The organism is Vibrio sp. TRT 1302 (assembly GCF_050113875.1).
Taxonomy (GTDB): Bacteria; Pseudomonadota; Gammaproteobacteria; order Enterobacterales; family Vibrionaceae; genus Vibrio.
This window is the reverse complement of the sequence record NZ_JBNJOF010000003.1, coordinates 288358-344361: the sequence shown is the minus strand read 5'-3', so window position 1 is coordinate 344361 and position 56004 is coordinate 288358. Positions and strand designations below refer to the sequence as shown.

At 46.1% G+C, this 56004-nt stretch carries 60 protein-coding genes (1 of these 60 only partly in view); 20 read left to right on the top strand and 40 right to left on the bottom strand.

Annotated features, from left to right (window positions below):
• Positions 1-346 carry the end of a 4-aminobutyrate--2-oxoglutarate transaminase gene (gene gabT, locus ACQEXP_RS06685; RefSeq protein WP_426968958.1) on the top strand. 926 nt of this gene lie to the left of the window's left edge, so 346 of the gene's 1272 nt are visible here — the last part of the coding sequence; the start codon falls outside the window, past its left edge; the stop codon is at positions 344-346.
• 31 nt (positions 347-377) lie between these two features.
• Here the strand turns inward: gabT and ACQEXP_RS06680 are convergent, their stop codons facing one another.
• Positions 378-1226, bottom strand: coding sequence for a sterol desaturase family protein (locus ACQEXP_RS06680; RefSeq protein WP_426968956.1), 849 nt, complete (start codon positions 1224-1226; stop codon positions 378-380).
• Positions 1227-1250: 24 nt separating this feature from the next.
• Positions 1251-2264, bottom strand: a complete 1014-nt coding sequence (locus ACQEXP_RS06675) for a DUF2804 domain-containing protein (RefSeq protein WP_426968954.1) — start codon at positions 2262-2264, stop codon at positions 1251-1253.
• 145 nt (positions 2265-2409) lie between these two features.
• On the opposite strand from ACQEXP_RS06675, the gene ACQEXP_RS06670 reads away from it, so the two are divergent.
• A complete protein-coding gene (locus ACQEXP_RS06670) occupies positions 2410-3435 on the top strand; it encodes an AraC family transcriptional regulator (protein ID WP_426968953.1) in 1026 nt (341 codons plus the stop codon).
• A gap of 73 nt (positions 3436-3508) precedes the next feature.
• Here the strand turns inward: ACQEXP_RS06670 and speB are convergent, their stop codons facing one another.
• Together speB and speA are read right to left on the bottom strand one after the other, a co-directional pair.
• Positions 3509-4435: an agmatinase gene (speB, locus tag ACQEXP_RS06665; RefSeq protein WP_138971150.1), complete on the bottom strand. Its 927-nt coding sequence runs from the start codon at positions 4433-4435 to the stop codon at positions 3509-3511.
• Positions 4436-6403, bottom strand: a complete 1968-nt coding sequence (gene speA, locus ACQEXP_RS06660; protein ID WP_426968952.1) for an arginine decarboxylase — start codon at positions 6401-6403, stop codon at positions 4436-4438.
• Positions 6404-6632: 229 nt separating this feature from the next.
• Between speA and ACQEXP_RS06655 the strand changes: the two genes are divergently transcribed.
• On the top strand, positions 6633-7154 hold the full coding sequence (locus tag ACQEXP_RS06655; protein ID WP_426968950.1) for a DUF2058 domain-containing protein: 522 nt from the start codon (positions 6633-6635) through the stop codon (positions 7152-7154).
• 83 nt (positions 7155-7237) lie between these two features.
• Here ACQEXP_RS06655 and cspE read toward each other — a convergent pair whose 3' ends face one another.
• The 18 genes from cspE to ACQEXP_RS06565 form a co-directional block, all read right to left on the bottom strand.
• Positions 7238-7450 carry a transcription antiterminator/RNA stability regulator CspE gene (cspE, locus tag ACQEXP_RS06650; RefSeq protein WP_138971153.1) on the bottom strand — a complete coding sequence of 71 codons (213 nt, stop codon included), beginning with the start codon at positions 7448-7450 and terminating at the stop codon, positions 7238-7240.
• Positions 7451-7773: 323 nt separating this feature from the next.
• Complete coding sequence (locus ACQEXP_RS06645) at positions 7774-8997, bottom strand: beta-ketoacyl-ACP synthase (RefSeq protein WP_269375235.1); 1224 nt, start codon at positions 8995-8997, stop codon at positions 7774-7776.
• On the bottom strand, positions 8994-9719 hold the full coding sequence (locus ACQEXP_RS06640; RefSeq protein ID WP_269375234.1) for a 3-ketoacyl-ACP reductase FabG2: 726 nt from the start codon (positions 9717-9719) through the stop codon (positions 8994-8996). Before ACQEXP_RS06640 ends, ACQEXP_RS06645 begins: the two co-directional genes overlap by 4 nt.
• Positions 9716-10180, bottom strand: a complete 465-nt coding sequence (locus ACQEXP_RS06635; RefSeq protein ID WP_426968949.1) for a hotdog family protein — start codon at positions 10178-10180, stop codon at positions 9716-9718. The genes ACQEXP_RS06640 and ACQEXP_RS06635 overlap by 4 nt, the downstream gene beginning before the upstream one ends.
• A complete protein-coding gene (locus ACQEXP_RS06630) occupies positions 10173-11360 on the bottom strand; it encodes a beta-ketoacyl-[acyl-carrier-protein] synthase family protein (RefSeq protein WP_426968948.1) in 1188 nt (395 codons plus the stop codon). Before ACQEXP_RS06630 ends, ACQEXP_RS06635 begins: the two co-directional genes overlap by 8 nt.
• 5 nt (positions 11361-11365) lie before the next feature.
• Complete coding sequence (locus ACQEXP_RS06625; protein WP_426968947.1) at positions 11366-11986, bottom strand: DUF3261 domain-containing protein; 621 nt, start codon at positions 11984-11986, stop codon at positions 11366-11368.
• Positions 11983-14328, bottom strand: a complete 2346-nt coding sequence (locus ACQEXP_RS06620; protein WP_426968945.1) for an MMPL family transporter — start codon at positions 14326-14328, stop codon at positions 11983-11985. The genes ACQEXP_RS06625 and ACQEXP_RS06620 overlap by 4 nt, the downstream gene beginning before the upstream one ends.
• Positions 14300-14908: a LolA family protein gene (locus ACQEXP_RS06615; RefSeq protein ID WP_426968943.1), complete on the bottom strand. Its 609-nt coding sequence runs from the start codon at positions 14906-14908 to the stop codon at positions 14300-14302. The genes ACQEXP_RS06620 and ACQEXP_RS06615 overlap by 29 nt, the downstream gene beginning before the upstream one ends.
• Positions 14905-15354, bottom strand: a complete 450-nt coding sequence (locus ACQEXP_RS06610; RefSeq protein WP_426968942.1) for an acyl-CoA thioesterase — start codon at positions 15352-15354, stop codon at positions 14905-14907. The genes ACQEXP_RS06615 and ACQEXP_RS06610 overlap by 4 nt, the downstream gene beginning before the upstream one ends.
• The gene (locus tag ACQEXP_RS06605) at positions 15354-16907 is read right to left on the bottom strand and encodes an HAL/PAL/TAL family ammonia-lyase (RefSeq protein ID WP_426968941.1); all 1554 of its coding nucleotides are present in this window, start codon (positions 16905-16907) and stop codon (positions 15354-15356) included. The genes ACQEXP_RS06610 and ACQEXP_RS06605 overlap by 1 nt, the downstream gene beginning before the upstream one ends.
• Positions 16888-18600 (bottom strand): glycosyltransferase family 2 protein, encoded by a 1713-nt coding sequence (locus ACQEXP_RS06600; RefSeq protein ID WP_426968939.1) that lies wholly within the window; start codon positions 18598-18600, stop codon positions 16888-16890. Before ACQEXP_RS06600 ends, ACQEXP_RS06605 begins: the two co-directional genes overlap by 20 nt.
• Position 18601: 1 nt before the next feature.
• The gene (locus ACQEXP_RS06595) at positions 18602-18961 is read right to left on the bottom strand and encodes a 3-hydroxyacyl-ACP dehydratase (RefSeq protein WP_426968938.1); all 360 of its coding nucleotides are present in this window, start codon (positions 18959-18961) and stop codon (positions 18602-18604) included.
• Positions 18962-18976: 15 nt separating this feature from the next.
• Positions 18977-20359, bottom strand: a complete 1383-nt coding sequence (locus ACQEXP_RS06590) for an AMP-binding protein (RefSeq protein WP_426968936.1) — start codon at positions 20357-20359, stop codon at positions 18977-18979.
• Positions 20360-20364: 5 nt separating this feature from the next.
• On the bottom strand, positions 20365-20925 hold the full coding sequence (locus ACQEXP_RS06585; protein WP_269375224.1) for a hypothetical protein: 561 nt from the start codon (positions 20923-20925) through the stop codon (positions 20365-20367).
• Positions 20925-21182, bottom strand: coding sequence for an acyl carrier protein (locus tag ACQEXP_RS06580; RefSeq protein WP_269375223.1), 258 nt, complete (start codon positions 21180-21182; stop codon positions 20925-20927). Before ACQEXP_RS06580 ends, ACQEXP_RS06585 begins: the two co-directional genes overlap by 1 nt.
• Positions 21183-21197: 15 nt before the next feature.
• The gene (locus ACQEXP_RS06575; RefSeq protein WP_006879085.1) at positions 21198-21458 is read right to left on the bottom strand and encodes a phosphopantetheine-binding protein; all 261 of its coding nucleotides are present in this window, start codon (positions 21456-21458) and stop codon (positions 21198-21200) included.
• 6 nt (positions 21459-21464) lie between these two features.
• The gene (locus tag ACQEXP_RS06570) at positions 21465-22238 is read right to left on the bottom strand and encodes a lysophospholipid acyltransferase family protein (protein WP_426968934.1); all 774 of its coding nucleotides are present in this window, start codon (positions 22236-22238) and stop codon (positions 21465-21467) included.
• Positions 22235-22963: a beta-ketoacyl synthase chain length factor gene (locus ACQEXP_RS06565; protein WP_426968933.1), complete on the bottom strand. Its 729-nt coding sequence runs from the start codon at positions 22961-22963 to the stop codon at positions 22235-22237. Before ACQEXP_RS06565 ends, ACQEXP_RS06570 begins: the two co-directional genes overlap by 4 nt.
• Positions 22964-23033: 70 nt before the next feature.
• Between ACQEXP_RS06565 and ACQEXP_RS06560 the strand changes: the two genes are divergently transcribed.
• The 4 genes from ACQEXP_RS06560 to ACQEXP_RS06545 all read left to right on the top strand — a co-directional run bounded on the left by ACQEXP_RS06560 (position 23034) and on the right by ACQEXP_RS06545 (position 26142).
• Complete coding sequence (locus tag ACQEXP_RS06560; RefSeq protein ID WP_269375220.1) at positions 23034-23426, top strand: hypothetical protein; 393 nt, start codon at positions 23034-23036, stop codon at positions 23424-23426.
• 29 nt (positions 23427-23455) lie between these two features.
• Positions 23456-24523 (top strand): methyltransferase, encoded by a 1068-nt coding sequence (locus ACQEXP_RS06555; RefSeq protein WP_426968931.1) that lies wholly within the window; start codon positions 23456-23458, stop codon positions 24521-24523.
• A gap of 37 nt (positions 24524-24560) precedes the next feature.
• Complete coding sequence (locus tag ACQEXP_RS06550) at positions 24561-25808, top strand: NAD(P)/FAD-dependent oxidoreductase (RefSeq protein ID WP_426969063.1); 1248 nt, start codon at positions 24561-24563, stop codon at positions 25806-25808.
• An 82-nt stretch (positions 25809-25890) separates the two neighbouring features.
• Entirely contained in the window at positions 25891-26142 is a 252-nt protein-coding gene (locus ACQEXP_RS06545; protein WP_138971154.1) for a DUF3081 domain-containing protein, read from the top strand.
• 44 nt (positions 26143-26186) lie between these two features.
• Here ACQEXP_RS06545 and ACQEXP_RS06540 read toward each other — a convergent pair whose 3' ends face one another.
• Entirely contained in the window at positions 26187-26546 is a 360-nt protein-coding gene (locus ACQEXP_RS06540) for a DUF413 domain-containing protein (protein WP_269375218.1), read from the bottom strand.
• Positions 26547-26743: 197 nt separating this feature from the next.
• On the opposite strand from ACQEXP_RS06540, the gene ACQEXP_RS06535 reads away from it, so the two are divergent.
• Positions 26744-27637 (top strand): LysR family transcriptional regulator, encoded by an 894-nt coding sequence (locus ACQEXP_RS06535; protein WP_138971156.1) that lies wholly within the window; start codon positions 26744-26746, stop codon positions 27635-27637.
• A gap of 91 nt (positions 27638-27728) precedes the next feature.
• Here the strand turns inward: ACQEXP_RS06535 and ACQEXP_RS06530 are convergent, their stop codons facing one another.
• Positions 27729-27932, bottom strand: a complete 204-nt coding sequence (locus tag ACQEXP_RS06530; RefSeq protein ID WP_426968928.1) for a hypothetical protein — start codon at positions 27930-27932, stop codon at positions 27729-27731.
• A gap of 162 nt (positions 27933-28094) precedes the next feature.
• On the opposite strand from ACQEXP_RS06530, the gene ACQEXP_RS06525 reads away from it, so the two are divergent.
• Genes ACQEXP_RS06525 through ACQEXP_RS06515 form a run of 3 tightly spaced genes read left to right on the top strand, consistent with a single transcriptional unit; the run spans position 28095 to position 30329 of the window.
• On the top strand, positions 28095-29447 hold the full coding sequence (locus ACQEXP_RS06525) for a DNA-3-methyladenine glycosylase 2 family protein (protein WP_426968926.1): 1353 nt from the start codon (positions 28095-28097) through the stop codon (positions 29445-29447).
• Positions 29444-29920, top strand: a complete 477-nt coding sequence (locus ACQEXP_RS06520) for a methylated-DNA--[protein]-cysteine S-methyltransferase (RefSeq protein WP_426968924.1) — start codon at positions 29444-29446, stop codon at positions 29918-29920. The genes ACQEXP_RS06525 and ACQEXP_RS06520 overlap by 4 nt, the downstream gene beginning before the upstream one ends.
• A 4-nt stretch (positions 29921-29924) precedes the next feature.
• Positions 29925-30329 carry a hypothetical protein gene (locus tag ACQEXP_RS06515; protein WP_426968922.1) on the top strand — a complete coding sequence of 135 codons (405 nt, stop codon included), beginning with the start codon at positions 29925-29927 and terminating at the stop codon, positions 30327-30329.
• On the opposite strand, the gene nhaD is transcribed toward ACQEXP_RS06515, so the two are convergent.
• The 3 genes from nhaD to ACQEXP_RS06500 all read right to left on the bottom strand — a co-directional run bounded on the left by nhaD (position 30322) and on the right by ACQEXP_RS06500 (position 35136).
• The gene (nhaD, locus tag ACQEXP_RS06510; RefSeq protein WP_269375212.1) at positions 30322-31758 is read right to left on the bottom strand and encodes a sodium:proton antiporter NhaD; all 1437 of its coding nucleotides are present in this window, start codon (positions 31756-31758) and stop codon (positions 30322-30324) included. The two genes, ACQEXP_RS06515 and nhaD, sit on opposite strands and share 8 nt — an antisense overlap.
• A gap of 240 nt (positions 31759-31998) precedes the next feature.
• Positions 31999-33789: a leukocidin family pore-forming toxin gene (locus ACQEXP_RS06505; protein ID WP_426968920.1), complete on the bottom strand. Its 1791-nt coding sequence runs from the start codon at positions 33787-33789 to the stop codon at positions 31999-32001.
• Between the two features lie 444 nt (positions 33790-34233).
• Complete coding sequence (locus ACQEXP_RS06500; protein WP_426968918.1) at positions 34234-35136, bottom strand: LysR family transcriptional regulator; 903 nt, start codon at positions 35134-35136, stop codon at positions 34234-34236.
• 122 nt (positions 35137-35258) lie between these two features.
• Between ACQEXP_RS06500 and ACQEXP_RS06495 the strand changes: the two genes are divergently transcribed.
• Positions 35259-37277 (top strand): alkyl/aryl-sulfatase, encoded by a 2019-nt coding sequence (locus tag ACQEXP_RS06495; protein ID WP_426968916.1) that lies wholly within the window; start codon positions 35259-35261, stop codon positions 37275-37277.
• Positions 37278-37395: 118 nt separating this feature from the next.
• Here the strand turns inward: ACQEXP_RS06495 and ACQEXP_RS06490 are convergent, their stop codons facing one another.
• Positions 37396-38700, bottom strand: a complete 1305-nt coding sequence (locus ACQEXP_RS06490) for a dicarboxylate/amino acid:cation symporter (RefSeq protein ID WP_269375208.1) — start codon at positions 38698-38700, stop codon at positions 37396-37398.
• 448 nt (positions 38701-39148) lie between these two features.
• On the opposite strand from ACQEXP_RS06490, the gene ACQEXP_RS06485 reads away from it, so the two are divergent.
• From ACQEXP_RS06485 to ACQEXP_RS06470, 4 genes are all read left to right on the top strand, one after another.
• On the top strand, positions 39149-39769 hold the full coding sequence (locus tag ACQEXP_RS06485; protein ID WP_426969061.1) for a LysE family translocator: 621 nt from the start codon (positions 39149-39151) through the stop codon (positions 39767-39769).
• A 322-nt stretch (positions 39770-40091) separates the two neighbouring features.
• Positions 40092-40550, top strand: coding sequence for a YaiI/YqxD family protein (locus ACQEXP_RS06480; protein ID WP_331417223.1), 459 nt, complete (start codon positions 40092-40094; stop codon positions 40548-40550).
• Between the two features lie 9 nt (positions 40551-40559).
• Complete coding sequence (locus ACQEXP_RS06475) at positions 40560-41513, top strand: LysR family transcriptional regulator (RefSeq protein ID WP_426968914.1); 954 nt, start codon at positions 40560-40562, stop codon at positions 41511-41513.
• A 135-nt stretch (positions 41514-41648) separates the two neighbouring features.
• The gene (locus ACQEXP_RS06470; RefSeq protein ID WP_426968913.1) at positions 41649-41888 is read left to right on the top strand and encodes a YdcH family protein; all 240 of its coding nucleotides are present in this window, start codon (positions 41649-41651) and stop codon (positions 41886-41888) included.
• A 76-nt stretch (positions 41889-41964) separates the two neighbouring features.
• Here the strand turns inward: ACQEXP_RS06470 and ACQEXP_RS06465 are convergent, their stop codons facing one another.
• Positions 41965-42900 (bottom strand): universal stress protein, encoded by a 936-nt coding sequence (locus ACQEXP_RS06465; protein WP_426968911.1) that lies wholly within the window; start codon positions 42898-42900, stop codon positions 41965-41967.
• 193 nt (positions 42901-43093) lie between these two features.
• On the opposite strand from ACQEXP_RS06465, the gene ACQEXP_RS06460 reads away from it, so the two are divergent.
• On the top strand, positions 43094-43321 hold the full coding sequence (locus ACQEXP_RS06460; RefSeq protein WP_269375454.1) for a ParD-like family protein: 228 nt from the start codon (positions 43094-43096) through the stop codon (positions 43319-43321).
• Complete coding sequence (gene map / locus ACQEXP_RS06455) at positions 43311-44099, top strand: type I methionyl aminopeptidase (RefSeq protein WP_426968909.1); 789 nt, start codon at positions 43311-43313, stop codon at positions 44097-44099. The genes ACQEXP_RS06460 and map overlap by 11 nt, the downstream gene beginning before the upstream one ends.
• Before the next feature lie 48 nt (positions 44100-44147).
• Here the strand turns inward: map and ACQEXP_RS06450 are convergent, their stop codons facing one another.
• The 8 genes from ACQEXP_RS06450 to ACQEXP_RS06415 all read right to left on the bottom strand — a co-directional run bounded on the left by ACQEXP_RS06450 (position 44148) and on the right by ACQEXP_RS06415 (position 53198).
• Positions 44148-45935 (bottom strand): aminopeptidase P family protein, encoded by a 1788-nt coding sequence (locus tag ACQEXP_RS06450; protein ID WP_426968907.1) that lies wholly within the window; start codon positions 45933-45935, stop codon positions 44148-44150.
• A gap of 3 nt (positions 45936-45938) precedes the next feature.
• Entirely contained in the window at positions 45939-46928 is a 990-nt protein-coding gene (locus ACQEXP_RS06445) for an ABC transporter ATP-binding protein (RefSeq protein WP_426969060.1), read from the bottom strand.
• An 8-nt stretch (positions 46929-46936) separates the two neighbouring features.
• Positions 46937-47926 (bottom strand): ABC transporter ATP-binding protein, encoded by a 990-nt coding sequence (locus tag ACQEXP_RS06440; protein WP_426968905.1) that lies wholly within the window; start codon positions 47924-47926, stop codon positions 46937-46939.
• 9 nt (positions 47927-47935) lie between these two features.
• Positions 47936-48865, bottom strand: a complete 930-nt coding sequence (locus ACQEXP_RS06435; protein WP_426968903.1) for an ABC transporter permease subunit — start codon at positions 48863-48865, stop codon at positions 47936-47938.
• A gap of 10 nt (positions 48866-48875) precedes the next feature.
• Positions 48876-49796: an oligopeptide ABC transporter permease OppB gene (oppB, locus tag ACQEXP_RS06430; RefSeq protein WP_269375199.1), complete on the bottom strand. Its 921-nt coding sequence runs from the start codon at positions 49794-49796 to the stop codon at positions 48876-48878.
• A 72-nt stretch (positions 49797-49868) separates the two neighbouring features.
• Positions 49869-51479 (bottom strand): peptide ABC transporter substrate-binding protein, encoded by a 1611-nt coding sequence (locus tag ACQEXP_RS06425; protein ID WP_426968901.1) that lies wholly within the window; start codon positions 51477-51479, stop codon positions 49869-49871.
• 271 nt (positions 51480-51750) lie between these two features.
• Positions 51751-52512 (bottom strand): transcriptional regulator, encoded by a 762-nt coding sequence (locus ACQEXP_RS06420; protein ID WP_269375197.1) that lies wholly within the window; start codon positions 52510-52512, stop codon positions 51751-51753.
• Positions 52513-52526: 14 nt separating this feature from the next.
• Positions 52527-53198, bottom strand: coding sequence for a GntR family transcriptional regulator (locus ACQEXP_RS06415; protein WP_269375196.1), 672 nt, complete (start codon positions 53196-53198; stop codon positions 52527-52529).
• Between the two features lie 287 nt (positions 53199-53485).
• On the opposite strand from ACQEXP_RS06415, the gene ACQEXP_RS06410 reads away from it, so the two are divergent.
• Positions 53486-53827 carry a thiamine-binding protein gene (locus tag ACQEXP_RS06410; RefSeq protein ID WP_419723626.1) on the top strand — a complete coding sequence of 114 codons (342 nt, stop codon included), beginning with the start codon at positions 53486-53488 and terminating at the stop codon, positions 53825-53827.
• Positions 53828-53891: 64 nt separating this feature from the next.
• Here ACQEXP_RS06410 and ACQEXP_RS06405 read toward each other — a convergent pair whose 3' ends face one another.
• Positions 53892-54125, bottom strand: coding sequence for a hypothetical protein (locus ACQEXP_RS06405; RefSeq protein WP_426968898.1), 234 nt, complete (start codon positions 54123-54125; stop codon positions 53892-53894).
• 233 nt (positions 54126-54358) lie between these two features.
• Between ACQEXP_RS06405 and ACQEXP_RS06400 the strand changes: the two genes are divergently transcribed.
• On the top strand, positions 54359-54835 hold the full coding sequence (locus ACQEXP_RS06400) for a peroxiredoxin (RefSeq protein WP_269375194.1): 477 nt from the start codon (positions 54359-54361) through the stop codon (positions 54833-54835).
• A 98-nt stretch (positions 54836-54933) separates the two neighbouring features.
• On the opposite strand, the gene ACQEXP_RS06395 is transcribed toward ACQEXP_RS06400, so the two are convergent.
• Positions 54934-55524, bottom strand: a complete 591-nt coding sequence (locus ACQEXP_RS06395) for a DUF1471 domain-containing protein (protein ID WP_426968896.1) — start codon at positions 55522-55524, stop codon at positions 54934-54936.
• A gap of 153 nt (positions 55525-55677) precedes the next feature.
• The gene (locus ACQEXP_RS06390) at positions 55678-55962 is read right to left on the bottom strand and encodes a hypothetical protein (protein WP_426968894.1); all 285 of its coding nucleotides are present in this window, start codon (positions 55960-55962) and stop codon (positions 55678-55680) included.
• Positions 55963-56004 lie beyond the last annotated feature (42 nt).

The following is a 56004-nucleotide window of genomic DNA, read 5'->3' as shown; positions in this document are numbered from 1 at the left end:
AGTGCTCAAAATTATCGAAGAGCTCGATCTGTGCGCTAAAGCCCAAGGTATTGGTGAAGTGGTTAATGCTCGTATGACAAAACTGCAACAGTCTGTCCCAGCGATTGGCGAAGTGCGTACCTACGGTGCGATGATGGCCATCGAATTTACTGATCCTCAAACAGGTCAGCCTCTTCAGGACATGACCAAAGCGGTGATCAGCAAGGCTCAGGAAAATGGCTTAATTCTGTTGTCATGTGGCGTCAAAGCCAACGTTATTCGTTTGCTTCCACCACTGACAATTGAGCCAGAAGTCCTTGAAGAAGGCTTGGATAAACTCGAGAAGATCATTCTCGAAATCGCTTAAAAATAGAAGACCCGCAATCGCGGGTCTTTTTTTAATCATCAGGTGGAGAGAGCACTAGCTTTACGCGCTGTCTTAATGATAGTCCCCGCTGACTGACCTCTTTCAACATCTCTTGCCACGATTTAAAGGTGACAACTAACGGGTTAAAGCTCTCGACTGGCTTTGTTACTCCGTAGCGTACAGTCTCGACTTCTGGTTCAAAGGTGGCAAACAGTTTGTCCCAGATAATCAAGACGCCAGCATAGTTTTTATCTATGTATTGTGGATTACGGCCGTGGTGAACACGATGATGAGAAGGGGTATTGAAAACCCATTCCAACCATCCCAAGGAGCGGATCCACTGGGTATGAACAAAAAACTGTAAGCCGAGGTTGAGCAACACCGCAAACACCACCCATTTAGGCTCAAACCCGATGATGACTAGGGGAACCCAAAACAGCCACATACCCGCGATGGGATACATTAGGCTTTGGCGAAATGCAGTGCTGAAGTTCATATTCTCTGAACTATGGTGGGCAACATGTGCTGCCCACATCCATCGTACTCGATGACTTGCGCGATGAAACCAGTAGTAGAAAAAGTCCTGCAAGATCAGCAGGAGGATGAAGGTGGTGGCCGTCATCTCGATATCGAATAAACGCCATCCGAACAGCCATAAATAGAGTTTGACGATGATAAGCCCCGTGATCAGATCTGCCAGCTGATGCATGCCAGCTAAGGTAAAGTTACACAACACTTCGGGCAGGTGATAGTGGGCGTTTTCGGGAAGCTTGCCCCGTTTTTGACCAAGTAGATATTCCGCAGCCATTAAGCCAAGAAATATGGGGGCAAGTACGATTAGTAACCACTCTGGGTGATCAATGATTAACTGCAAATCCATAGCTGAGTGACCTGTTCCTTATTGCTACCACTTGGCGTAGTGGTCTTCGGTTAAGCCAAGCACGTTGTTGAGCGTGTGCTGTCGTCCCTCGTTGTCCGTAATCACACCCGAGAAGTGGCCAATGAACTGACGAAAGTTACTCTTGAGTAGCCAAAAATTGAGTTTCTCACTGCGTTTGTTGAGTGGTGTGAAGGTCAGTTCAATCTGACCATTCTCTGAGTAAATATGCCATGGTTGCTCAATATGCTGGCGACTAAATTGAAAATGAACCGGAACCAGTAATTGGCGTTGCCCATTGACCCACAAGGCATTCTCACAACTGCCCGTTTCGTTCACGCCTGCCGCGAGATTCAGCCCTAACGTGGTGTCTTGTATCTCGGTATTGATGCTCGCCCAACGCCAACTGGTTTCGCGACGCATATAGCCTGCGGAAAAGTCGTAGCCCGCCAACGCATGGGTCAAGTTCTGCTCTTCGCCGTCGATTATCAAACGCCCCGTTACCGGTAATGCATTGTGTTTTTGGGTATAAGTCCATCCCGAATAGCCTGTAGGAGTGGTGACGGATAAAGGCAGACTATCAGCTGGTGGATGCAAAAGAACATCAAGCGCTAGGTGACGGCTAGTGGCCTTAATATGCCAGCGACCATGCTCAATAATGAATTGGATCTTGTCTTTGGCGATTGCCGTTTTGCCGTGATAACAAGAGGGCGTCATCTGTTTGTCGAGCGCGAGGGGACGCAGCCAAGTTTGCTCAACCAGAGCGTTGTTGTCGCGGTCATAGAGGTAGCAAAAGGCAGAACTCATATAGCGAATATCCGCTACGGCGATACCAATGATATAGCGAGGCGTGAACAGGCTAACAAACTGAAACTGTTTGTAGTGGAAGTATTTACCTAGTGCACCGATACGGCGATCCATGACATTGCGGTAGTCAAAATACTCAACACCTAACTGTTTGGGTATGCCATCAAAGTGACCATACACTGGCTGTCCGTCTGGTTTGATTAATGTCTCTGGTGCAGGTCTACTCGGATACATTGTCTGTGTACATTTAATTAACATTTGAGCCAGTTTGGTTGATATTTGAGAGGATTGTCAGGTCATTTCCGGTCATTTGCTTTGTGTGGATCACGAATTTTCTCGTCATCATCGGATAAGCTGAGGCAAAGGAGAGTTTTAGTACGTGCAAGTCATCGCCCAATATCAACCTACAGACCATAGGCACCAACTCGGCGTCATGGACATCGCTTTGCTGCTCAATGTGGTGGAAAGCTTCGGTATTAGACCTGAGTCACTCGTCAGAGAGGTGGGTTTAGCCGAGATAGATTGGCACAGTGAACAGAGCCAGATCACCTATGCCGACAAGCTCAAGCTGTTTGCTCATGTTCATCGGCAGTGGCCAAGCCTAGGGTTGGGATTACGGGTGGGAGAGCATGCAACATTAAGTCATTTTGGCATTCTTGGTTATGCGATCCTCAGCAGCAGAACGGTGCAGGATGCGATCAACACGGGCTTTAAATACCTAGACCTTAATGGGCCGGTATTTTCGGTGACGGTTGAAGTGGAAAAAGCGACCGCCGCCATTCGGCTTGAAAATGTCCTTGATGTCGGAGACATGCTGCCATTTTGTAGTGAGTACTTCCTTAGCTCAATAGCCTCTCTATTCTTGGAGCTAACGGGATGCGAGCTTAACGTGACAGCGATTCACCTCCCTTACGCTGCTCCTGAATATCACAGCCAGTATCAGCAGCGCTTTGCTTGTCAGGTGAAGTTCAATCAGGATGAGCTAGTACTGCGGTTTGATGCCGAGCAGTTAGCGCTTCCTTTGACGACTCACAACGCGGATACGTTGAGTCACTATCTCCAATCCTGCGATTCATTGGTATCGGCTCTCCAGTCACCCTACCTACTCACCAATCAAATTAAAGCCACTCTGTACCAAAGTGCGGGGGTGTTTCCGACCATTGAGCGGCTTGCGATTCAGTTCGGATGTTCTGAGAGAACGCTGAGGCGGCAATTGGAACAGTGCCACACGAGTTATCAGCAGCTTTTGAATGAAGTGCGTGCCGATCTGGCTAAGGAGTATCTGGTTGGGACGCGTTTAACGGTAGAAGAGATTGCGTTTCGCCTTGGCTACAGTGATAGCGCTAATTTCCGTCGAGCATTTAAGCGTTGGACAGGAACAACTCCCCAACACTTCAGAACATAAATTTAGCGGCACAGATAGAAAAAATGCCAGCAAAAATGCTGGCATTGGGTCGATAAGTGGATGAGCTTTAAGATTATTCGCTTTCGCGATTAGAAGCCCATACGTACATCAGTTCAAGAGCAATGGTGGCTCCTGCAAGCGCTGTAAGGTCACTTTGGTCATAAGGTGGAGAGACTTCCACTACGTCCATACCAACAACGTTGATGCCAGCTAAACCACGTAGAATCTTCAACACTTTATCTGAGTTCAGACCGCCACAAACGGGTGTTCCTGTACCCGGAGCGAAGGCTGGATCGAGACAGTCGATATCAAACGTCACATACACTGGCTTATCACCAATGATGTCGCGAACACGTGCTACGATGTCTTCTGCGCTCAGATCGTTCGCTTCCATCGCGTTGATAACGTTGAAGCCATGACCATCTTGTTTGTATTCAGTACGGATACCGATCTGAACCGAATGCTTCGGTGAAATCAGCCCTTCGTTTGGCGCATGATAGAACATGGTGCCATGATCATAGCTGCTGCCGTTAGCATAAGTATCGGTATGTGCGTCAAAGTGGATCAGAGCCATCTCACCGTGATGTTTCGCGTAAGCGCGTAAAATCGGCAAAGTGATGAAGTGATCGCCACCCAAAGCTAACATGGTCTTGCCACTTTTTAGGATTTCACTGGTTGCCGCTTCTAAACGGTATGTGAAATCTTCAGCATCACCACAATCAAACACTAAGTCGCCCGCATCGATAACTTTCGCACGATCGAAGACGTTGAAGTTCCATGGGAATTTTTTGCCTTCCCAAGCCAGATTAACTGACGCGCGACGAATCGCATCCGGCCCCATACGTGCACCTGGTCTACCTGATGTCGCCATATCTAGCGGCACACCGAATACCACCAAATCGGCGTCGGCTGAAACAGGGTTGCGCAGGTACGGCTTGCGCATAAAACTCATCGAGTTTGAGTAGAGTGAATAATCAGTCTTAGTGAACAAATCATTCATTTAAAAATCCTCTAAATAGGTGTAACCCGCTAGGCCACCTTCTAATTCTTCTAGAACGGTTTTCTGCTCGCTCGCTTCTACGCGCTCGGCAACCAGTTCACGATAGTGGTGACGAATCTTATCGACGTCGATATGAACGTAACGCATCATGTCCTCAACGGTATCACCCACGTCTATACGTTCAATGACCGTGTTGCCCGTGTCGTCAACAGTGACAACCGCGCTGTGAGTATCACCAAACAGGTTGTGCATATCACCAAGGATCTCTTGGTACGCGCCAACGAGGAAAAAGCCCATTAAGTATGGTTTATCTTTGTTCCAAGCAGGCACTGGCAACGTAGTTTCGATGCCTTGACCTTCAACGTACTGTTCAATTGCACCATCTGAGTCACAGGTGATGTCTAACATGACCGCGCGACGGTCTTCCACATTTTCCAAACCTGATAGAGGCAGAATAGGGAAAACTTGATCGATACCCCAAGCATCCGGTAGAGACTGGAACAGCGAGAAGTTAACAAAGAACTTATCCGCTAGTCGCTCGTTCAGCTCGTCCAGAATTGGGCGATGGAAGCGGTTTTTATTGCTCATTTGGCGGCTTAGTTCGAAGTAAATTCGAAGCGAAAGCTGCTCTGCCCATGCACGTTGCTGAAGATTCAGTACGCCAGTCGCAAACTGAGAATGCACTTCTGCTAAGTCACTTTGAGTATCGTTATAGATCTCGATCAGAGCGCGTGCATCGCTGCCATCTTGGAGGTTTTCCCAGCTACGCCACATATTTTGTAGCAAAGTTGGGTCCTCTGCATCGGGTGCAACCACATGCTCTGGATGATACGCTTCCGTACCAATAACGTTCGTGATCAATACCGCATGATGAGCAGTTAAAGAACGACCTGACTCTGAAATAATAACAGGAACTGGCTGTTCATACTGCTGACATACGTCGCCTACAGTGCTCACGATGTTGCGAGCATACTCGATCAGACCGTAGTTCATCGAGTTTGATGATTGGCTACGAGTACCATCGTAATCAATCGCTAGACCACCACCAATGTCGAAGTATTTGATGCCTGCACCCATCGCACGCAGTTCGCAGTAAAAGCGAGCAGACTCATTAACGCCATTGCGGATATCGCGAATGTTGGCCATTTGTGAGCCAAGGTGGAAGTGCACCAGTTGCATCGCATCTAGCTGATCTTCCTGTTTTAGACGTTCGATAACGGTCAATACTTGTGAAGCGGCTAAGCCGAACTTCGATTTTTCGCCACCGCTTGATTGCCATTTGCCCGCTCCTTGTGAAGCGAGCCGGATGCGGAGACCTAGACGCGGTTTAACGCCTAAACTTTCAGCTTCTTTTAGTACCAAATCAAGCTCAGAAAGCTTCTCTAGTACGATAAAGACTTTGTGGCCCAGTTTCTCGCCGATCAGCGCAAGGCGGATGTACTCTCTGTCTTTATAACCGTTACATACGATCACTGAGCTGGCTTTTTGCGCCAGTGCGAGTACAGCGAGCAATTCAGGCTTACTGCCAGCTTCAAGACCAAGTTGTTTTGTTTCCAACTGAGCTTGGCTTTCCAGAATTTCGTCAACAACTTCTTTTTGCTGGTTAACCTTAATTGGATAAACCAACAAATAGTTATTTTGGTATTGGTTTTCTTCAATCGCTTGGTTAAACGCTTGGCAAATACCATGCACGCGTTGGTGCAAAATCTGTGGGAATCGAACTAGTACTGGCAGGTTGAGTTGCTTTTGCTCTAGCTGCGAAACGATGTTACTCAATGGAATTTGGTGCGCGTTATCGCTGCGAGGTGATACATACACCTCACCCTGGTTGTCGATACCATAGAAGCCTTGGCTCCAGTAGTGAACATTGTAATCAGCGCGAACACGGTCAAGTTTGGAAATGTTTTCCACATCAAATCTCACAAAGACAGAGATAAAAAAACATGATTCAGAATGGCCTGAAATCATACCTGATACGGGGCTGGGTAGGGTTAAAAGCCGTCGTGTCGAGCGCATTAACGGATAAATATTAGCTTGAGTCTAACAAAACAATTTTGTCGCCACGATTGGATATGAACTCTGTGAGTTATATTAGAGACTTTATCTGGACTTAGTGAAATTCAATCGCAAGACTAACCTTTATTTGGCTAGGTTGAACCGCTAAAATGGGCACAAATTGAATAGTGTTGGATGAAACATGGCAAAATTAACACTCCAAGAGCAAATGCTAAAAGCGGGCTTGGTGAACGAGAAAAAGCTTAAAAAAGCGAAGAAAGGTTCTAAAAAATCGCGTGTTCAAGCACGTGAAGTCAAAGCGGCGGTTGAAGAGAATAAACGTCAGCAACAAGAACGTGATAAAGCGCTGAGCAATGAACAGAAAGAACAACGCTTGAGCAAAGAAATTCAGGCGCAAATTAAACAGCTGATCGAGATGAATAAAATCGATCTCAAAGACGGTGACATCAAGTACAACTTTACTGATGGCACGTTAGTAAAATCTCTTTATGTTGAGTCTCTAGTTCGTGATCAACTGGCAAAAGGGATCTTGTCTATTGCGCGTAGTGAAGAGTCTTACGTTGTGATTCCTAGCAGTGTCGCCAAGAAAATTGCGTTGCGTGATGAGAGTGTGATCATTGAGCAGAATGCGCCAGCTGAAGACCTTCCAGCAGAAGATGATCCATACGCTGATTTTGTCGTGCCAGATGATTTGATGTGGTAGAAAAAATACCGACAAATAAAAAACCAGCCACTAGGGCTGGTTTTTTAAAATCTTAAATAGATGACGCTAAGGTCAATCTAAAATTAAGCAGCTACAACGTTAGCAGCTTGTGGGCCTTTTTGACCTTGTTCAACTTCGAAAGATACGTGTTGACCTTCTTTCAGAGTTTTGAAACCTTCAGAAGCGATTGCACGGAAGTGTACGAATACGTCAGCGCCGCCGTTTTCAGGAGTGATGAAACCGAAGCCTTTCTCTTCGTTGAACCATTTAACGATACCAGTAGTTTTGTTAGACATAATCTGTCCCTTATATAAATTGAATTAATCTTCGTTTATGCGCTGAAAATTTGAACTATTTAATGTAACAATGAAGCTAAGGGAAACACAGAGATAACGCCGGTAACGCAGGAATTCTAAGGATTTACTTTTGACTTGCAGTTTCACTAATAACTCTGAATTGCAGAGCGAGGGAAATCTTACCTCATTCCACGCGGTTGTAAAGAGATATTTTGCTAAAATTGATTATTTTTTGTTCAAATTAATATTAAAGCCCTCATTGAGGGCTTTAATTGAGTAAAACGATAACCTAAGAGAAAATCTTTTTATTCCGGAGGCTTAACTTAGATTTTCTTAAAGATGATCGAAGTGTTGATGCCACCAAAGGCGAAGTTGTTACTCATCAGATATTCGACCTCTAACTCTCGACCATTGCCGGTGATGTAATCGAGGTTGCCACACTGCTCATCAAGGGAGTCTAAGTTCAATGTCGGACTGAACCAACCAGTGTGCATCATCTCTAGGCTTAACCACGCCTCAATCGCACCACAGGCCCCAAGAGTATGACCAAAATAACTCTTTAGAGAACTGATTGGCACCTTGCCTAGTGCGTTGGCTGTTGCGTTACTCTCTGCGATATCACCACGATCAGTAGCGGTTCCGTGTGCCGACACATAGTCGATCTGCTCCGCTTTGATGCCTGCATTTTCTAACGCCATCTCCATACAGATTTGCATGGTTTCCATCTGCGGTTGGGTGACATGGGCTGCGTCACAGTTGCTGGCAAAGCCAATGATTTCAGCATAGATCTTAGCGCCGCGAGCCTTAGCATGTTCATACTCTTCGAGAATCAAAGTACCAGCCCCTTCACCAATCACTAAGCCATCGCGATGAGTGTCATAAGGTCTAGGTGTGCTTTTAGGCGCGTCGTTTTTCAAACTGGTAGCAAAAAGAGTATCAAACACCGCGGATTCAGTTGGGCACAGTTCTTCGCCTCCACCCGCAACCATGATGGTTTGATAACCATGCTTGATTGCTTCATAGGCGTAACCAATGGCTTGACTGCCTGAAGTACACGCACTGCTGGTTGGGATCACTCGTCCTTTCAGACCGAAGAACAATCCGACGTTGACCGCGGTTGTATGAGGCATCATTTGTACATAGGTAGTCGCGGTAATTGCTTTGGTCGTTTTGTCATTGAGCATCACGCCAAAGGCACCGATCGCATCGGTACTGCCCGTTGATGAACCGTAGGCAATACCAGTTTGTCCATTCGTCAGAACTTCTGCTCCGATTAGCCCCGCTTGTTGCAGCGCGTTTTCAGTCGCAACGGTCGCCAGTTTAGAGACACGACCCATTCCGCGAACTTGTTTGCGTTTGTAGTGTGTTGGCAATTCAAAATCGTCTACAGGCGCGGCAAGCTTAGTATTAAGGCCTTCGTACTGCTCATAGCTTGGCATGTACTGAGTGGCGTTTTGACACGCTCTGAGTTTTGGTTCTACGGATTGCCAATCGTTACCAAAAGCAGTAACACCAGACATGCCCGTTACGACAACACGACGACTCATACCAGACCTCCGTTAACTGAAATTACTTGGCGAGTAACGTAACCTGCAATATCAGACATTAGATAACTCACCAGACCGGCAACCTCTTCAGGCTCACCCATACGACGAAGTGGAATTTGCGGCATAGCGTGCTCTTTTACATGCTCATCAACCATACCAGTATCAATTAGACCCGGAGCCACACAGTTGACGGTGATTTTTCGCTTCGCCAGTTCAAGTGCTAGGGATTTCGTCGCGCCGATAACGCCCGCTTTTGCTGCACTGTAGTTAGTTTGGCCGCGATTTCCCATCAATCCAGAGACAGAAGCAAGCGTAACAATGCGGCCCCCTTTGCGTTTTTGAACCATTGGCATTACGCATGGGTGAAGCACGTTGTAAAAACTGTCGAGGTTGGTATGGATGACACCGTCCCACTCTTCTTCTGTCATCGCTGGGAATGCTGTGTCGCGCGTAATGCCTGCGTTGTTCACCACACCATAGTAAGCGCCATGCTCTGCGATATCGCTTTCTAGTTTATTTCGGCACTCTTCGCGATTACTGATATCAAACTGGATCAGACGACCATTGCCACCATTTTCGATAATAGTGTCTAAGGTGTGCTGAGCACCTTGTTGGTCACCCATGTAATGAACGGCGATGGTGAACCCATCTTTTGCCAACTGAATTGCGATTGCTTGGCCTATGCCTTTACTTGCGCCTGTAACTAAAACTTGACGGGTCATTGGTGACTCCTGATTTTCATTTCTTGTAATTTTTGTTCTGAAGGTACGTATACATTTAACTGGCAACTCGCGACGGTCTGTTGTTCAAACTCGATACGCGCAGAGAAGACCGCCATACCATTATCTTCCATCATTTTCTCGGCATAGATGTCGAGCAGTTGACCGTTTTGGAACGCATCACAATGGGAAATGTATCGACGGCTCCCAAGCAAGAAGCCGATAGGGGGTTCTGCACCTTGTTGAATGGCGTGATAGCCTGACCAAGCCGCGACGGATTGAGCCATAAACTCAATTCCTACATATGCAGGAAGAGTGCTGGTGTCAGCATTATAAAATGGATTCTTTGCACCAATCTCCACCTGACAGTGGATGGTGTCTTGTTGAATGTCTAGCGCACGATCGATAAGGATCATCGGCTCATCATGCGGCAGTAGCTGTGCGATAGGAGGATAGTTAGTCATGGATGTAACCAAAGATGAGACTGATATTATTGCCACCAAATGCAAACGAGTTGCTTAAAATGGCTTTACCCTGCAATTTGGTCGCCGTTTCAACCAGTGAAACTTCGATATCCGCGGCTTTGTCACGGCAATGCTGAATGGGTAGATCTAAGTCGTAATTCAAAATATGCCATGCAATGGCGGCTTCGGTAGCGCTTGCTGCGCCGAGGGTGTGACCGGTTAGAGGTTTGGTCGAGCTGACCACTACTCGATCGCCAAATAAGCGATGAATCGCTTTGCTTTCCATGCTGTCATTAAGTGGTGTTGCCGTTCCATGGGCATTGATATATCCAATGTCACCTACCGCTAGTCCTGCGTCATTGAGGGCTTTTTGCATCGCTTGCTCTGCACCATTTCCTTCAGGGTGAGGTGCCGAAATGTGGTGGGCATCAGAACTGTCGCCCGCGCCCAACAGAGCGACCTTAGATGGTTGATAACTCAACAACATCAAGGCGGCTGATTCTCCAATATTGATACCGTCTCTTGCTTGGCTAAATGGCTGGCAAAGTGTATTTGAAAGTGCTTCCAGACCATTAAAACCGTTGAGAGTTAAGCGGCAAAGCGTATCTACGCCGCCGACGATGACTGCATCGACGAGTCCGCTACGCAGTAATCGTTGCGCTGTGATAAATACGCGACCACTGGACGAACATGCGGTAGAGATTGCGTAACATGGCCCTGTGATCCCGAAGTAGGCAGCAACAAAGTCACTGGTGTTGCCTAGCTCCTGCTTACGATAGTGGTAGTGTTCAGGGAAGACTCCACTCTCAAGTTTCTGTCGATATGCGATCTCGCCATCGGCAATCCCAGAGGTGCTGGTTCCTATGACAACGGCAACTCTTGACGGGCCAAACTCATCGATCGCTAAGCGAACCTTATGCTCAATTTGCTTTATTGCTGAGAGAGCCAATCGATTGTTGCGTGTATCAAACTCCGCGAGCTGAGAAGGGAGCTCTGGAAGTGGGTCATCAATACGACCGACTACGGTGGAAGTACCCGTATTGAGGATATGGTCATCGACCACCATATTTGAGGCTCGTTGGCCGGACAGGCACAGATGTATCTGGGATACGTCTGATCCCATCGCGGAATGAAAGCCACAGTCTTGAATAAAAATCGGTTTAGAAACGTGTGTCAGCATGATGGCTATCTAGTTGGGGCTGTACTAAATTGCAGCGTTTTTATTTTTACAGTGTAGTTGTCGATTAAGTGATTAAAGGTAATTTCACCCACTAGCCTGTCCTTGTTGCTGTAATGGATGTCAATGACCTTTTCACCGACGCTATCGAATATCGCTCTGGAATTGCTTCCATCAATCATTTGCCACCTTACCTTATTTAGAGGGGCTTCCCAAGCAGAACTCGGCCAGAGCGTGATCATCAGATTAAATAGCACTTGTTCTGGTTGTGGCAAGACGCCTCCAAGACCGCTCATCACATCCGTTGAAATGCTATCGTTTTGATAGGTAAGGGACAAAATCCGTGTTCCCCAAGAAGAAAAACCAGCTAGAACCAGTTTATCTTGCGAGACTTGCAATTGTACGGGCAATTGCTCGCTACGAGTTTGCTCTCCGTTTTGCCACTGCGCTTCAATTAATTGGCTAGCCGTCAGTGAATAGCCTAGCGACGCAGGGATCGGTAGGTTTACTTGGGTCTGCTTGGCGACCACTACGGTTGGAGTTGTACTTTGCGGAGTGGAACTGCAAGCGCTCAGTACGACCCCAAGCATTATTGAGCACAGTGTTTTCGCCAAAGTGGTGCGCTTCATTGTTTCTCCTCATTAATTGCGAGTGGAGACAGCAGCCAAGCGACAAAAATTCCGCTAAGAACTGTAATTCCAAAGCTATGAATGGCGTGTGTCTGGCTCAGTGACAGTAACCCGAAAGAGAGTAACGTTGTCAGAGCGGATAAAGTGATCGCCAGTAATGTACTTGGACTACGCGCTTTTTCAGCAAAAAATAGTGTGTAGTCGATGCCAATCCCAATTATGAGAATAAGTGCGAGTAAATTGAACAAATTTAGGGTTGAACCGAGCATTGCAGCTGTCGCTATTCCCACAAGACAAGCAATCAGGGAAGGGATGAGTATTAGCACTGCGTGTTTGAGACCGTAACGTTTGACCAGTAAACCACTAATCACCGCGAGGGCGATGACCAATAGCTCAATGACTTTGACGCGGTACTCGCCAAACAGAGTAGAGATCTCTTCTGCCTTATTGAGGTAGCTTATTTCGGGATGAGCGAGTGCAAATTGTTTCACGATTTCGACATTGTTGAGTTTAGAGAGTACAACGATCGCGGCCACTTGTTGCTCAATCTTCCCTACATATAAGAAGCGCACAGGCTCAGAGACAATCTGCTGCAAATACTCTTGCAGAGTGACCGGCTTAAACGGTTCTGCTAGTAAGGGCACAGATGTGAGCTTAAGTGTATCGCTCAGTTTGTCCCCCTGTGACGCGTACAGATTTTCGATTAACTGGTAATCACTCTGTTGACGCGCGATAGAACCAAGATATTGAGTCAGACTTTGATAACCTTCAATCGAGCCCTCTTGTTTCCATTGGTCTAGGGTCGAATGGAGTGATTCAAGGCGCTGCATTAATGACTCATCATCATTGGCGGTCACGACGAACATCTGTTGGGAAGATTGCAGCCCACTGATTTCGTTGATCTGCTGCTCCTGCAATTTGAGGCTATCTGGCATGGCCTGAAGTTGACGGATATCGTCATCGTAGTGCAGCGCAGTCAGAGGAAATAATGTGGCAACTAAACAGATTGCTGGCATGGTTAGTTTAAAGCTCGGTTTTTCCCATTGCGCCAGCCAGCGTTGCCATAGCCAGTTGCCCGGTAAAGGTCGAGACGCGGTGGGGCGTTTGGCTAGAATCGGATACCAAGCGACAACCGTAGCGTAGGCTGCAATTAAACCAATCGACGAGAATAGGGCAAGTTGCTGTAGACCTGGGAAAGGTGCGATCAGCATACCCAGATATCCTATCAAACTGGTGACCAGTCCCATCGAAATGGCCGCAAGGATATGTTTCAGCCCTTTACGGCTATCCCAACTGTGTCCAGCAGCAAGGCGTTCCGTAAGGTAATGGAATGCGTAGTCTATCGAGACACCAATCAGACTGGCACCAAACACCAGACTAAACAGATGTACTCGCCCAAACAGCTCGGTGGTGACAGCAAGGGCCGCGACTAAACCGATGCTGATCGATAGCAGCGCTAGCATCAGTGGCGCGCCACTTCTGAATACGCCGATCACCAAAACGATGACACCCAATAGCGAAAAAAGACCAATGGTGCTGATTTCTGATTTCGCACTCTTAGTTCCAAACTCGGCGTAGAAGAGCACACCCGTGTGGAGCGTCTGAGCCTGATACTTCGTGGACAGTTGCTGCTCTATATCAACAATTTGGGATACACCCTCTTGGGCATTGAGGCTGTAAGGAGAATCTTTGAGTGTTGCCGTGATCAGCACATACTTCTGATTTTGATGCTGAGTTGTCAGGTATCCGTTGTCGATGCTAAAGGCGGAACTTTGTTGAGTTAACTGGCCAAGATAGTCACGAAACAACAAAAATGGATCGCTGGCGAGTTCATTGCCAGTGACGCCAGAAAATGGGTTATAGATCGATTGGACGACGTACTGAACCTGAGCCTCCGGTGTTGCCATGAGACGTTGGCGTTGCTCGGATGTGAGCTGTTGGAAACGGTGCTGAAAATAGTAGCTCGCCCACTGCTTCTGTTGCTCGGCTGACACTTTTCCAGTGACTTCCGTAAACAGTCCAGTATCGGACAGAGCCTCCTCAAGAGCATTAGCCGCAGCAAAAAGCTGGTCGTCTTTCTGAGTGCGAAGAACAAAGACGACTTTATCGCTGAAGTTATTCGAAACGGTTTCAAACGCTTGCTCAGCAATGGGGTTTTGCTGGTTTTCTGGCAGCAACTTTAAGATGTTGGTCTCAATGGGAGATTGAGCTGACCAAATCCACTGTTTAGCCAGCAGGGCAAGAAAAAGCAACACTAGGCCAAGCCAAGCTATTGCTATGTTCTTGCCACCTAAGCTTTGGCGGATTGCATCGTCAGAAACTGAATTGCGCTTGTTCCGCATCACTTAGGCTCTCTGGCTGATGAGTCTGGTTGGTAAAGAGAATTTCGGTCTTGTCACCACGAATTTCCTGCAATATCAGGCCATCAATATCCTGCTCTCCTGTCAGGGTTATAGACTCGAATACTGAGTTTAGAGGGGCTTGTTTTGGTGTTAGCCTAAGCGTCCATTGTCCTTCGTTGATGGCAAAATTCAGATCAAACTGCTCTTGTAGTGCTTCCGTATCACCATGGAAAACCGCTAGGAATACATGGCTAAAATAGAACGCCATTGGGTTCTCTTTTGCCGTGATAATCTGAGGCGCTTGTCCGGCAAATGTTTGGCGTAGCTTATCTTGTGTCAGAACTAACTGAACAGGGAAGGGTGTAGTTTGTTGCCACAATAACCCTTGTGCTTTGTTTAGCGTGAACTTTCCTTGCGAACTTAACGGTTGTTCAAACATCTCAAGATGACGAAGTTGAGTAAAGTCACCGCGAACAGTTGCGCTTTTGGCTAACTCGGTTTGCAGCGAGGAAAGATCCGTCACTTGCGCCCAGCTAAAGGGGGAGAGTGCTAATAAAGCGATCATTAACCACTTTTTCATTGAGCGATTCTCCCGTGTTGATGCCAATGCTCAATTTTATCGATAAAGATCTTCGGTGAAGCAAAGCACATTTCCTGTTCTTTGATACTGACTGCAACTTGTGTGGTGTGCGCTTTACACATTCTCGCACCAGTTTCAGCATCGAAGATTAGGTAATCGACACGCAGTCGATTCTCCCACTCAGTCAGTTTGGCGGTTACGCGAATCTGATGATTGAAAGGAATCGCTTTCACGTACTTAACGCGCGTATCTATGATTGGCCACATGTAGCCAGATTCATTCATCGCGAGATAACCGTAGTCGATCTTCTCCATCATGACGCGGCGCGCTTCTTCAAAAAAGCGAAAGTAGTTGCCGTGGTAAATCACACCCATAGGGTCAGCGTCTTGAAACGAGGTGACCAAAGTCACCTCAGATTCGAGTGGAAATTGGATTGCTTGCTCCATTAAGCCTCCGGATAGAGTGACCAGTGGCGTTGCTGAATTCGAGCAATAAAGTGGCGAAGGTCGTGCTCAAGTGGACGATCTTCTACGACAAATTCAAATTCATTTAATACCGCATCACGAATCATCTTGAGGTTGTCACTCATATGGTGCTCATCAAGTTCATTGTGACGGCGACGAATCTCTACGGCCTGAATACTTGCAAGCAACGACGCCGCAGCGACTTGTTCGGTCAATTCGAGGACACGCAAACAGTCACGAGCGGCAATCGTACCCATACTGACCTTGTCTTGGTTGTGACATTCAGTTGAGCGAGAGAAAACGCTGGCTGGCATGGTGTGCTTCAACGCTTCTGCTGTCCAAGCTGAAATACCTATCTGCACTGCTTTGAAGCCGTGATTGATCGGTTTACGTTCACCCTCTGCTCCCGTTAGGTTAAATGGCAAGCCATTGTTGAACTTATAGTCCATGAGTTGTGCCATTTGACGATCGAGCAGATCCGCAAGGTTAGCGATGCCCGTCTTGAGGGTATCCATCGCCATAGCAATATGACCGCCATAGAAGTGGCCGCCATGCAGCACGCGTTCGTTTTCACCGTCAATGATTGGGTTATCGTTAGCGCTGTTCAGTTCGTTTTCGATCATTGAGCGTAGCCACGGCAGTGAGTCCTGAACGACACCAATCACATGCGGTGCACAACGGAGTGAATAACGGTCTTGTAGACGGTCACTGTTGCGCGGAGGACGTTCGGCGTTGAGATCGGCACGGAGCCATGCAGCAACTTGCTGTTGACCAGGGTGAGGTTTCACCGCAAATAGTGCTTCATCAAAGTGAAAGTCATTGCCATGCATTCCGACGGAAACCATCGCGGTGATCTTGGTACACAGTTGAGCAAGATATTCTGCGCGTTTGTATGCCAAACAAGCGAGAGCGGTCATGACTGACGTGCCATTCATCAGGGCGAGGCCCTCTTTAGGTTTAAGATGAATAGGGTCAATGCCTAACTCGGCGTAGACTTCAGCGGTAGGGCGGACTTCACCTTTATAGATGACCTCTCTTTCCCCAATCAGAGCGGCAGCAAGATATGAGAGTGGTGTTAAATCACCGCTTGCACCTACTGAGCCTTCTTGTGGGATACGAGGAGAAATGTCTTGGTTGATAAGAGTAACGATCTGGTTGAGCAAATCGTGTGTTACCCCAGAAACCCCTTGGGCTAATGAACATAATCGTGTGGCGAGCACGGCTCGCGCCTGTTCGTGCGATAGTACTTCGCCTAGACCACAGCCATGGAAACGGGTGAGGTGAAGCGGAAGTTCATCGACTAGGTTCGGTGGAATCGCAACCGTGCAAGAGTCACCATAACCTGTGGTTACGCCGTAAATGACGCCTTCCTCTTTCAACAATCGTTCAAGAAACTGAACACCTTTGTCAATTTTAGTGGTGAATTCTGGTGAGTTATTGAGGCTAGCATTGGCACCTTGGGCAATGGCAACTACATCTTCTATGCTCAGCGCCTGTGCGCCAAACGTAATGGTGTTATCGTTTTGCATCGTCATCTTGCTGATTACTTAATGTCCAAAAATTGAAAAAATTATACCACTGCAGTGGCGCTTGCAGGGTGTAGTGTTGCAGACGTTGGGCATAGTCTTGCACAACCTGTTGTAATGCTGCTTGTCGCTCTTTGCGTGGCAGCACGATTTGTTCTCTAAACGGCTCAAAGTAGACGTTAAAATGCGGTTTATCGCTACTGTCATCGCGAAGTCCAAACAGTAGATAAACGGGGGCTTTCAAAATAGCCGCCAGCATAAAAGGCCCTTGCGGGAAAGGCGCTGGTTTACCGAGAAAATCTGCCCACACCGAACGGCTCTCTTTGCTGGTCGATGTGCGATCACCAACGATCACAATCCATTCACCTTGCTCAATTTTTTGCTGTAAGAGAATCGCCGTATCGGGCCCCATAGAGCTGACCTGAATCAGATTGAGCTCAGAACTAGGGTTAACCGCTTTCATCACGCTGTTAAAGCGTTCCGCATGCTCAGTAAACACCAAGGCATTGATCTTGATATGAGAATGGCGACGCCCAAGCGCACGACACAATTCGATATTACCCAGATGAGAGCCGAGAATAACAACCCCTTGTTTGTTATCGACCATACGTTGAAAGTTTTCCTGACCATGAATGGTTAGGTTCTCGACACTGAAGTCACCCTTCCAAGCCGCTAATTTATCAAGCATGGTATGACCAAACGACAGCAGGTGATGATAGCTGTCGAGTTTTTCTGGTAACGCGAAAGAGTGCTGCTGTGCGTACGACTTGAGTTGCGAGAGGTAAATTTCTGATGCTTGCTTTGCATCCTTACCGACGAGATGATAATAGCCAATGACCACTTTCAGGATCAGATTAAAGACTTTGCGACCCAGCAAACTATAGATCGCCAGCAACAGCTTAATACCGAAGATCGTGCCTTGCTCTTGTCGTTTCGACCAGTGCGGCTGATCATCACTGTTGTTTTTTCGGCGCTTACGGGCGATTAGCTGGGGGATTCTCGGCAGCATGCCGAAAAACAGTCGCGTATGCATCCAACTGATTTTGACGTTATCCCAAAGCGCATCAAAATGGGATATTCCCCCCTCAGGGTAGATGACGCGAGTTTCAACAAACTCAATATCAACGCCTTCCCAATACATTCGTACAAGGATTTCGATGTCGAAGTCCATCCGTGTACCAATGTCATATTTGTCTAGCACAGCGATGGTCTTGTTGACGGGATAGGCACGAAAGCCGCACATGCTGTCTTTGATGGTCAGAGATAGTGTTTCGATCCAGACCCAAACATGAGTGGCATAGCGACCGTATAAACGAGCCTTTGGAACGCTATCATCATAAATAGGTTGGCCAGAAACCAAACAATCAGGATTGTGTTGTGAGCATGAAATCAGTGCGGGTAAGGCGTCAATGTCATGCTGCCCGTCAGCGTCAATCTGAATCACATGGCTGTAATTCAGTTGATGCGCGTGGCGGATCCCTGCCATCACAGCGCCGCCTTTGCCTTGGTTTTGCGCCAGTGTTACTAAGGTAACATTGTCTTGCTCAGCGACGTCGATAAGAGCCTGTTTGGTGTTCGCATTGCTACCGTCATCAACAATAATAAAAGGTAAATCAAAAGGTTTCAGTGATGACACCACAGCAGCAATAGTGCTCCCATGGTTATAGCAAGGGATAAGAAAACAGGGCTGGTAATTGTCCACCTTAGCCCCCTAGTTTCATTTTTCCGGATGAGTGGATAACCAGTTGCTCGTTGTGAATCGAGCTGTATTTAAAGGTCAGCTTTTGTTTTTCATCGTCCCAGATTAGCTCTAAGGTAATCTGTGCATCAGGAAGGATGGGTTCTTGAAATTTAATCACTTCCATGCCTTTAAATGTCGGTGGAGTATTGAGGTACTCAATCGCATAAAAGAGTGCCCAGTCAATTTGACTGACTCCCGGTAAAAGCGGGAAATGGCTAAAGTGACCACGAAAATCCAAGATATCCGCATCAACCTTAGCGCTAAGGGTGGCTTGGTTACCTTGAATGACAACATTTGTGATCGTTGGTTTTCTTTTATCCATGGTGCTACTTAATGTTTATGATTGGAACAATTTTTCAATGTCAGCGACTTGGCGCTTCCCCTGACTATTTAGTGGCACTTCATCGACAACACGGTACTTACGTGGAATCGCGATTGGCTCTAGCCAGTTGCGTAACGCTTGACGAAGAGCAATCCAGAATTTGCCTTTTCCGAGTCGTGTTATCTCCTGTTCACCAGCCGGAGTTAAGACGATAACCGCGCACAGTGCGATACGGTTACCTTCGCTTTGCGGTATAACCGCACTTTCCTCGATCCAGTCGAGCTGTTCAAGACGTTTCTCGACTTCGACCAGAGAAATCCTTTTTTCTTCTACTTTGACAATACGATCGGTACGTCCTTTCAGCTCAAAACAGACTGTATCATGGAAGTGGCATTCGTCGGCAGTTTGGTACCAGTTATCGCCGTCAATGTGGGGCGCTCTTAATCGCAGACAACGCTCACTGTTAAGCTGCGCTTCGACACTTGGAAACAGTCTCCATGGTGTGGTTGGCACAGCTTGTTTGCGGTGAGCGATTCCCCCAGTCTCTGTGCTGCCAAACACTTCGATTGGCAGTGAACCGAATAGTTCTTGGCTATGCAGGGCAGCACTGTGTGTCAGCGGTCCTCCAGAAGAGAAGATGGCGCGCAGTGGAGCGCTATCATGTTCTTCACTCAGGCGCTTTAATAACGCAGGACTGCTGATAAGCACGGTGTCATCACTCGCGTGGTGAACGAGCTGTTCAGGAAACTCAAGGTTGTGTACCGCGAATGGACGCCCTGAACATAATGGCCATAACAGGCGAAATAGTAGGCCATAAATATGTTGATGCGACACCGTACTCTCAATTCGAGAGCCAGTTAGCTGACTGCCCCATAGTGACTCGAGAATGGCGATTTCGCTATCTAGCTGGCGCAGGGTTTTAACTATCGCCTTTGCTTTGCCACTTGAACCTGAGGTAAATAAGGTCAGGGTCACTGAGTCGACATCAAGGGGTGACCATAAATATGGCGTTGGCTTTGACAACGGTTCTACTGAGCAGTTGAGTAACAACGAAGGAACAGACTCGACAACGGGAACCCTGTCATCGTGGAGCAGTAGATCGAAGTGAGAGTGTAATTCACGTACCGCTTCAGGTTGATAATTGCCAGGTAACACCAGACGTTTGTTGGCGTAGCAGACGGCAAAAAAACCAACCGCAAACAGATAGCTGTTTGCGCAGCACAACGCGATTTTCTCAGCGTTGTGTTGGTTCAAAAGAGTTTGAAAGCGCTCAATATCTGCTTGGAACTGCATCCAGCTAAAGGTGTTTTGTTCTGCAAATGCGACAGGATAAAGGCTTGGGCGCTGGGCACAAAGCAGATCATTGAGCGAGCAAAAGTCAGCTTGGTCAAGGTACATGATGTCTATCGGTCCTTTCGGATAAACTGGCGAACAACCCACTCAACAGCAAACAATGAACCCGCGAGTAAGTAACTGATCAGACCGTTATATAAGGTCCAAAGTTCCATGGAGTGAAAGCAGGTGTAAAGTGCGAATAGTCCATTTAAGGTAAAGAAACCGCACCAAACCGCCGTCACTTTACGTGTGTATTGTACGCCACTCGGAGGTAACTCAGGCTCTTGCAGCCGCGCCAATCGTTCGATGATGGTTTGTGGCTGCTTAAAACTGCTGGCGAACACCACCAACATACACAGGTTGACCACCACAGGATAAAACGTCAGCCAACCATGCTGCTTAAACAACATGCCAATGGCGACCAAGGAGATTCCGGTTACCGCACTGATTTGAGCAACGTACTTGAGTTCTTTCAATTGGCTGCGTTGGACACTGAGCAGTCGAACTCCCAAGGCGGCGATAAGCAGTATCCCCACCAAGGAAAAGCCATATTTTTCAATGCCGAAGTAGACAGCGAATGGGTAGGCGAGCAGGACAACTGCAGACAGAATTGTCAGCAATTGACGCATTAGGCTTCCTTCAGAAGCTCTGTGACCGCATTGACCACGTCATCAACTGTACGCACGGTACTGAATTCCGCAGGTTTGATTTTCTTGCCAGTTACGTTTTGCAGATGAACCACGAGATCGACAGCATCGATGCTATCAAGGTCGAGATCTTGATACAGATGGGCTTCAGGAACGATATCTGATGCATCGATTTCAAAAAGCTCTTCAAGTGCGTCTTTAACTTGCTCAAATACTTGCTGTTTATTTACGTCTGTCATGAAAGTACCTACTCATTACTCACTGATTTGCGAAGAGATATAGTTTGCCAGATTGCTTACAGATGCAAAATGTTCACGAGTATTGGAATCATCTGCGTCAATGACAATGTTGTACTTCTTCTTAATCGCTAGACCGAGTTCGAGGGCATCGATTGAGTCTAAGCCTAGACCATCGCCGAATAGTGGAGCGTCCGTTTCAATCTCTTCGACAGTTAGGTCTTCTAGATTAAGCGCATCAATTATAAGTTGTTTGATTTCGTTATGTAGTTTTTCCACGTGGACCTACTTGTGACTTGGGTTTTCTGGAAAGAGTGTCTCTGATAAATGCTGCTGCAAGCGTCTGGCAGCAAGTGTCGGAGACGTAGTTTGCTCTATAAAGGGCTTAACCTCAACTTTATCCTTAACCTCTACTAGGAAAAAAGGCTTAGTTGGGGGGACTTGATACCACTTTTTCTCTTTTGTGAGAAAGCTCGGAGAAACGGTGATGTGAATGATGCGCAAATCTCGACCAGTGCGGACGGCAATTTGCGCAGCACCACGTTGAAGTTTGGATTCAACGCCAGGTGTTGTTCGCGTACCTTCAGGAAAAACTAATAAAACATTTCCTTGTTCAAAGCGTTGTTCACATATTGCCAATAAATCGTCTGGCGTTTCATTTGGAATATAACCCGCCGCTTTGACAATATGCTTCATAAACGGGTTGGCCCATATCGCTGATTTTACGAGGCAATCGCAGCGCTCTAGCTGAGAGGCTATTAAAACGTAATCTATGAGACTTGGATGATTAGCAACAATTAAGCAATTTCTATCATTTTGCAAAATGTCAGCACCTAGGATTTTATAATCAATGGCGCCGGTAAACTTCATCAGCTTGCAGAAAAAGTTAAATGATCGCTGTATCGTATTCTGAACTTTATATTCTCTGGTCGTTTTATCACGGTACAATATGCGAATAGTAGGAATAACAATAAAGCTTAGCGCTAATCCACCTAAGCCAAATACTGAAAAACAGAATCCAGTTGCGAACACGCGCCAATATTGGCCTAACTTAATCATTTTCGTTGCCAATTCCAGATTTGATTGTTGGCACAAATAGCCCACTCATTTCGCTCTGAAACGAACTGACGAATAAACTCTAACCCTTGAGGTAGAGAATGGGGCTGGCTGCTATCGTTACTTTGTTTCGAGATTTGGTAGTGCTTTCCAGCCGACAACACCAAGCCCAGTCCATAGCCTTGATACTGCTGATGTTCATATTGCTGATAGGCTTCTGGGACTGGTTCATCAAAATCGACAACCAGTACTTTATGATCTGGATGATCATTGAGATAAAGCCATGCCTCAAGCAAGGCACTTTGAAACGTATTTTCAGCTGCTGCAATTGAGGTTAGAGGAATGGTTTTTTTGGTTGCGATGGTAGCAAGTCCGGCTGCGGTATTATGCACGGACTGGGAAAAAGCCATTGGAGAAGCTTCTTCGCCACGTAAGATATCACCCACTAAAGCAATACTGCGGTGCAGTTCTCCGTGGCGGCTGGCAAAAACCAGATAATCAATCTCGTGTTCATTTAGCAGTTCAATGCTCGTTTGAACCGCGAGTTTGCTTAAATGACTCATTCTGCGGCGCATCATCGGCGGTATGGCAGAGCAAATCAGTGTACCTTCTTGCGGCCATTCCAAGTTATTTGCCCAGCTTTCCCAATTTTGAGACGTGGAAAGTCCGTTAGAATGCGCGAGCCATGCATCGATGTTAAATGAGATATTGATTTCTGAATTTGGCATAAAAATTTGAATTGTTGTTTTTACAGCGAAATACTATTGCAGACTTACACTTAATTAAGGAAATAATAATATGTCATCATTTAAGTTACTCGGCTCACTTTTGTTAGCGTTATTACTTGTTGGTTGTGGGCGAGTTCAGCCTGTAATGAATGTTGAGGATACTCCAGTTGGATATAATCTTCAAAGCAAACAAGTTAAGATGGCGATAATGCAAGCTGCGACGAATCGTGGTTGGATTGTCGAAGAAGTGAGTCCAACAGAATTGAACGCAAAAATTCATGTTCGTGACCACTACGCTGAGATCAAAATCCCATTTAGCGACAAATTTTACTCAATAATTTATCTCAACTCAGAAAACCTAAAAGAGAACGGTGGCAAAATTCACCGTAACTACAACCGTTGGATAAACAATCTAAACGTAGATATTAAACGTCAGTTAGCGTTAACAGCTTCTGGTCAGTAATTAATTAGCAACTAATAGTTAGGTTTTTCGTGGTAAACAAAATTAAAGATCCATTCAACGCACTAGAGGCGAAGACAGAAGCTCAAAAGCTTTCATTTGCACCGATTGTGTTTCAAACTGCGCGTACATTGCGTGACTTAGGTATTTTAACTGCACTTGATGATGCAGGCAGTGAAGGCATAGATGCTGCCGCGATTGCACAAAAAACCGACGTTTCAGAGTATGGCGTAAAAGTGCTACTCGATATGGCCATCAGTGCGGACATTGTTTTATGGCAAAAACCTAACTATTCATTAGCCAATCTAGGCTTTTTTATTCTCCACGATGGCATGACTAACGCCAACATGGATTTCACCGCAGACGTTTGTTATGCGGCGATGATGCACTTAACTGAATCGATAGTAGAAGGTAAGCCCGCTGGGCTGAAAGAGTTGGGTGAATGGGAGACGATTTATCAAGGCCTCTCACAATTGCCAGAAAGAGCTAAGCAAAGCTGGTTTAAATTTGATCACTTCTACTCCGATCGCTCTTTCCCTGTTTTACTTCAAGAAGTCTTTAAATCACAGCCAAAGCAGATCGTTGATATCGGTGGTAACACGGGTAAATGGGCGATGCAGTGCTGTGGATATGACAATGATGTTCAGGTCACCATTGTCGACCTACCTCAGCAATTGGAAATGGCTATGGCCAATGCAGTGCAGCACGGTTTTGAACAGCGTGTTACGCCTTTCCCTGCCAATATGCTCGACAAACAGCAAACGCTGCCTGCTCAAGCAGATATCTGGTGGATGAGCCAGTTCCTAGACTGTTTCTCTCCGATGGAAATCTTGAGTATCTTGAAACGTGTGAAGCAACAACTTCGTCCTGGCGATGCCGTCTATATTCTAGAGTTGTTTTGGGATGCACAGAAATATGATGCCGCATCGTATAGTCTAAACGCGACCTCGCTATACTTCACCTGTTTAGCCAATGGCAATAGCCGCTTTTATCGTAGCGATGATTTTCTGGAGATTGTCGAAGAGGCGGGCTTAGCAGTGATTGAGAGAACGGATAATATCGGACTCGGTCACACCTTATTAAAGCTGACGTCAAAATAGTCGCTTTATCTGAACATGAGCAATATAAAAAATAATGATGAATAAAGAATTTACTCAAGTTGTTGTTGTCGGTGCCGGGCCCTCTGGTTCTACCGTTTCTGCGCTGCTCAATGCGCAAAATATCAAAGTCATTGTGATTGAAAAGGCCGAGTTCCCTCGCTTTTCGATTGGAGAAAGTTTGCTGCCAGCGTGTATGGAAGTGGTCGAGCAGGCTGGAATGCTAGAGGCCGTAAACGCATACGGCTTCCAATATAAAGATGGCGCCGCATTTAGACGCAATGGTGTCTATACCCAATTCAACTTTACTGAAAAGTTCAGCAGTGGCCCGGGAACCACATACCAAGTTCAGCGTGGTAACTTTGACAAAGTACTTGCCGATAGTGCTGCACAACAAGGTGTCGAAATTCGTTACAAACATGAACTGACGGCACTCGAATTCATTGACCAGCGCTCGCTGCTTACGGTCACGGATCATCAAGGTAATCCCTATCAGATAGAAGCTGATTATGTGCTCGATGCCAGTGGCTTTGGACGCGTTCTACCAAGAATGCTCGATCTTGAAGAGCCATCGTGTCTTCCACCACGTAAAGCGATTTTCACGCATATCGTTGACAATATCGACGTTGAAGACATGGAGTATGACCGCAATAAGATTCTGATCTCTGTCCATCCTGACAATCATGATGTTTGGTACTGGCTAATTCCTTTTTCTAATGGCGTGTGCTCATTTGGTATTGTTGGTGAGCCTGAGTTCTTCGACAAGTACCCTCAAGACAAGATAGAGGCAATTAAACAACTGGCTAGTGAAGAGCCGGGTTTGGCTCGCTTGTTGGCGAATTCTGAGTATCCTAACCCTGCCGGCGAACTCGGTGGTTATTCTGCCAACGTTAAACATCTTGCGACATCGCACTACGCGTTGCTTGGTAACGCGGGCGAATTTCTTGATCCCGTGTTCTCTTCTGGCGTGACCATTGCCATGAAATCGGCACACTTTGCGGCAGAGTGTATTGTTCGTCAGCTCAGTGGACAGGCCGTGGATTGGCAAAAAGAGTATGCGGAGCCTTTGATGGTTGGCGTTAACACCTTCAGAACCTACGTCGAGGGTTGGTATAACGGCACACTACAAGATGTGATCTTCTATCAGCGCCCAAACCCGCGTATTAAAGAGATGATTAGCTCAATCTTGGCTGGATATGCTTGGGATACTGAGAACCCATATGTCAAAAATAGCCAGCAACGATTGGCGACATTGGCGGAATTGGTTAGAGAAGACAAAAACGTCTAGATATTGATACGGCTCAAGGTTCGGATTGGCTAAATAGGCCATTTCTGCTCATACTTTCAGTGTGAAACAAAGGAGGTTGGGTATGAAAAACGAACTTGATCCGAGCAAAATTCTTATGGCATATGAAACAGTTATGGCGAATGGAACGCCAACTGAGCACGGTAAAATATATGAAGGGGTGGAGGCATTCTCCGACTATGATGGCTATAACGTCTATATGCGGGGGAATGGCGTCGAGTTAAAAGTTGGTTTTCACAACACCTACCACCTCGACTATGACCAAGAACATCTGCGTGACAGCTTTCTTAAGAAGGTGGCGATGCTCGCTAAATAGACAAAGCCCTGAACGTATTGCGCTCAGGGCTTTTAATTTTGTGCTTAATCTTCTTCTACTAAGCTTGCGTCTTCTGAGTAATCATCAGCGCCTGCATCAGGTTTATTGCGACCATTTAGAGTATGGAAACGCTTGCGGCCACGAGCTAACTGAACATATTTAAGCCATACACGCTCAAGTTTTGATTTCGCTTTGCCTGGATGGACTAATACTTTGACAAAATGTTTCTCTTCGGCGTTTTCAGGCGTTAAATCACCAGACTCTAAGCCAAGCATAGTGTCGCCATAAAGCGTTAGAATTTCTTCCTCAGCAAGCGTAAAATCGCCAGACTTAGCGAATCCTCGTGGGAACTTAGTATTGTCGTAAAAACGTTTTTTGCCATGACGAAATTCGGTGTCAGACATTTTGTTAGCCTCTAATTGATCCTAAATGGGTGACCTAGAGCGAAAGTTAGGCGTAAAATTAACAAAAGAAAAACAAAACCTTTTTATCATTACTATTGAATAGTTTTATTAAATTTAGATAACACTTTAGTGACCTGAAGATTATAAGAAATCATCGAACTTGCTAACATTGCAAGATTGTCGGTAGAGGAAAACCAATGGACGTAAAAGTCTTTAGAACGTTTTTAGAACTGGCTCAAGTCAGACATTTTGGCAAAGCGGCAGAGAATCTGTACATCACCCAAGCGGCTGTTAGCGCCCGCATTAAACAACTTGAAAGCTACTTTGATACCCAGCTGTTTATTCGAGACCGAAACAACATCAAGTTGACTTCTTCTGGTGAACGACTCATCGGTTATGCCGAAGTTATGGTGAGTACCTTACAACAAGCTAAACTGGAACTTTCGTTGGAAAGTGGCAAAGCATTGCAATTAACTTTAGGCGGTACTGCCAATGTGTGGGATGCCTATCTTCAGAACTGTCTCAGCCTAGTGACCGATGAATTTGAAGGTTATGGCTTTATGGCTGAGATCTTGGGTCGCGAAGCATTAACTCGTCAATTGCAAGAACGCACCCTCGATATGGCCTTCGCCTTTGATCAAATTAAAGCAGATGAACTTCACTGTAAAAAAGTCGCCGATGTCGTGCTTGTGCTGGTCTCGACTAAGCAAGATGCGTTAGATACGGTATTTGAAGATAAGTATGTCTATGTTGACTGGGGGACGAAGTTTGCCTCTGAGCACGCGGAGCGTCACGCTAGAATCGCAGCGCCTTACTTACGTACATCTACAGCCAGAATTGCTTTGGAATTCATACTTGAAAAAGGAGGAAGTGCTTACTTACCAATCTCCCTCGTCGAGCCCTTCCTAGCGAGTGGACAGCTGTTCAAAGTTCAGGGAGTTGAGGATTGGTACCGTCCTATCTACCTCAGCTATCGTAAAGCGAGCAGTTCGGTAGACGCGATTAAGCAAGTGGAAGAGTTGGTGAAAACGATTGACCCAGTCACTGCATATAGCTTGCAGCAGATGGCTGATTTTTCCGTCGCTGAATAACTCGCTTCAAATCAAAGCCTCGCTAATGCGAGGCTTTATTGTATCCATGTTAGACAAGATAGCCGCTAACGCTATCTTACGACCACTACTCTTAAAGGCTCATTAAGCTCTCAATTGACTCCTCAATCGTTAATTCATGATAGCGACGTATCGACTGACCATCGAAGGCATCAATTAAAATTTTGTCGATATTGGTGGGCCCGTGTTGGTCAATAATGCCTAAGGTTTGTTCAACATTATCGCATGTCATAGTGAGATCGCTTTTAAGCACAACAGTGCAAGAGTGTAGATGCATAGCCAACTTCCTTATTATTTTTTAAGGTTTCATCTATAACTTTAGATGAGGAAAATGGCTTCGCAATCTCATTGAGTTCCGAAAATGGCTAGTATTTATTGTTATCCGATTTAGAATTTAAATAACAGTTTGAAGCGTATCGGAAAAATGATGGCTCAGGGAATGAAATTTTTGACAAAAAAAGATTGCCATAACGCGAGAATGGCAAGAGACAGCCGTTTTGATGGGTGCTTTTACGTGGCAGTGAAAACCACAGGGATCTTTTGTCGACCGATTTGCCCAGCAAATCTACCTAAGGAAGAAAACGTCGAGTACTTTTTTGATAAGGCCCTCGCATTGCAGGCAGGTTATCGACCTTGTTTACGCTGCCGCCCAGATAGCGCGCCGAGTTCTTGGGCATGGAAAGGCGTAGAGGTGACATTTCAGCGTGCGGTTAAGTTAATTGAACAAGGCGCTTTGCAACACGCTTCTCTAGTCGAGCTCTCTGAGCGACTCGGGATCTCAGACCGCTATCTACGTAAGTTGTTCAGCCAGTATATTGGTATGTCCCCTAAGCAATACGCGCTGTGTTATCAATTGATGTTCGCGAAGCAGTTGCTGCATACCAGCCGTCTCTCCGTGACTGAGGTTGCTTTGGCGAGTGGATTCAATAGTCTTCGCCGTTTTAATGATGCGTTCAAGCAGCAACTGAAATTGACACCGTCCCAGATAAAGAAGGATTTGGTGGCTTGTGCAGAGACGAATCATATCGATCTTGCTTACCGAGGCCCCTTTGATTGGCAGCACACGCTCGATTTCTATCGTTTGAGAGCGATCGACGGATTGGAACGGGTGGGGGCAGACGACTATCAACGTTGCTTCGAGTTGGATGGGCAAGCCGGTTGGTTTTCTGTATCAAACCCCAAAACGGGCATTGTGAGATTGCAGTTTAAACTCGATGATATTTCGTGTCTGAGGTCGTTGGTTAATCAGGTTCGTCGTATGTTCGATCTCGACAGTGACTTGTTACTGATCGAGAAACATCTACATGACATCGAGCCAAAGCTAATCAAGCAATCGGGTATTCGTATCCCTGGGGTTTGGAGTCCTTGGGAAGCGGGGGTCAGGGCGATTCTTGGTCAACAGGTCTCCATCAAAGCCGCCATTGGACAGTTGAACTTGCTGGCAACCACTTTGCAGCCAGATGGCGTCACACATTTCCCCACTCCGAGTGAAGTGAACGGTGCAGATTTATCATTCTTGCGGATGCCTCAAAGTCGCAAGGATACGCTGGCAAGATTTGCTGCCTACATGACTTCTCACCCTGATGCGCCACCGGAGTCCTGGCTTGAATTAAAGGGAATCGGGCCATGGACGATTAACTATGCGCGTTTACGAGGCGCTTCAGAACCTAACTGTTTTTTGGAGAGCGACCTAGTGGTGAAAAAAGCACTCAAGGCTTTCCCCAATCTCACTACGAGTACAGTTTCTCCTTGGGGAAGCTACGCAACCTTTCATTGTTGGAGTCACGCATGACAAACTACTACACCACATTTCAATCACCATTAGGTGTCATGACATTGCAAGCGAACCAAGAAGGTCTACTCGGTGCTTGGTTTGAAACTCAAACGACTCAACCAGACAGTTTGGGGATCTACACGGAAGACAACCCCATTCTTTGCCAAGCGGTTGTCCAATTGACCGAGTATTTCTCTGGCTCTCGCACCGACTTTGATCTTCCTGTTGCAGCCAAAGGCACCGTTTTTCAAACCCAAGTTTGGAAGGCGCTAGCTACTATTCCATATGGAGAAACCTGGAGCTATCAGGATCTTGCCAATGCGATAGGTAATCCTAAGGCCGTTAGAGCCGTAGGGTTAGCGAATGGCAAAAATCCTGTTTCTGTGATTGTACCGTGTCACAGGGTGATTGGAAAAAGTGGTAAGCTAACAGGGTACGCAGGAGGCGTAGAACGCAAAGCGAAGCTGTTGCAGTTAGAGCAATCGGAGTGATGGAATGGTAACACGGGTAAATAGCACTGTGTTGTTGGTGTGTGGTTTGTTGCCTGTCGCCCTAATGGGGTGTTCAGAAGAGAAGACGGAACGCATTCTCAACAAGCAAACGTATTCGTTTGAAGGGGTCTTCGAAAACCAGTACAACGGTGATCTGCTGGAATTTAAGGACGCGCAGGTGACTTTTATCAAGGAGAACCATCTGGATGTGACAAAAACGTTTGAAGTGAAAGATAACTATCTGACCATCCAGATGCGCAATAGCTCGAAAGAGAAGCGTGAAGACATCGTAATGCGAATTCACGGCAATAACGAGTTACTGACGTGCAACGTGTGTGCGAAATACCAGTTGGCCAGTACGTGGCAAAAGAGAGATTTCTCTCCTTTGCCCGCTGAAGTGATTAAGTAAAGAGAGAACCATTTAGAAATAAATGGGCCGCAATACTAGCCACGTAGCCCATCGCGATGACTGGCAGCCATTTCAAGTGACCAAAGAAGGTGTATTTGCCGTGCGCCGCTCCCATCAATGCCACACCTGCCGCTGAGCCTATCGATAATAAGCTGCCTCCCACACCAGCAGTAAGAGTGACCAATAACCAGTTGCCAATACTCATGGTTGGGTCCATGGTCAATACCGCAAACATCACTGGGATATTATCCACAATGGCAGAAAGTATTCCGACCATCACGTTCGCTAGCACCGGATCCCATTGGGTATACATGACTTCAGAGATCGTACCTAAATAGCCTAGAAGGCTCAGGCCGCCAACGCACATAACGACGCCATAGAAAAATAACAAGGTGTCCCATTCCGCATGAGAGACGCGTCGGAACACGTCAAAAGGCACCACTGAGCCTAAACGTTTTAACGCGTGATCATCTCGATTTTCTATTGCTCGCGCTGCTTTTTTATGTAGAGAAGCTTTAAGGGTTTTGCGCAAGAAGAATCCGAAAAATTGCAGATAGGCAAGCCCCATCATCATACCGACCACTGGCGGAAAGTGCAGGACAGCATGAAAAGCAACCGCTGTTGCTATGGTAAGAACAAACAAAAAGACGATGCGCCTAGCTCCTCGTTTTAGCTCGACATGTTGGTGGACGACATCTGGGCGAGTCTTAGGAATGAAGAACGACATAATCAACGCTGGAACAAGGTAGTTGATGACGGAGGGGACAAACAAAGGCATGAACTCTCCAAACGAGACGTGCCCTGCCTGCCAAACCATTAGAGTGGTGATATCACCAAATGGACTGAAGGCACCTCCGGCATTGGCCGCGATAACGATGTTGATACAGGCTAGATTAATGAATTTGGTGTTATCGCCTGCAACTTTCATCACGACTGCGCACATTAGCAGTGCGGTGGTCAGGTTATCGGCGATCGGTGAAATAAAGAAGGCGAGAATACCGGTTAGCCAAAAGAGTGATTTAAAGTTAAATCCTTTACCAACCATCCAGGCCTGAAGTGCATCGAACAGTCGCCTCTCTTCCATTGCGCTGATGTAGGTCATCGCGACTAACAAAAACAGCAATAACTCCGCATACTCAAGCAGGTTATGTTCCAACGCAGCCTTAGCAACTTCAACCTGATCGTATTGGGAATAGACGTAACCAATCATTGCCCAGATTAAGCCTGCGGCAAGTAAGACAGGTTTTGATTTCCTTAGCTGTAGATACTCCTCTAGCATCACCAAGGTATAGGCGATAGCGAAGATGATGAGCGATGCATAACCAATGGTGGATTGGGTTAATGGTAAAACTTGTGTGTTCGAGGAAGCAGCAAATGTTGAAAAAGGTAGCAAAAAGAGGGTGACAAAAAGGGACCACTGCAATTTCATACTTTCACTCCTTGGAAAGCTAATTGTTGTTATCGTAAAACTATTCTAGAGAGGATTTAATTGTGGTTATGTGAGATAAGTTGGATCCGATTGTATTCATTAAACATTTGTGATCTAAATGTTTGTTTTTTGGGTTGCGATAACAAGTAGAGTCTTTTCTTATAAAGGAAAAGATACACCCCTGACATTAGAGTCAGTTGTGTATCTTTTTGTCTGTAGTGTAACTTTTATGGCGAAATATTAGTTAAAGAGGTTGGTAAAAGAAGTCATCGTCCTTACACTGACTTGTGAGTCGTCATCGTTATATAAACCGAGACTACCTGTGGTTTTATTGTGTCCAAGCTTTTGGTCAAAAAAGACATTGTTCAGGTTGTCGCTGTTTTCTAACCACTCCCAGCGCTGGCTTAATTTCATCGCACAGGGCTGCAATCTATCCAGTGACTCACCGTCGAGACATTTCTTGTTCGTTGCGCTCACGTAGCGACCAAACTGATCATAGATAAATGATTGTTGAGCACTATTATCAAGACAAGCACGCACGCTTAGCGTACCGTCGTTACTCGTTTGAATACATCGGTTATTGAAGCTCGCAAGTTGTAGATTGACAGGTCGCCCTCCCATAAATACTGGGTGTGTCCAATCGACGGTGAAACTGGTGTTAACACCAATTCTTCGGCGTTGAGAACCTTCAAAACCATGGTAGGAATAGTGATTACCAAAAAAGTAATAGTGGTAATAACGCCCGTGATAGAGTGGACGTATGTTGACCGAAGACTCAATGGTAAAGCGTGTGGTTCCTGTCTCGTTTGCATCGGCTTTATAGATAACATCCATTTTTGGGACAAAACCTGAGTACGAAATTGGGCTTATACGGTTGAGATCGATAGGGTTTCTATACGGTGAAAACAGTGAATCGGTGCTTCTGGACAGCAAAGACGCGGCGGTCCGATATTGTTCTCGGTTCCACTTGAATGTTATGTTTCTTGAGCCACTGGTGTTGCGTTCAACACGATAATCGGATGTGTTAAAGGTTAGCCAACGGCTCTGATTGTAACTCGCGCTCGCTTCTAGTTTCCCTTTAGCGCCTTCTAAACTGCTGGTTATCCCCAGTTCGAACCCCGATATTTCTCGTACTTCATAGCGCGAGTTGATGTTGGATCTGGGGAACGTTTTTAATACCTGTGCTTTGTTATTCGAAGCATCAAATTTGAATTGATAATCTTCAGCGATAGCGTCCGTTATCCATTCTTTGTTATAACCATTTCTATAAGCGGGAATCGAATTATATATCGAAAAAGTTCTGAGTGTTTTGTTCAGGTTAATCCCAGCGCCGGATGATTCATCATCTAAGCTAATACGAACGATTTTTGCGTCGGGAGTTGCCGAACCTGTCGTACCATATTGCAATGAACGAGCGAGATTCACTCGATAAATCAAAGAGATATTTGGTTCGCTGCAAAAGTACCATTTAGTATTGGGTGAACCAAAAAGTCGGGATTTTTGAAATCGACATTCGTCGACGGTTATCCGTCGATTGACGCTTAAATAAAATGCTACGTGTGGAAGAGTCGCAGTGTTATCCGACCGAGCCAATGAAGACATATCGGTCTCTGTACTCGGTTCTAAATTGCTCACGTTAGGATCATCTTCATTATCGACAGGAGAGAACATTAACTTCCCTTTGTATCTACTGACGATGAGAAAGTCACTATCAAAAGTTAAGCCAATTTGTTGCCTCAATATTGATTTCGCTTGTTGTTTTTGCTCCTCATCTTCAATCATGCTGAAATCGACAAGATAGCGAAGATTTTGATTTAAAATGTCATCATTAGCTGTCTTCATGGATGGGATATTACTCTCATCGGTGAGCCAATAATCCGCATTAAAGTATCTCACTTGGCTGCTATCTTGAAGGCTACTAAGTATCTGGACAGCTCTGCCTTGCGGTTCGTTAATGTTCGCTTGCGCAGTGTTAATAAAAGCTAAGCTTGCAAGGATAGCTATAGCATTGAGTGTTTTATTTCTCGGCATCACAAAAACACCTCTATGTAATCATTGTGCTAATTAAATCTGTTTTTTCCTACACTAGTGTTTTCTATCTCTATTAATAAAATAAATGATAGTGGCTATTGATTAGGAAATTAAACAGAAGGCGATTAAGTCGTTATTAGATAACCACTTAGGCAGTATTGATACATGGCAAGCTAATGTTGATAACCCAATTATTAATTATGTGGGCTCAGCATCTAAGTTAAACATTTGTTAAATTTCAGTCATTTCATTGCTTATCCCTTCTTGTGATGATAATCGTATAAAGTTAAATGCGGTGATATTTGAACTGGTGTTATGAAACCCACCTTCATTTAATTTAAATAAAGACAATTACTAAGTTAGTGAAGCATAAATTAGTGAAGCCTCTATTTTTATGAGTCGGTTCCATTATTATTGTCAGGATATTTCTTGTGTAAGAAATAATTATCCGCCAATGAAGTAGGACTTGAGTTTATTACGTAACCATTGGTTGGCTGGATTGAATTTCATTCGATTGTGGGCCATTAAGCGATATTTGACAGGGATACTGGTGAAAGGTGCGTCCATAACTTGTAGATCGAGTCTATCTGCAAACTGATTGGCAAGGCTTTTAACCACAGCGGCGAGGCAGTCACTGTTGGAAATCATGGTCATCTGCGACACTAGCGAGTCGCACTCCGCAGCAACTCGTCTCTCACCAATTGACTCTTCGGTGAAATAGTCGGCGAGGTAAGCCTGTTCCCTTCTCATCTTTAGTGTAACGTGCTTCTCTTCGTAAAATTGTCTGAGGTCGACTGATTTATTAATCCTTGGATGTCCCCGGCGGGCAATGATGCAGATTTGATCGTCAAACAAGAACTCAGAAAAGAATGAAGGGGCAGAGTAGTTGGCAAAATCAATCGCGAGATCGGCTTGCTGTCGATTGAGGTTGTTGATCAGTTTCTCTTCACTCGACAAGGTTGGATGTAGTTCGATTTCAACGTTTCCCAGTTCCTTATCCGCATCGATTTTCGGCAGTAAGGTAAGCATGATGGGCTCTGTCGTGTAGACCACAAAACGACGTGAATGCTCGGTAGAAAATGCTTCAATACCTTGTATCGCGTTATGAATCTGACTCAGCGCAGGTTCAATCTGCCGCGCTAACTCTTGTGCCTGATGGGTAGGCGCAATTCCGCGACCAGCTCGAACAAACAGTTGAACGCCGAGCTGTTTCTGCAAACGTTTCAAGACACCACTAACACCTGGCTGGGTTAATCCCAATACCTCAGCGGCAAGAGTAATCGAACGCTGTTGATAAACGGTAATGAATATTTTCAGCAAATTGAGGTCAATGTTGTCATTGCTCATTCGGGTCCCTTTAATACATAACGATTCGCGATGTTTCAAATAAAGTTACATGCATGTATTTAGATGTGTCAAATGAATAAAGTACATTTTGTACCCAATAACGAGACACTATGAGGCTCCCTATGACTCCACGTTTTTTACCCTCAGCGATTTCATTGGCACTTATCGTTTCATATCCTGCTCTGGCCGACTATGCCAGTTTAGAAACTTACCAAGGCAACCCTGCGACTGAGCATACTAAGAGTGCCAACCAAGAACTTGCTAAACAACTGCCTTGGCAAGATGTATCGGCATTTGAGCGCACCAAGAAAGGTCTTATTGCGGAATTTGGTAGTCATCAGGCTGGTGAGTTAAAAAAGCGCTTTGATTACATGGCGGAGATGAATCTTGAACAACTGCCAGCAACGGTAAACCCGTCTATTTGGCGTCAGGGTATGCTCAACTATGCGGCTGGTGGTCTGTATCAAGTGACGGATGGCGTCTACCAAGTTCGAGGCGCAGATCTGTCCAACATGACTATCTACCGCACTGATAATGGTTATGTTATCCATGATCCTTTGTTATCCAAGCAAGCCGCCGCAGCCTCATGGGAATTTGCCAAATTGCATCTGCCAAAGGTCAATGGTGAACACAAGATTACCGGCATGATCTATTCCCATATGCACGCTGACCATTTCGGCGGCTCTCGAGGCATCATTGAGTCTGGTGATTTCATTGAAGGTGCGCCGATCTATGCACCAAACGACTTTATTAAGGAGCTGGCTGATGAGAATGTGATCGCTGGTACCGCGATGAGTCGGCGTGCAAACTACCAATACGGTACCACTTTAGATAACAACCCTCAGGGTATTGTTGATAATGCTCTTGGCTTGGGCACTTCGCGCGGAGAAGTGACTTTGGTTGCACCAACCCAAGAAATCTCAGAACGTGAGAAAGTCATTACTATTGATGGCCTTGAACTACACGCGATCAATATGCCCGGTGCGGAAGCGCCTGCTGAAATTGTGCTTTACGTTCCCAAATATCGCTCCCTAAACACCGCAGAACTCACTTATGACGGTATGCACAATATCTACACATTCCGAGGGGCTAAAGTTCGCGATGCCTTAGTGTGGACTAAATATCTTACTGAGTTAAAACTACGTTATGTTGATAGCGGACTGGTCGATAATATTCATGCGGCACACTCAGCGCCAGTGTGGAATGACGCGAATACGGAGAACAATGAGATCTCGGACTACATGACGCTTCAGCGTGACAATTATGGCTTTATCCATAATCAGGCGATGCGTTTGGCAAACCATGGTGTGACGATTCATGACGTCGGGCGTGAAATCGAAAAGATCATTCCAGAGTCCCAGTTACAAACTTGGCACACCAATGGTTACCACGGTTCATACAGTCACAACGCTCGTGCTGTGGTGAACTTGTATCTTGGCTATCACGACATGAATCCAGTGAACACCAATCCGTTGCAAACTAAGGACAAGTCTTGTGTTTATGTAGCCGCCGCAGGCGCTGACACGTTGTACAAAGCAGGTCAGACACACTACAGCAAAGGTGAATATCAGCAAGCGTCACAATTGTTTAATGACTTGGTTCAGTGTCAGCCGGATAACATTAACTACCGCTTTGCGCTTGCAGATAGCTTTGAACAACAAGGCTATCAATCTGAGACAATGGCATGGCGCAACTCGTATCTGCAAGGTGCTGTAGAGTTAAGAACCGGTAAAGTACAACCATCGATTAAACTGGCCTCAGCAGATGTGATTGCTAATACACCAACCGGTATGTTCCTAGACTTTTTAGCGGTGAGACTGAATGCAGAAAAAGCAGAGCAGGCAGGATTGGACTTTAGCTTTGGCATCCACCATCCAGACATCAACGAGCGTTATTTTGGCGAAGTATCGAACTCAAATATGGCGAACATCGCCGTTGAGACGATGCCAAACACGGATGTCGAGTTAGTGATCAATAAGACTGACATGACAGACATGGTGTTGGGGAAAGCATCTCTCGATCAATTGTTGAAGTCTGGCAAAGTGAAAATCAATGGTAATGCGGAACTGATTAAGCACTTAACGGATTCGTTAGATGATTTTGATGGCATGTTTGAAATCCTGCCGATGCCAACCAAATAATCAGAATGGATAAATCAAAAAACGCCTCGATATGGCTATCGAGGCGTTTTTTATCGTTAGAGCTATTTGGCGACCTTGCCGAAATTGGCTTTTAAGTAAGCCAACTGCTATGAGCAAATTAAGCTTCTGAACGTTTGAGATGAACTTCTTCTTCTTCGGCTCCAGCCATTGGGTCGTTGAAGCGAGATTCGTTCAGTGCGCCTTCAGACTTAGCAACAATAATAGTCACAACACTGTCACCAGTGATGTTAACAGCAGTACGAATCATATCGAGTAGACGGTCAACACCCATGATCAGTGCGATACCTTCCAGCGGTAGACCTACTTGGTTTAGTACCATTGCTAGCATGACTAGACCAACGCCTGGAACACCTGCCGTGCCGATAGAGGCTAGGGTTGCTGTGAGGATAACCATCAGGTAATCACCCATCGTCAGGTCAATGTTGAACGCCTGTGCGATAAATGCAGTCGCAACACCTTGCATGATTGCTGTACCGTCCATGTTCACCGTTGCACCTAATGGTACGGTAAACGATGACACACGGTTCTCTACACCCATGCGGTTCTTAGCCGTTTCCATTGTCACTGGAATCGTTGCATTTGAAGACGCTGTCGAGAAAGCGAACATAATTGCGTCTTCCATCTTCTTAAGGAAGGTGATTGGGCTTAGACCAGTAAAGCCTTTTAGCATCAAGCTGTAGGTAACCAAACCATGCAAAAGTAGCGTACCAGCCAGCACGAGGAAGTACTCTGCCAAGTTAACAATTGCACTCAGACCAAGACCTGTGAACAGTTTCGCCATCAAGAAGAACACGCCGTATGGTGCAAGGTTCATCAGGATCGCGACCAGTTTCATGATTACGTCATTCAGATCCGAGAAAAACGATGCAATACGTTCACCTGGTTTACCTGCTGCGCTAATCGCTACACCGAAAAGTACGGCAAATACGATAACCTGAAGGGTTTTGCCCCCTGCCATCGCGCTAATAGGGTTGGTTGGGAACATATCAATGATCACCTGACCAAGCGATGGAGCTTCAGAAGACTTGAACGAGCTTGCCGCTGTAAGATCAGCGCCGGCACCCGGTTGGAATAGGTTACCCATGGTTAGGGCTAGAGTGATAGCCACTGCCGTGGTTGCGATATAGAAAGCAAGGGTTTTGCCTCCCATACGACCTAAAGTAGAAAGGTCTTTTAATGAGCTAGTACCGCAAACCAGTGAAACAAACACCAGTGGTACAACAAGCATTTTTAAGCTGGCGACAAAGATCTGTCCACCGACTTCAAATAATCCATTAACAATGTATGCATCGACAAATCCGTTGTCAGCAAATAGGCTGCGAATCGCAAATCCTGTCAAGATACCCGCTACCATACCGAGAATAACACGGCTGGTTAACGACATTGGCTTCTTGGTATTCATAGAGAACACTCCTTATAGTTATGCACCCTGAGTTCATTTCAAGGCGAGCAGGAGGTTAGCAGGCGAATGAAAAAATAAGAAAGCAAAATAGTGGAGGGGATGTGTAGATGTGACCTTTGTCACTGCTTTTTTGTGGTATTTAACGTTGTGTTAACCAAATTGTGCAAAGTTATTATCTATAAAATCGCAAAATTAACACTGAAAATCCTAGCTGTTAAAATAGAAGCCTTTCTCATTACTTGAGAATCCGAGTGCATATAGTCATAGGGCTGGTCGAAAAGTGCATATATAGTCAGGAGTTATTCAGTTGAAGTCTCAATTTTCGATACGTCGCTTCTCGAAATGATTAGGGACATTCTGTGCCTCTATTGCTTATGTCGGTGTATGGTGTTTGGCTGTACATTGCATTATGTTAGATCTCATTATTACTACTCACGATCTAGGTTCTATGAATACTGCTTTGCTGGGAATGTTTATTCCGACTTTTTTCTTTGTCTCCATTACTCCGGGGATGTGCATGACGCTTGCTTTAACGTTAGGTATGAGTGTCGGTTACCGACGAGCCTTGTGGATGATGGCAGGTGAACTGGTGGGCGTTGGATTAGTGGCGATAGCGGCGGTTGTCGGTATTGCTGCGGTTATGCTCAACTATCCTTGGTTGTTCGTTGCACTGAAATTTATTGGTGGTGGGTATCTACTTTATCTTGGCATCCAGATGTGGCGTTCAAGAGGCAAACTCGCGATCAATCTGGAAGAGCAGGCTGCGGTACCACAAAGTGATTGGGACTTGGTTATTCAAGGATTTGTCACTGCTATTGCGAATCCTAAAGGTTGGGCTTTTATGATCTCTCTTCTACCACCATTTATCGATCAAAAAGCCGATCTCATGCCGCAACTTGTGGTACTCGTCTCGATTATCTTAGTGTTTGAATTTATCTGCATGACGCTATATGCCACGGGTGGAAAAGGATTGAAACGCTTACTGGGTCACTCTCAAAATGTCCGCTTAATGAACAGAATTGCTGGAACATTGATGATGGGAGTTGGCGTGTGGTTGTTTGTTAGTTAACGATGCGTCTTTTACCACATAGGTGAATACGAGTGAACCTATTACCAGCCCCTGAGTAGATCCCTTTCTCAGGGGCTTTTTACATTGAGCGTATTGGAGTGTTTGGCTTGTCACCTGTGTTACTCAAGCGCGTTTGTGGGTCAACTCACGCGAAACGCAATGGGGTTGTTTGCCTGACGGGCTTGCTAGTCAAAAAAGATTTGCAGGCAGTAAGGTTGGTTTCGATACTGGAACTGCTGTACGCTTTAAATAACGCTATTATGCTTCGACAAATTGCGGTCTAATGATCGCGTTAATTGAGAAGATTAAGGAATCGAGTTTGATGAAGATTTGGGTAGATGCAGATGCGTGTCCGGTCGTGGTTCGTGATGTTTTATTTCGAGCCTCACAGCGGACTGGTGTCGAGGTGACTTTAGTTGCCAACCAATTTATCCGCACTCCTGCGTCACCGAAAGTGACTATGCTGCAAGTACAACCTGGTTTTGATGTCGCAGACAACGAAATTGTTAAGCGTTGCCAAGTCGGTGACTTAGTGATCACCAGCGATATTCCTCTCGCAGACGAGATTATTACCAAAGGTGGTCATGCATTGAGTTCTCGAGGTGAAATGTTCACCAAAGAGAACATCAAGTCACGCCTTAATATTCGCGACTTTATGGAAACCATGCGTAGCAGTGGTATCCAGACGGGAGGCCCTGCGCCGCTTAGTCAGGCTGACCGTCAGCAGTTCGCTAACCATTTGGACAAGTGGTTAGTGCAATGGCAACGTTCGCAAAAGTAAGGCGCTGAGATGGCACTGGTTAATCAACTCTCTCTGTTTATTGATGTCGTGCAGCAGGGCTCGTTTGCTAAGGCTGCTGCGTTGAATGATATGGATAACTCATCACTATCCAAACAAATCAAGAAGCTAGAGACAGAGCTGGGCGTGCAATTGCTCAACCGTTCGACACGCTCTTTCTCACTGACTCCTGCGGGTGAAGAAATCTTAGAGCAAGCAAGGAATTTGGTTGGGACTTTGCATCACGTACAGTCGATAGCGGATTCTTACCATGCGCAACCCAAGGGACGTATTCGTGTGACGGCTCCTCTCCATATTGGACAGAACCATCTTCAACCTGTGATTACCCAGTTTCTTAAAAAATACCCTGATGTCGAGATTGAGCTGCTGCTTGATGATAAGCGTTCTGACATTATTTCTGATCACTTTGATGTCGCATTTCGTTTAGGAAGATTGGATGACTCGAGCCTGATTGCGAGGAAAATTGCTGATATTAGAGCGGTTATCTTAGCGTCAGATACGTTTATTGAACGTTATGGGGAGCCGAAAACTCCGGATGAATTGGTTAAGCTACCTTCTGTTATTTACAGCAATCGTTCATTGATCGTTGATACGATGAGACTCAGTGAACAGCCGGGTGGGGAAACATTTCTCAACTACAAGATGAAGGGAAACTGTAAGGTAAATGACGTGGCAACTCTCATCGCGGCGGTACAGGATGGATTAGGGTATGCGACCATATCGTCTTCCAACCTCAATCGTTCGATTGTCGAGATGAAGCTACGCCCTCTCCTCACACAGTATACGCTGTGCAACGGAGAGCTCGCTTTGTATGCCCTCTATCCTCACCGTAAACAAACAGCATTGGTCAAAGCATTTATCTCGGCAGTTGAAGCCCATATAGGAAAACCGCCAATATGGGAGCAGTACATTCCTAACTTTGCTCACTTTTATCAAAAGCAATGAGGTTAGTAGGGGGCGGCATTGAGCCAGACCGTTTTTCCTGCCACTCAGTGCGGGAGATCGCATAAATCACTTCCATTAACTGCTATGGTTAAAAAGTAACCAGTTGTTTTATTCTCGAAAAAGGAGGTGTTATCTATGCTCGGTGAAGATCACTCACTACTTAAGGAATTTCCACAACACAAGCAAACAATACTAGCATTAGCAAAAGAGAGTCTGGAGTTCGCAGAATTGATGAGCGAATACAATGCTCTCGACAAAGATATTCGAAAGCTGGAGATGCGTGATTCGCCCATTAGTGATGAAGAGATGCATCTCATGAAGCACAACCGAGCTGAGATGAAAGACCGCCTTCATCAATACCTAATAAATCAGTGACATATCGAATGTTTATAACAAAGGCCCTTATTGGGCCTTTGTGGTTATTGATTTCGTTTATTTTCAACGATGACGGTTAGAGATCAATCGGAGACTTAAAAGAATCCGGTTTAAGGGTAATGACGGAACAATTCAGTTGATTGATCATCTCTTCGGCGGTGTTACCTAGGACAAAGCCTGAGATGCCTGAACGCGACATCGAACCCATCACGACCAAATCGATACTGTTGTCGGCAATGTATTGTGGAAATATTTCGCGAGTCTCTCCTTCGAGCAGTAGGGTATGTACCTCTGTCTCACCCTCCGCATACGGTGACAGCAAGGTATTCAGACGGCTAAGACGCTCATCTCGCATTTTTTGCGCTAGCAGAGCAATTTCGATATCGCTATAACCACTCCAATCTTTTAGAAAACCTTCTGAGTCGAATTTCCACACGTGGCACAATGTCAGTTTTGCGCCAAGTGATGCGCAAAACTCAACGGCCATTGCGACCAATTTTGTATTGAACTCATGATAGTCCGGATTGGTGAGATCAATCGCAGCGGTCACTTGTTTGATGGGGGTGGGCACTTTCCCCAAAGACCAGATGGGTGTTTCAGATTTGCGCATTAGGTTAAGTGTGTTGCTACCTCGTTCACAGGCTTCCTGCTTCGTCTGTCGATAGGAATCGATAATGATCATTTCGGCGTTGATTTGACTCGCCTGCTTGATGATCTCTATGTAAGGGATCCCAACACTAATCTTGCTGGTGAAATCAATTTTGGGGTATTGGTTGTGAAGAGTTTGGATGTGTTGATTTAGTGACTCACTGTAGTGATTGGTCGCATGATCGAGAATATCTAAGGATGACCCCGTTAAATGGTAGATATCTTTGTATTCTGCCAGTTCTTTAATGACCAGTTGCAATGTCACCTTCGCCCCACTCTGGTTGGCGAAATGGAAAGCTTGGTGATGTGAGTCATTGAGGTTTTGCTCTGGTGCTATCGGCACCAATAGCTGTGTAAAAGCCATATTACCTCCTTGTGATAAGTGGCAAATATTTAAGCTGTCTCTAGTAACTATAGATAACGGCGATTGAAACGCCATTCGCTGAAACATTCTAACTAAGGCATCACGAGCGGCTGTCATGTTTAAATGGAGTCGCCTTGACGAATTATTCGTTACGTATACAATTGATATATGTTTCGTATATGAAGTGAATATTATGGGTATCGTGAAAATATCGGATGAATTGCATGAAGAAATCAGGAAAGCGAGCTCTGTAATGTCGCGATCGATTAATTCTCAGGCTGAATTCTGGATCAAAATTGGAATGTTGGCGGAGCTTCATCCGCATTTATCCTTCAATCAGATCGTTTGTGATTTGATGAAGTCGGCAGAAGTTTCCGTTGCCCACCTTAATACTTTGGCAGGGACAACGAATGACCAGTAACAATGTCAGCATCAAATCAGCGGCTGATATCGATCTTATGCGTGAGTCAGGTAAGTTGCTGGCTGAAGTCTTCCACATGCTCGATGGGTTTGTTAAGCCGGGAATTTCGACGATGGAAATTAACGACAAGGTCGAGGATTTCATCGTCAATGAGTTACAAGCACGTCCAGCCAGTAAAGGGCAGTATGATTATCAGTACGTATTGAATACCTCCATTAACGAAGTCGTTTGTCATGGTGTTCCCAAAGCGAGTCAGATCCTTAAAAGTAGCGACATCATTAACCTCGATATCACTTTGGAAAAGGGCGGTTTTATCGCTGACTCAAGTAAGATGTATGTGATGCCGGATGCGACGCCACTGGCCAAAAAACTCTGTTCAGTGACTTATGAGTCAATGTGGCAAGGGATAAAGCAGGTAAAACCGGGTGCTCGGTTAGGAGATATCGGTCACGCGATCCAGCAGTATGCTGAAAGTTATGGTTATTCCATTGTACGAGAGTATTGCGGACATGGCATTGGTCGTGAAATGCATGAAGAACCTCAGGTACTGCATTATGGTCTGCCAAATACTGGGTTGGTGCTCAAGCAGGGAATGGTATTCACCATTGAACCTATGGTAAATCAAGGGACGGCTAAGATTAAAACTAAAAAAGATGGCTGGACTGTTGTGACAAGAGACAAAAAACTCTCGGCTCAATCAGAACACACCATTCTGGTTACCCACACTGGATATGAAGTGCTGACGTTGCGCCAAGAAGAAACGCTGCCTGTTTTGTAACGAAGATTAAGGTCACGTGGGTCTCACCACGTGACCGCTTCACCGGATTTAAATCGGTTGAGTTGCTCGTTTTAGCCATGCCTGCTCATCATCGGTGAGATCAACCGACAACTGCTGCCAACACTGCTGGTGGTAGTGGTTTAGCCATTCGATTTCGCTGGCATCCAACATGGACTTGTTAATGGCGTTGGTTGCAATTGGCGCTAGCGTAATGGTTTCAAAGCCGTAGAAAGTGCCGAACTCGTTGCTTTCTACTTCAACCACTTTCATGATGTTTTCAATCCTCACACCGTGGATACCTTCACGATAGATGCCTGGTTCATTGGTGATCACCATGCCGGGTTTAAGAGCGACTTCCGCAGGATTTTGTGAGAAGTTTTGTGGTCCTTCATGGACATTAAGGCACATGCCGACACCATGCCCAGTGCCACATTTATAGTCGATACCATGCTGCCACAGCACACCGCGAGCCATAATATCGAGGTTAGAACCTGTTGAACCTCGCATAAAGCGAGTTTGGCTTAGTCTAATCACTGCTTTTAGTACCAAGGTGTAATCAAATTTCTCACGTTCGTTTGGCGTACCGAAGTGAAAGGTACGCGTAATATCTGTGGTTCCACCTGGGTACTGACCACCAGAATCCACCAATAAGAAGTGACGTTCATCAACCTTATAGCAACTTGTCTCATCGGCGGCATAGTGCATTTTCGCCCCATGCTCTGCAAATCCAGCGATGGTTCTGAAACTCTCACCTAAATAGCCATCAATTTGTTTGCGGTAGCCCATGAGTGCCTGCTCCGCGTTGAGTTCCGTCACTAAGCCACTAGGTACTTGCTCATCAAGCCACTTCATAAACTTGACGACTGCAACTCCGTCTCGGCGCAATGTCTCTTCCATGTTCGCCAGTTCAGTGGTGTTTTTCTGTGACTTCATGTCGGTGACAGGACAGGCGCGATTGATCAGATCAAGCTCTGGCTTGAGTTGGCTAATCAGTAAACTGTCGGTGTTTTTGGCTGTATAGATCAACTGAGTACGGTTTGAGAGTAGATTTAATGCGGTACTAAGATGTTGATACTCATGAATATGAATCTGATGTTCGTTTAGCGTACCCACTACCTCTGGCGTCAGTTTGTCGTTATCGATAAACAGACGGCAGTTCTGCTGATCAATCAACAGATACCCTTCTGAAATAGGGCAATATGCGGTATCTGCGCCACGAACGTTAAGTGTCCACATGACATCATCAAGGGTAGAAATGAGCAATGCGTCGGCGTTTTCCTTGGTCAGATATTGGCGAAGCTGAGCTATTTTCTCGCTTGCGGTTAACCCTGCGACACTGACAGGATGATTAAATAGACATGCCTTTGGTCGAGCGGGTCTATCTTCCCAGATAGGAGAGATCAGATCGTTTTCGAGTACCAACTGGATTGATTTGTCGGCGAACGCTTTGTTCAATTCGTCATAGAATTGTTTACTGATACTGCGGCCATCTACGCCAACGATGGCATTGTGTGGCAGGGTTTGCGCTAACCATTGGGGAATGGTTGGTGTTTCTGGCAGACGTGCTTTAAACAGTTCCAGTCCAGAGCCTTGCAGTTGCTCGGCACCTTGTATGTAGTAACGTCCATCAGTCCAAAGACCACCGCCGTCTCGGGTAACGACAACATCACCAGCTGAACCAGTAAAACCGGAGATCCACTGTCTTGCCAACCAGTAGTCAGCGGAGTATTCACTGGCATGTGGATCATTATTGGTCACAATATAGGCATCGTAATGATGATCGACCATGCCTTGACGAAGGGCGGAGAGTCGCTGAGGAACAGAGTGTAAAGTCATAATTCAACTTCCTAACAGGGTATGGGTACAGAAAATATGGTGTTCAGGCTGACCGCTTCGTGTTGGCATTTGTTGCCCACAAAGGTCGGTAGCACTTGGACAACGGGTACGGAAAACGCAGCCACTCGGTGGATTGATAGGTGACGGTAGATCGCCTGGCAACAATTGGATATCACGATTCCGTGCCAGTGTCGGGTTAGCGATTGGTACTGCGGATAAGAGCGCTTTAGTGTAAGGGTGCTGGGCATTGTCGAAGACCTTGTCATAACGTCCGACTTCCATCGGCTTGCCGAGATACATCACCATAACGCGGTCGCTGATGTGGCGTACTACACTGAGGTCATGGGCAATCATGACGAGAGTGAGCCCCATCTCTTGTTTAAGATCATCAAGCAGGTTGATTACCTGAGCTTGGATTGAAACGTCAAGTGCACTGACGGGTTCATCGCACACCACCAGATCAGGTTTTAGGATCAGAGCACGTGCGATACCAACGCGTTGACATTGTCCGCCAGAAAACTCATGTGGGTAGCGGTTTCGCTGGCTGGCAAGCAGACCCACTTTGTCCATCATTGCAATCACACGACGTTCAACCTCTTGGCGACTCAATTGTGGTTCGTGAGTCAATAACGGCTCGGCAATACATTCGGATATTGTCAGACGTGGATTGAGACAGGCTGAGGGATCTTGAAATACCATCTGGAATTCACGGCGTCGTTTCGCGAGCTGGTGTTTGCCAAAATGGCGCATGTTTTCGCCTTTCCAATAAAGCTCTCCGCCTGTTGGTTCGATCAGTCGTAACAGAGCACGCGCCAGTGTCGACTTTCCACACCCTGATTCGCCAACGATACCTAAGGTTTCACCTCGGTAAACATCGAGATCGATGCCATCGACGGCTTTTACCACTTTACGCTTACTCGGCAAGATGTGTTTGTTGATCGCGAAGTGTACTTTCAGCTCTCGCGCTGAGAGCAGTATGTCAGGTTTGTTCATCATTCCTCCTAAGCTGAACGCGCGATCGATGTGATGCTGCTGGGTGCGTGAACATGGCATGCCAGACCTTGACTGCTGGTCAGTGAACGAAATGCTGGCACAGAGGCACTGCATTCTGGTCGGTAATCTGCACACCGTTCTTTAAATGGACATCCTTTTGCATGGAGCAGTGCGCTGGGTGGATTGCCAGGAATGGTCGGTAAGCGATCCATATCCTCAGTGATGGATGGAATCGCTTTGAGCAAGCCTTGAGTGTATGGGTGGCTTGGTGAATGGAATAGAGAGTCCGTATCTGCCTGCTCCATTTTTCTTCCCCCGTACATGACCAATACGCGGTCACACATCTCCGCAACGACTCCCATATCATGGGTAATAAGCAAAATGGCCGTATTTAATTCGGCCTGTAATTCACGCAGTAGAGTGAGAATTTGCGCTTGAACCGTGACGTCTAGCGCGGTTGTCGGTTCGTCAGCAATCAGTAGCTCAGGTTTACACAGCAGAGCCATGGCAATCATCACTCGCTGGCGCATACCTCCGGACATCTCATGGGGAAACTGAGACATACGAGTCGTGGCAGAAGGAATACGCACAGCATCTAGCATGGCAATGGCTTCTTGGTCTGCTTCTTTACGCGACATTCCTTTATGAATCATCAGTACTTCAGCAAGCTGTTTACCGACTTTCATGAACGGATTGAGCGACGTCATTGGGTCTTGAAAGATCATACCAATTTTTTCAGCGCGAATATGATTGAGCTGCTTTTTCGACATGGTCAGTAAGTTTTCGCCATGGAAGTTGGCTTCTCCGCTGACCACACCGTTGTCGGCAGTGAGCCCCATCAACGCAAAGACGGACTGGCTTTTACCTGACCCCGATTCTCCAACGATGCCAAGGGTCTCCCCTCTATTGACGGAATAGGAGAGATCACTGACCGCTTGCACCAAGCCATCAGGTGTGTTGAAGCGAACATTCATATTTTTGATCGATAGAATAGTCATTACCGCTCCTTAGCGATCTTTCGGGTCGAGGGCATCACGAAGCCCGTCACCAATAAAGTTAAAGCAGAACAGAGTCGCGACGAGGAAGATTGAGGGAAATACCAATTGCCATAGTGCGACATCAATGGTCTTAGCCCCTTCGGCAATCAGAATGCCCCAACTGGTATCAGGTGGCTGAACGCCGAGCCCTAAGAAGCTCAGGAACGACTCAAACATGATAAAGCCCGGTACCATCAATGATGAATAGACCATCACAATGCCGAGTACGTTTGGGAGGATATGGCGACGAACTATCGTCAATCTCGACACCCCGATGGAGTGTGCCGCTTCGATAAACTCGCGTTTTTTAATGCTGAAGGTGACGCCTCTGACGACTCGGGCGATACCGAGCCAAGAAACCATACCGATGACAATAAAAATCAGATAGATATTGTTGCCAAACAGAGTAACAAACAGAATCACTAGGAACATAAATGGCACCGAATCGAGCACCTCGATAATCCGCATCATGGTGCTATCGACCATGCCGCCAAGGTAGCCAGATATCGCGCCCCACGCCGTACCAATCACAACGGCGACTAATGCCCCCATAAATCCAACCATGATTGATAGTCTGCCGCCTTGCATCGTGCGAGCGAAAATATCCTGACCAAGATCATCGGTGCCAAAGTAGTGACCAGATTCGATTGATGGCTTACCGAGTTCGTAGGGATCGGCAACCACATTCCAGTCAATTTCATCGTGACCAAAAGCGGCCAACTGGGGGCCAAAGGCGATGCACAAGACGATAAAAAAGAGCACATTGATGGACGTCATCGCCGCGCGGTTCTTTCGAAATCGTGTCCAAGCATCTTGCCAAAGGCTACGGCCTTCGACGGCTTCAACGTGGGAGCTCATTTGGTCTGCCAGCTCCTTGGCATCAATGCGTTTGGTTAACATTCGTTACCTCCTAGACACGAATGCGTGGGTCGATAATGGTGTATAGAACATCGACCACCAAGTTAAAGAAGATGGTGAGTGATGCGACAATCAGCGTAATCCCCATCACTAATCCATAGTCTCGGTTGAGTGCACCAGAGACGAAATGCTGACCCATTCCCCCAGTACTGAAGAAGATGTCGATAATCACTGAGCCAGTCACTACCGCGACAAAGCTAGGGCCAAGCATAGCGATGATCGGGATCAGAGAAGGGCGCATCGCGTGATGAATCAGGATATAACGGGTGGATAATCCTTTGGCTTTAGCCGTGCGGATATAGGGTTGATTCAGTGTTTCAATCATTGCGCCACGCATGACCCTCGCAATACTGGCAACGGAGCCAATCGCTAAACTCAGCACGGGCAACACAAGGAATGAGAGTTGCCCCCCTTCCCATCCACCGGCCGGTAGCCAGCCAAGATGAACAGAAAATAGCGTCACCAATATAGGCGCGAGAACAAAAGCAGGAATGACCACCCCCGTCATTGAAAGTGACATCAAAAGATAGTCGAGCTTGCCGTTTCTGTTTAGCGCGGCAATGGTGCCGAGCAGCATACCGAGTGGAACGGAAATGGAAAAAGAGATCACGCCGAGTACGGCCGACACCGGCCATGATTGAGCCACAAGTTCGGTGACCGTGAAGTCTTGGTAAACGAAACTAGGGCCTAAGTCGCCCTGAATAAAATTGCCAATATAAATAAAAAACTGAATGATAAATGGTTCATTGAGGTGGAACTTAGCCTCGATATTGGCTCGAACGACCTCTGGCATTGGTCGTTCCATATCGAATGGGCCACCGGGCGCAATATGCATCAACCAAAACGAGACCAGTGCGATGAACAACAGAGTTGGCACTGCGATAAGCAAGCGACGAAGAATATACAACAACATGACGCATCCTTTCGTTAGAAAAAAAGCCCGCCACCTACGAGGACATCGCTAGGTGCGGGCAAACCGTCCCGATTAGTGGGCTCTTACGTAAACATTCTTGCGGTAGTATGAAGACTCAGGGTTAGTACGCTCGTAGCCGCCGACATACTCTTTGATGAGGTATTGGTCATTACCATTGCGGTACATTGGGATAATAGCCATATCCTCGATAAGCAATTTCTCAGCAGCAATGTACTCTTGAGAAGGATCGCTGAGGCTCTTAGATTCTGCCATTAAACGGTCATACTCAGGATTGTTGTATTTTGAATCATTGTATTCACCGGTAGAGACAAAGATATCTAACCAAGTTGACGCTTCGTTGTAGTCTGCCGTCCAGCCACCGCGGCTGACGTTGCCAGGATCTTTCAGCGCATAGAAGACTTTTGGCTCGAGTTGCTTGATTTCGACTTGAGCGCCGAGTTTACTTTTCCACATCCCGACCATCGCGGTTGCCATCTTAACGTCATTGGAGAAGGTAGGGATGGTAAAGGTCAGTTTGAGAGGATTGCTGCTGTCGTAACCTGCTTCTTTTAGCAAGGCCTTCGCTTTTGCATCACGTTGCGATTGATTCCACGTTGCATATTCTGGAGTGTGGGTTTTGAAACCATCGGTCTGTGGTGGAACCAAAGTAAACATTGGAATGCCACCGTTTTTTACGATCGCCTTAGTGATGATGTTGCGATCAATGGCGTAAGAGAGCGCCTGACGTACGCGAAGATCTTTGGTTGGTCCACTCTCAGTATTTAGATAGTAGAAGGTGGAACCCAATGACGCGCTGGTGTCTGCCACTTGCTCAGGAAACTGTTTAAGCAGCTTGTTCTTTTGCGCCGCGGGAATCGATAGAGCTTGATCGATTTCCCCTGCCAGATAGCGATTTAGCGCCACGTTGGCATCGCCAATCGGTAGCCAAGTAATCTGTTTTAAAACGACATTGTCTGCGTCCCAGTACTTATCGTTTTTCACCATCACCATTTTCTCGTTTACCTTCCAGTTAGACACAGTGAAGGCTCCGTTGGTGACGATGTTTTGCGGTTGTGTCCAAGCGCTGCCATATTTCTCGACCGTGGCTTGGTGCACAGGCGCAAGCACAGGATGGCTGAGCAGCTTAATAAAGAAAGGTACAGGTTTTTCGAGCGTGACTTCGAAGGTGTAATCATCAACAGCACGTACGCCAAGAGTGTCAGCAGAGGCTTCACCCTTCATAATTTTGTTCGAGTTTTTGATACCAGGGATGGCGGCAAACCAAGCGTATGGAGAGGCGGTTTCTGGATCGATAAGGCGTTTCCAGCTGTAAACAAAATCGTGCGCGGTGAGTGGATCGCCATTCGACCACTGAGACTGACGTAGGTTGAAGGTGTAAACCGTGTTGTTTTCGTTGGCCTGCCAGCTCATCGCAATTCCTGGAATGGTTTTGCCCTGTTTATCTTGGATTGTTAGACCTTCAAACAGATCGCGACCTAGGTTGAATGCTGGCTCAGCAGCTTGCTTGGCTGGGTCAATGGAGGTGACTTCAGCACCGTTGTTCAAAACGATCTCTTGTTTGTCTGCCAATTGAGTGCCGGCAGGGTAGGGCTTGGCTAAAGAGTGACCGGCAAATAATGCCGCAGCGATGGTACTCAGTGCGATTAGTTTTTTTGCTTTCATAGCGTCCTCATTATGTCCTTATCGGAGTGACCCGTTGGTGTCAGAGAGTTAGCCCGCAAACGGCATGGGGACAACCCCATCATGACCAAAGGGATATGAGGAATGTATATTGTATAAAATTATCCAACAAACATTAATTAACATGATTGTAACAAGGTGGCAGATTCAGAGACTGGCGGTCTTAAAATTTGAGACTGTACAAAATCTAACCATCAAGCTTGGTGGGAATTGGTGATAGATCACAGCATCAAATTGTAGGCTGTGATGCTGGCTAGCGGCGGAAGCGGGCAGAGACCTCTTTCAGCAGCTCTCCACTGATTTCGGGTAAGCCATCAGAAAAGAAAATCTGCTCCCCTGGAGTATTTCGCATCAGTACGTTGGTTAACTCACCAGTGCCTGTAGCGCAGTTCGCGGCGTGCATTTCACCTATCTTTTGATCGACGTCCTGTTCAAGCTGTAAACGCTGTTCCGTGGTTAAGCGCACACGAGCCTGACACACCTGAGATAGGGTCTCATGTGCCATAGACACCCGTTCAAAACGTCGTTTAAACAACGTGTCGAGAGCCGTTCCTTCTTCCATGATAAAGCGGCGACCTGATCGATAAAAAATCTTGTCGCCAAGGTTTTCGATATAACCGAGAACTTCAGCAATGCTGAGATAGAACCGCACACTTGAATCGGACAACTGATAGTCCTCGGCGATCTCCTGTGGTGTCTTATTGCATGAGGTGATCAGGTAGATAAAATCTAGCAGATAGGGATATTCGACAAAGAGCGCGTTTTGTTCATCAGACAAAAACTGCTCATTGTCACGTTGGATCTGAATCGCTATTGCAGACAGCTCTTGCAGGTCCGTATTGAGATGGGTGGTGTAGAGCAATATTTTATCAAGGCCGAGAGACGGGTTATGCAGGTGTCGCTTTATGGTCGATAGCGGGATGCCGGTTTTGTCCGACAACGCGCTATAGCATAAACCTTCATCTTTTATTTTTTGCCGAATAGCGGCAAGCAGAAACTCTGGCCCTAGATGCATTGCGTTTGTTTGCCTTATTGAGAGCTATTGCGTTCTAAAAGCAGATCTCGGATAGCCGCTCCCGCTTCAAGAATGTGCTTTTTAAGCATGTATTTAGCACCATCAATATCTCGGTTTTGGCACATTTCGACCAACGCTTTGTGCTCGTTATCAGCTTTGGCTGTCCCCTCTGTAAACAATAGCTGCATGCGAATATAGCGGTCGCACTTAGTGTTGAGGTTGTAAATGACATCCATGGTTTCTGGCATATTTGCCGGCGCATAGAGTGCCTTGTGCAACTCATAGTTGTAGTTGCTCCATTCTTCAACCTGATCGCCACGGGTAACCATGTCATCAAAGCGTTCGCGAATCTCATTCGCGCGAGCGAGATCTTCATCGGTCATGTTTTGAATAGCGCGTTCTAAAATATGGCACTCGACCACCGCTCTAAGCTCAAAAAGTTCATCAATTTTATCTGGTGATAGCTCTGTAACGGTTGCCCCTTTGTGCGCTTCAAAGCTGACTAAGCCCTGAGCTTCTAGCTGCATCAGTGCTTCGCGGACAGGAATTCGACTGACATTAAATTCTTTAGCCAGCGCATCTTGGCGCAGTGGCTGACCAGTTTTCAATTCGCCTTTAAGGATTTTAGTGCGGATAGCTTCTTCCACTAACTGGGTTCGCGTTTTAAAAACAGGTTTTTGCGACATCCGAGTCTCCAATCTTTCACTTTCAATATTTTATTCAATATACCATTTGCGCGAAGCAAAGCGACTTTCGACGCGCATAACGGCGCTTTTTTGGGGGATGGGTCAACAGTTGGCGGATCCTGCTGTGAGCTTTGTTCACAGAATAAGCAAGTCATTGGGGATATAACCTCTTAATTGATAAGGATAATGACTGGCGTGTTCTCGCAATAACGAACAATGGTTATTGGCTGATTTAAGCGTGGTAAGATGCCTTTATTCAATTCAAGACAAACAATGAGAAAATAGTGATGTCATCTCTAAAACCACTGCTGAATGAAGTTATGCTGGCTTTTCAAGTTATTCCAAGAGTTAAAGAAGGTAACAACTTTGAAGTTGTTGATAAGGCGATTGCAGTCGTCAAAGCGTCAGGTGTGCCTTTTCAAGTGAGTGCAATGGAAACCACCATGAAAGGTGAGCTCAATAGGTTGCTAGAGATCGTCAAAGATGCTCAGCAAGCTTGCTATGACGCAGGTGCGGTTGAAGTTATCACCAACATAAAGATTCACAGTAAAACAGAGGCGGCGACCGATACGTTTTGCACTTACGATCGCGGAGTAACCAAAGCCAACCATATGTTTGTCGAAAATTGATTGTTAGACCGTCAAGGCAAATCTAGCTCTCATTAATCGGCAGCTTAGACGGTCAATCTGGTCGCTAATCAACGTAATCGGGCGTACTAAGATAGGTACCGCACACCTTACATTTGTAGTCGCCCGTAGCTTCGCCTTCCATCAGTGACTGGGCGATAGCCGCAAAGAAACCAGAGATAAAGCCCCTAACCTCGGTATCGGGCTCAGCCTTTGAAAAATTGTGATACCGATGGACAGTGACTTCCTTGCAGTTGCAACAGAAGGCTTTTGTCTCTTTCTCACCGTATGCGTAAACCAAGCTATTTCTCCTTCAACCCTTCTCAAAGCCACGACAATGGCTATCTAATCAATGATAGTGGATGGTTTCCGCATTATAGCGAATTTAGCTGTCAACTCACTGAACAACATACAATTATTTTTCATTAAGCTTTAAATTTCTCCCCGATTTATAAAGCCCCTAATTCTAGTAGGTGGTCTGTTTGAGCATAAGCCGATACACTGTTACAAACTAATCCAACAAGGAAAGTCGAAATGATTGAAAAAGGTCAGGCACTGCCATCAGCAACGCTTAGTGAGCTAAATGAACAAGGTATGGTTACGCACAATACTGATGAACTGTTTGCCAATAAACGTGTTGTTTTGTTTGCGGTACCAGGAGCATTTACGCCAACTTGCTCAGAGTCTCACCTACCTGGTTATGTTGTTTTGGCGGATGAGATAAAGGCGGCGGGAGTCGATATTATCGCTTGTGTTTCGGTAAACGATGCATTTGTAATGAATGCGTGGGGCGAGGCGCAAAATGCTTCAGAGATCATGATGTTAGGTGATGGTGATGCGAGCTTTACTAAAGCGCTTGGTCTAGAAATGGATACAGCGGGATTCGGTGGTGTGCGTTCGAAGCGTTATTCTATGTTGATTGACAACGGTATCGTCACTGAACTTAATGTTGAACAGCCTAAGCAGTTTGAAGTGAGCACGGCAGAGGTCATGCTAGCTGCGCTTAAATAACTAGCTTTATCGGATATTAGCTACACAAAACGCAAAGCCGACCTAAAGTTACTTAGGTCGGCTTTTTGTTATTAGCGTTATAGTTAGTTGGTGATCAACTAAAATGCAACGGACTGGTGCTTACAGCGGTATATGTCGGCGGACACTGAGGTCGGCTTGGCGCCATCAGAGGCGATAATATTGGTGATATGGTATCGATTACCGCCGCGCATAAAGACTTCGTTGGCTAATTCTGTGTAAAGTCCTTCAGGATTTGTCTCTTCAACAATGTGGCTACCAATCACTTTGCATGTTGAATTCTCAATTTCAGCAAATGCGATTGGTTTAACTTCGTGAGCTCCAGGCAATAAGCTAACAATACCCGCTGGCTTGGTGTTGTATGTGGTAGTGCCACAGCTATATATCTCAGCAACAACACTGCTCGGACGTCCACGACTTGTATCAAGTACTTCTGCGATACGATATCGGTTACCACCTGACATGTGAGTTTGGTTCTTCAAGACGGGTGTAACATTATTTGGATGAGCGTCTTCAAGCGTGTAAGTATCAATCATCTCACAGTCGAGATTGTGGATAGCAACTTCAGAGATTGGGCTAATTGATTTTGCCGCTGGGATGACGGCGACTTTGCGCGTAACACAACCACTAACAGCAAAGGCAGAAAGGATTAATAGGAGAGCTTTATTCATATGCAACTAATGACAAAAGGCAGGATGATAAGCTAGCTGTATCTCACTGAAAAACAATAATTTTTTATCGTTATGATAATGATTTTAGTGACTTGGATAAGGATTATTCTAAATAAAGAGCGTCAACATCTGGTGTTGACGCCTAGAACACTGTTAAGAGCTGCTTTCTTGGTCGGTTTCGGAATTGACGTTTTTAAGGAGTGGGCCAGCGCATTCAACAAAAGCACTGATATCAAAGTTCTCAGGTGTATCTGTCCCACCGGTGACGCCAAAGCTTCCAGTAACAACGGGTTCTGACTTGGTTTTATCCACGTTAAATGTGATATCGACAGTGTACTCATACCCATCCGGAAGCAGCTTAGTACACTCCTCCAATGTTGCAGCGGAAACACCTAAACTTGTACTCAACAAGCCAATCAACAATAAGCTCTTTTTCATTTTAACCTTCAAAATATCTAACAATACTGAGCGCGAAAATTT

Excerpts from the sequence above, each read along its gene's own strand:
- ACQEXP_RS06500 (WP_426968918.1), bottom strand. The coding sequence starts at position 35,136 with ATGAGCAATGACAACATTGACCTCAATTTGCTGAAAATATTCATTACC.
- ACQEXP_RS06420 (WP_269375197.1), bottom strand. The coding sequence starts at position 52,512 with ATGCATCTAGGGCCAGAGTTTCTGCTTGCCGCTATTCGGCAAAAAATA.
- ACQEXP_RS06675 (WP_426968954.1), bottom strand. The coding sequence starts at position 2,264 with ATGTATCCGAGTAGACCTGCACCAGAGACATTAATCAAACCAGACGGA.
- ACQEXP_RS06645 (WP_269375235.1), bottom strand. The coding sequence starts at position 8,997 with ATGAGTCGTCGTGTTGTCGTAACGGGCATGTCTGGTGTTACTGCTTTT.
- ACQEXP_RS06610 (WP_426968942.1), bottom strand. The coding sequence starts at position 15,354 with ATGGAGCAAGCAATCCAATTTCCACTCGAATCTGAGGTGACTTTGGTC.
- ACQEXP_RS06475 (WP_426968914.1), top strand. The coding sequence starts at position 40,560 with ATGGCACTGGTTAATCAACTCTCTCTGTTTATTGATGTCGTGCAGCAG.
- ACQEXP_RS06530 (WP_426968928.1), bottom strand. The coding sequence starts at position 27,932 with ATGCATCTACACTCTTGCACTGTTGTGCTTAAAAGCGATCTCACTATG.
- ACQEXP_RS06570 (WP_426968934.1), bottom strand. The coding sequence starts at position 22,238 with ATGATTAAGTTAGGCCAATATTGGCGCGTGTTCGCAACTGGATTCTGT.
- cspE (WP_138971153.1), bottom strand. The coding sequence starts at position 7,450 with ATGTCTAACAAAACTACTGGTATCGTTAAATGGTTCAACGAAGAGAAA.
- ACQEXP_RS06495 (WP_426968916.1), top strand. The coding sequence starts at position 35,259 with ATGACTCCACGTTTTTTACCCTCAGCGATTTCATTGGCACTTATCGTT.
- ACQEXP_RS06590 (WP_426968936.1), bottom strand. The coding sequence starts at position 20,359 with ATGTACCTTGACCAAGCTGACTTTTGCTCGCTCAATGATCTGCTTTGT.
- ACQEXP_RS06655 (WP_426968950.1), top strand. The coding sequence starts at position 6,633 with ATGGCAAAATTAACACTCCAAGAGCAAATGCTAAAAGCGGGCTTGGTG.
- ACQEXP_RS06480 (WP_331417223.1), top strand. The coding sequence starts at position 40,092 with ATGAAGATTTGGGTAGATGCAGATGCGTGTCCGGTCGTGGTTCGTGAT.
- ACQEXP_RS06415 (WP_269375196.1), bottom strand. The coding sequence starts at position 53,198 with ATGTCGCAAAAACCTGTTTTTAAAACGCGAACCCAGTTAGTGGAAGAA.
- ACQEXP_RS06505 (WP_426968920.1), bottom strand. The coding sequence starts at position 33,789 with ATGCCGAGAAATAAAACACTCAATGCTATAGCTATCCTTGCAAGCTTA.
- map (WP_426968909.1), top strand. The coding sequence starts at position 43,311 with ATGACCAGTAACAATGTCAGCATCAAATCAGCGGCTGATATCGATCTT.
- oppB (WP_269375199.1), bottom strand. The coding sequence starts at position 49,796 with ATGTTGTTGTATATTCTTCGTCGCTTGCTTATCGCAGTGCCAACTCTG.
- speA (WP_426968952.1), bottom strand. The coding sequence starts at position 6,403 with ATGATTTCAGGCCATTCTGAATCATGTTTTTTTATCTCTGTCTTTGTG.
- ACQEXP_RS06565 (WP_426968933.1), bottom strand. The coding sequence starts at position 22,963 with ATGCCAAATTCAGAAATCAATATCTCATTTAACATCGATGCATGGCTC.
- ACQEXP_RS06440 (WP_426968905.1), bottom strand. The coding sequence starts at position 47,926 with ATGACTATTCTATCGATCAAAAATATGAATGTTCGCTTCAACACACCT.
- ACQEXP_RS06400 (WP_269375194.1), top strand. The coding sequence starts at position 54,359 with ATGATTGAAAAAGGTCAGGCACTGCCATCAGCAACGCTTAGTGAGCTA.
- ACQEXP_RS06445 (WP_426969060.1), bottom strand. The coding sequence starts at position 46,928 with ATGAACAAACCTGACATACTGCTCTCAGCGCGAGAGCTGAAAGTACAC.
- ACQEXP_RS06460 (WP_269375454.1), top strand. The coding sequence starts at position 43,094 with ATGGGTATCGTGAAAATATCGGATGAATTGCATGAAGAAATCAGGAAA.
- ACQEXP_RS06525 (WP_426968926.1), top strand. The coding sequence starts at position 28,095 with ATGAAATTTTTGACAAAAAAAGATTGCCATAACGCGAGAATGGCAAGA.
- ACQEXP_RS06680 (WP_426968956.1), bottom strand. The coding sequence starts at position 1,226 with ATGGATTTGCAGTTAATCATTGATCACCCAGAGTGGTTACTAATCGTA.
- ACQEXP_RS06550 (WP_426969063.1), top strand. The coding sequence starts at position 24,561 with ATGAATAAAGAATTTACTCAAGTTGTTGTTGTCGGTGCCGGGCCCTCT.
- ACQEXP_RS06560 (WP_269375220.1), top strand. The coding sequence starts at position 23,034 with ATGTCATCATTTAAGTTACTCGGCTCACTTTTGTTAGCGTTATTACTT.
- ACQEXP_RS06435 (WP_426968903.1), bottom strand. The coding sequence starts at position 48,865 with ATGTTAACCAAACGCATTGATGCCAAGGAGCTGGCAGACCAAATGAGC.
- ACQEXP_RS06465 (WP_426968911.1), bottom strand. The coding sequence starts at position 42,900 with ATGGCTTTTACACAGCTATTGGTGCCGATAGCACCAGAGCAAAACCTC.
- ACQEXP_RS06630 (WP_426968948.1), bottom strand. The coding sequence starts at position 11,360 with ATGCTGACACACGTTTCTAAACCGATTTTTATTCAAGACTGTGGCTTT.
- ACQEXP_RS06580 (WP_269375223.1), bottom strand. The coding sequence starts at position 21,182 with ATGACAGACGTAAATAAACAGCAAGTATTTGAGCAAGTTAAAGACGCA.
- ACQEXP_RS06545 (WP_138971154.1), top strand. The coding sequence starts at position 25,891 with ATGAAAAACGAACTTGATCCGAGCAAAATTCTTATGGCATATGAAACA.
- ACQEXP_RS06395 (WP_426968896.1), bottom strand. The coding sequence starts at position 55,524 with ATGAATAAAGCTCTCCTATTAATCCTTTCTGCCTTTGCTGTTAGTGGT.
- ACQEXP_RS06535 (WP_138971156.1), top strand. The coding sequence starts at position 26,744 with ATGGACGTAAAAGTCTTTAGAACGTTTTTAGAACTGGCTCAAGTCAGA.
- ACQEXP_RS06585 (WP_269375224.1), bottom strand. The coding sequence starts at position 20,925 with ATGCGTCAATTGCTGACAATTCTGTCTGCAGTTGTCCTGCTCGCCTAC.
- ACQEXP_RS06620 (WP_426968945.1), bottom strand. The coding sequence starts at position 14,328 with ATGCGGAACAAGCGCAATTCAGTTTCTGACGATGCAATCCGCCAAAGC.
- ACQEXP_RS06515 (WP_426968922.1), top strand. The coding sequence starts at position 29,925 with ATGGTAACACGGGTAAATAGCACTGTGTTGTTGGTGTGTGGTTTGTTG.
- ACQEXP_RS06640 (WP_269375234.1), bottom strand. The coding sequence starts at position 9,719 with ATGACCCGTCAAGTTTTAGTTACAGGCGCAAGTAAAGGCATAGGCCAA.
- ACQEXP_RS06390 (WP_426968894.1), bottom strand. The coding sequence starts at position 55,962 with ATGAAAAAGAGCTTATTGTTGATTGGCTTGTTGAGTACAAGTTTAGGT.
- nhaD (WP_269375212.1), bottom strand. The coding sequence starts at position 31,758 with ATGAAATTGCAGTGGTCCCTTTTTGTCACCCTCTTTTTGCTACCTTTT.
- ACQEXP_RS06595 (WP_426968938.1), bottom strand. The coding sequence starts at position 18,961 with ATGGATAAAAGAAAACCAACGATCACAAATGTTGTCATTCAAGGTAAC.
- ACQEXP_RS06625 (WP_426968947.1), bottom strand. The coding sequence starts at position 11,986 with ATGAAGCGCACCACTTTGGCGAAAACACTGTGCTCAATAATGCTTGGG.
- ACQEXP_RS06425 (WP_426968901.1), bottom strand. The coding sequence starts at position 51,479 with ATGAAAGCAAAAAAACTAATCGCACTGAGTACCATCGCTGCGGCATTA.
- ACQEXP_RS06635 (WP_426968949.1), bottom strand. The coding sequence starts at position 10,180 with ATGACTAACTATCCTCCTATCGCACAGCTACTGCCGCATGATGAGCCG.
- ACQEXP_RS06490 (WP_269375208.1), bottom strand. The coding sequence starts at position 38,700 with ATGAATACCAAGAAGCCAATGTCGTTAACCAGCCGTGTTATTCTCGGT.
- ACQEXP_RS06410 (WP_419723626.1), top strand. The coding sequence starts at position 53,486 with ATGTCATCTCTAAAACCACTGCTGAATGAAGTTATGCTGGCTTTTCAA.
- ACQEXP_RS06520 (WP_426968924.1), top strand. The coding sequence starts at position 29,444 with ATGACAAACTACTACACCACATTTCAATCACCATTAGGTGTCATGACA.
- ACQEXP_RS06450 (WP_426968907.1), bottom strand. The coding sequence starts at position 45,935 with ATGACTTTACACTCTGTTCCTCAGCGACTCTCCGCCCTTCGTCAAGGC.
- ACQEXP_RS06540 (WP_269375218.1), bottom strand. The coding sequence starts at position 26,546 with ATGTCTGACACCGAATTTCGTCATGGCAAAAAACGTTTTTACGACAAT.
- ACQEXP_RS06615 (WP_426968943.1), bottom strand. The coding sequence starts at position 14,908 with ATGAAAAAGTGGTTAATGATCGCTTTATTAGCACTCTCCCCCTTTAGC.
- ACQEXP_RS06470 (WP_426968913.1), top strand. The coding sequence starts at position 41,649 with ATGCTCGGTGAAGATCACTCACTACTTAAGGAATTTCCACAACACAAG.
- ACQEXP_RS06605 (WP_426968941.1), bottom strand. The coding sequence starts at position 16,907 with ATGACGATGCAAAACGATAACACCATTACGTTTGGCGCACAGGCGCTG.
- ACQEXP_RS06485 (WP_426969061.1), top strand. The coding sequence starts at position 39,149 with ATGAATACTGCTTTGCTGGGAATGTTTATTCCGACTTTTTTCTTTGTC.
- speB (WP_138971150.1), bottom strand. The coding sequence starts at position 4,435 with ATGAATGATTTGTTCACTAAGACTGATTATTCACTCTACTCAAACTCG.